Below are 57,671 nucleotides of genomic sequence, written 5' to 3' on the forward strand. Positions count from 1 at the left end.
TAAAAACTACTAAATTAACTAATATAATGCTAAAAATTGCAGATAAATATTTAGATATTTTACTTTTTATAATTAATTTATATATTGGATTAGTTATCAATAATAAAAGTAAAATTATAAAAAAAGGTTTAAAATAGTTTTTTATTATTATAGTTATAGCTGCCACGATTATAAATGTTATAATTAAATTTATTATTTTTCCATATGTATTATATAACTTCATAGAACTACTCCTCATTATTTCATACTATGATTATATTAGTTTTATTTATGATACATACCTTTCATATAAATTATTCTATTTTGTGAATATAAAAATAACAGATTAGCTAAAGCTAATCTGTTATATATTAAATGTTACTAATCTTAAATTCCTATAACAAATGTTAAATAATAAAATACTACTGCTGAGTTGAATAATATAGAATCAAATCTATCTAAAATTCCACCATGTCCTGGTATCAAATTACTGTAATCTTTAATTCCAACATATCTTTTTATTGATGATGCTACCAAGTCTCCAAATTGGCCCATTATTCCACATAAGGCTCCAATTAAAAAGAAATGTATTATTTGAATCCCTGGTACATAAGAAGCTATTATAATTCCAAATATCCCGCATCCAATTGTACTTCCTAACAGTCCTCCAACTGCACCAGCTATAGTTTTCTTAGGACTTACTTCAGGACATAACTTTTTCTTACCTAAATATTTACCAGAATAATAAGCTAACGTATCAGCTCCCCAAGATCCTATAAATATTAGCCACACTAAAAAATTCCCATAAATTTTACTATTAACAAGAGGAATAAAGCTAAACAATATTCCTACATACAAAAAACCTAATAACGTTATTGAAGCATCAATAAATGTATACTTCAAATTAATAACTGGTATTACTAACAAAATCATAGTAGCTAATACAGCTATATAGATTAAATAATCAAAATCATTTCCTAATAAATAAAATATCGCTAAAAGTATATATCCTATTATAGGTAATGGATTAAACTCTTTTTCCTTTAAAGCTTTATAAAACTCATATAAACCACATACTGAAAGAACCATTGTAAAACCCTTAAGCCAAACTCCACCTAGTAAAATAAATACTATAAATGGCGCTATCATAACTGCTCCTACATATCTGCTATTTAACTTCATACTTCCACCTCAAATACTAAACTCCACCATATCTTCTGTCTCTATGTTGATAATCATAAATGGCTTCATGTAAGTGTTCTTCTTTAAAATCTGGCCAACAAACATTTGAATACCAGAACTCTGAATAAGCGCATTGCCATAATAAGAAATTACTTATTCTTTGTTCACCTGAAGGTCTAATAATTAAATCAGGATCTGGAGTATCACTAGTATATAAATATTTTTCAAATATCTCTTCATTAATATCCTCTATATCTATATTGCCATTTTTCACTTCATTTGATACCAATTTTACTGCTCTAATTATTTCATCTCTTCCGCCATAATTAAAAGCAATGTTTAAGACTATTCCTTTATTATTTTTAGTAATTTTTACAGCATCGAATATTTCCTTTTGCGCATCATTTGGAAGTTTACTTATGTCTCCTAAAACTCTGATTACTACACCATTTCTATTTAGTTCTGCAAGTTCACTTCTTAAATATTGTACTAATAATCCCATTAATGCTGATACTTCTTCATCTGGTCTTCTCCAATTTTCAGTTGAAAAAGCATATAGAGTTAGATATTTTATTCCTATAACATTAGCTTCTTTTATAACTCTCCTTATAGTTTCTACACCTGCTTTATGTCCCATAGTTCTTGGAAGTTTTCTTTTCTTAGCCCATCTTCCATTTCCATCCATAATTATTGCTATATGCTTTGGAATATTATCTTTATCTAAAACTAATTCCTTGTTTTGTTTTTTATTTTTACTAGTTTTAAAAACATCTAACATATTTTATGTTCCCTCCACCATTTGATATGGAAAAAACCTGCTTAATGGCAGGTTTTAAATTGACATAATCTCTTTCTCTTTTGCCGCAACTAAAGAATCAACTTCTTTAGTATAAACATCTATTGTTTTTTGAACCTTTTCTTCTGAATTCTTTAGTTCATCTTCAGTTATGTCACCATCTTTTTTTAGTACTTTTATTTTATCATTAGCTTCTCTTCTTATAGATCTTAAAGCAACTTTGGCTTCTTCTCCAGTCTTTTTAACAACCTTAACTAAATTTTTTCTAGTTTCCTCTGTTAGTTCTGGAACTACCAATCTAATTACACTTCCATCATTTGATGGGTTAATTCCTAAATCTGATACTAATATAGCCTTTTCTATTTCTTTAATTAAGCTCTTTTCCCAAGGTGAAATTACTAAAACTCTTGGTTCTGGTGCTGAAATATTAGCTACTTGGCTTAATGGACATGGACTTCCATAATAATCAATTTTAATTCTATCTAACATTGTTGGGTTAGCTCTACCAGCTCTTAAAGTTGATAAATCTGATTTTAATACAGAAATAGTTTTTTTCATTTTTTCTTCTGCTTTTACTATAATATCCTTAATCATAATAACCTCCTATTTTTTAGATGAAACTAAAGTTCCTATTTTTTCACCAGAAATAGCTCTTTTTATATTTCCTGGTTCATCTAATCCAAATACTAAGATTGGAATATTGTTATCCATACATAAAGATGTAGCTGTTGAGTCCATCACTTGTAATCCTTGTTCAAGTACTTCTATATAAGTAAGTGTATCGTATTTTTCAGCATCTGGATATTTATGTGGATCTTTATTATAAACTCCATCCACTTTTTTAGCTAAAAGTATTACATCTGCTTCTATTTCAGCTGCTCTTAATGCTGCTGTTGTATCAGTTGAGAAATAAGGATTTCCTGTTCCAGCAGCAAAAATAACTACTCTTCCTTTTTCTAAATGTCTTACAGCTCTTCTTCTAATAAATGGTTCTGCTATTTCTTTCATTTCTATTGCAGTCTGAACTCTAGTCATTACACCATGTTGTTCAAGTGAATCTTGCAGAGCTAAAGCATTGATACACGTAGCAAGCATTCCCATATGATCTGCTTGTGATCTATCCATGCCTTCACCACTTCTACCTCTCCAAATATTTCCGCCGCCAACTACTAAACCGACTTCAACACCCATATCAACTAAATCTTTTACTTCTAGTGTTATTCTTTTAACTATATCAAAATCAAATCCAAAACCATTTACTCCTGCTAAAGCTTCACCAGAAACTTTAAGTATAACTCTCTTATATTGACTTTTTCCCATTCTTAGTACCTCCATACTTGTTAAGTTGTTTCCTAAAAAAAGAGAACACAATATGTGCTCTCCTTTGTATTACTTACTCATCTTAGCTACTTCTTCAGCGAAGTTATCTTCAGCCTTTTCGATACCTTCTCCTCTTTCGAATCTTACAAACTTATTGATAGTTATAGGAGAACCAACTTCCTTTGATTTTTCTTGAAGGTATTTGCTTATGCTCTTATCCCCATCTTTTACCCAAGCTTGATCTAAAAGACATACTTCTTTATAGTACTTTTGAATTCTTCCCATTACCATTTTTTCTACAATGTTTTCTGGTTTTCCTTCATTTAATGCTTGAACTCTGTAGATTTCTTTTTCCTTTTCTAATGAATCTGTATCTACATCTTCTCTGCTTAAGAATGTTGGGTTAGCAGCTGCAACTTGCATACAAACATCTTTTGCTACTTCTTTTAATACAGCAGCGTTATCAGCATCACAGCTTAATTCAACTACAACACCAATTCTTCCACCACCGTGGATATAGCTTTCAACTACACCATTTGCAACATTAAACTTGTCGAATCTTCTTACAGTCATATTTTCGCCTAACTTAGCTATTAAAGCTGTAAGAGCTTCTGATACTGTATTTTCAGCATCATATTTTTCAGTTACAAATTCTTCTACAGTTGTAGCTGAAGTTGTTGAAGCCATTTCTGCTAATCTAGTAGCAAAATTTACAAATTCTTCATTAGCAGCAACGAAGTCTGTTTCACAGTTTAATTCAACTATACCAGCTAACTTGCTATCTTCTGATATGTAAGTCTTTACTATACCTTCAGCAGCAACTCTTCCTGCTTTCTTAGCAGCAGCAGCAAGACCCTTTTCTCTTAATATTTCAATAGCTTTTTCCATATCTCCTTGAGCTTCTGTTAAAGCTTTTTTGCAGTCCATCATTCCTGCACCAGTTTTTTCTCTTAATTCTTTAACTGATTGAGCAGTTATCATAATGTATTCCTCCTAACATATTGTAAACCTTATACTCTAGGTTAAAAGGTAAATGAGAACCCCCACCTACCTTTTTAATTTTATTACTCAGCTAATTGTTCGCCTTGTCTTCCTTCAATTATACCATCAGCAATTTTAGCAGTTATTAATTTAACAGCTCTTATTGCATCATCGTTACCTGGAATTACGTAATCAACTTCTTCTGGGTCACAGTTAGTATCTACAATACCTACTACTGGAATTCCTAAAATTCTAGCTTCTGAAATAGCATTTTTTTCTTTTCTTGGGTCTACTACAAATATAGCACCAATATTTGTTGAATCTAAGTTCTTGATACCACCTAAATTCTTTTCTAGTTTTTCCATTTCACCTTTTAATTTGATAACTTCTTTCTTAGGTAAAACTTCGAAAGTACCGTCTTCTTCCATAGCTTTTAAAGCTTCTAATCTGTTAATTCTAGTCTTAATAGTTTTGAAGTTAGTTAACATACCACCTAACCATCTATTATTAACGAAGTGCATGTTTGATCTTATTGCTTCTTCTTCGATAGCTTCTTGAGCTTGCTTCTTAGTTCCAACAAATAAGATTTCTTTACCTTCTGCAGCAACTTCTTTAATGAATTCATAAGCTTCATCTACTTTTTTAACAGTCTTTTGAAGATCTATTATATATATTCCATTTCTTTCTGTGAATATATAAGGAGCCATCTTAGGGTTCCATCTTCTTGTTTGGTGTCCAAAATGTACACCTGCTTCTAATAATTGTTTCATTGATATAACTGACATTTTCTTACCTCCTGGTTATTTCCTCCACTATCTTCTTATAGAGCTTCCTTTAAGGCACCATCTCTATAAATTGGATAATGTGTGTATTTCTTACCTTTGTTAGTATATCATAAGCTTTTACCAGTATCAACATTTTTTTAATACAAATATCAATAAATAAGTCAATTATTTTAACAAAAAAACGTTAAATTATTTTTATAATTTAACGTTTTTAGTATATGTTAGTTTATTTTTTTTAATTCATCTAATAACTTATCATTTAAAATTTTAATATGAGTTCCCTTCATTCCAAGAGATCTAGATTCAATAACTCCTGCACTTTCAAATTTTCTTAATGCATTAACAATTACGCTTCTAGTTATTCCAACTTTATCTGCAATCTTTGATGCAACTAAAAGTCCTTCATTACCTTCTAGTTCTCCAAAAATATGTTCAACCGCTTCAAGTTCTGAATAAGATAATGTTCCTATAGCTAATTGTACTACAGCTTTTTTTCTAGCTTCTTCTTCAATTTCAACTTGCTTTGCTCTTAATATTTCTAATCCAACTATAGTTGCACTGTATTCAGCAAGAACTAAATCATCATCTGTGAAGTTTTCAGCAAATCTTGCTAGAATTAACGTACCTAACCTTTCTCTATTACCCATTATCGGAACAATAGTAGTAACCTTATCTTCCATAATGCAATTTCCTTCTTCTTCAAAAACGCATACTCCTTGGTTAGATAAATTCGCCATAGTTTCTTGGATATTTAATAAGCTCTCATTATAATCCTTTGGGAATCTTTTTTCATCTAAAACTTGTTTTTTCATTACATCACATTGAAAATTCTTAGAAAATGCATATCCTAGCACCTTACCTTTTCTGCTAGTTACATACACATTACATGATAAAACATCACTTAATAATTCACATATATCTTCAAAAGCTACTGGATCAGTTCCCGACTTCTGTAATATCTTGTTTAACATTCTAGTTTTATTTAATAATGCTGACATTCACTTTTCCTCCTATGAACAAACCGTTAAATTTTTAGAAAATTTCAAATTATATAAATTTTCCAAAAACATCTTTATTACTTATTTATACTATCATAGGATTTTTTTATTTTCAACAAATTTCTTCGCATTTTCGACATTTTTTCAAGAAAAATATTTTTTTTGACATTTTGTCAAATTGTAATCAATTTCTTTTCTTTATTTTTCATCTTCATCCTTGCTTATCTTAACAGTTTTGTTACAATTAGAATTTGAACACTGTGCGTAATTCCCTTTAGCCTTGCTATATTTAAGAACCATATACTCACCACAATCTGGGCATTTATCTTTTAATGGTTCATTCCAACTAACAAAATCACAATTAGGGTAGTTAGAGCACCCAAAGAATTTTTTACCTTTCTTGCTCTTTTTAGCTAGCACTTTACCACCACATTTTGGACAAGGTGCATCAATTTCTTCTACAATCGGTTTTGCATTTTTACATTCTGGATATCCAGGACAAGCTAAAAACTTTCCAAATCTTCCACGCTTAATTACCATCATCTTACCACATTTATCACATGGAACATCACTTACCTCATCTTCAATTACGACTTTAGATATTTCTTTTTCTGCTTTTTCTAAAGCTATTTTCAAAGGAGTAAAGAATTCTTCAACAACTCTTTTCCACTCTTCCTTACCTTCTTCAATATAATCTAGATTTCTTTCCATATCAGCTGTGAAATCAACATCAACAATTTGCTCGAAATAATCACTCATTATATTATTAACTATAAAACCAAGTTCAGTCGGAACTAAATTTTTCTTTTCTCTATTTACATAATCTCTATTTAATAAAAGTGAAATTGTCGGAACATAAGTACTCGGTCTACCAATTCCTTTTTCTTCTAATAATTTAACAAATGATGCTTCTGTGTATCTTGCTGGTGGCTGAGTAAAATGCTGCTTACCTTCTATAGTAACTTTATTCAATTCATCATTTTCTTCTAATGTAGGCAATGCTACATCTTCATTATCCTCTTCTGTCATATACTCATACAGTTTCATAAATCCGTCAAACTTTACAGTTGATCCACTTGCTCTAAATTTGTAGTCTCCATTCATTATTTCAATTACATTTGTATTAAGTTCACAAGAAGCCATTTGACTTGCCATAAATCTATTCCAAATTAAAGAATATAACTTATATTGCTCAGAAGTAAGTGAATTTTTCGCAACTTCTGGTGTTATTTCAATTACAGATGGTCTAATTGCTTCATGTGCATCCTGAATATTTTTCTTACTCTTATAAACTCTTGGTTTAGCTGGAGCATATTCTTTACCAAAGTTTGAATTTATAAAATCAAGAGCCTTTCCTTGAGCTTCATCAGAAATTCTAACAGAATCTGTTCTCATATAAGTGATGAGACCTACAGTACCATATCCTTTTACTTCTACTCCTTCATACAAAACTTGCGCTATAGACATAGTTCTTTTCGTCATAAAGTTTAATTTCTTTGATGCTTCTTGTTGAAGAGTACTAGTAGTAAATGGCGCTAATGGATTTTTAAATTTAGTACCTTTTTTCACATTAGTCACTATAAATTTGTCTTTTTTAAGCACGTCAATAATTTTATCACTTTCTTCTTTTGTGCTTATTTCAATTTTCTTTCCTTTATATTGTGTTAATTTAATAGGAAACTTTTTTCTATCTTTAGTTGCAATACATTCTACAGTCCAATACTCTTTTGGTTCAAAAGCTTTAATTTCTAATTCTCTGTCGCATATTAATTTTAATGCTGCTGATTGAACTCTTCCAGCACTTAAACCCCATTTAACATTTTTCCATAAAATTGGACTAATTTCATAACCAACTAGTCTATCTAAGGTTCTTCTTGCTTGTTGTGCATCTACTAAATTATTATTAATCACTCTAGCTTCTTTAATAGAGGCTTTTACAGCTGTTTTTGTTATTTCATTAAAAACTATTCTACATTTTTTATCTTCTGGTATTTTTAAAATATTTGCTAAATGCCAAGATATAGCTTCTCCTTCACGGTCAGGGTCAGTAGCTAGATAAACTTTATCTGCTTTCTTTGCAGCTTTTTTTAATTTAGCTATTAAATCTCCTTTTCCCCTTATAGTAATATATTTTGGATTGAAGTTATCTTCTATATCAACGCCTAACGTACTTTTTGGCAAATCTCTTACATGTCCCATAGATGCTTCTACTATATAATTTTTACCAAGATACTTTCCAATAGTTTTAGCCTTTGCAGGTGATTCCACTATCACAAGATTTTGTCCCATATATCACAAACTCCATTTGTATTGGAGCTTACACCCCCCTTATTTTATATTGATTTAGCATAATAATTGCCTGGAAGACAAATAATTTCATTTCTATTTTGCATTTCAAATAATAACTCAAACAATACCTTTCTGTCAACATTTACAACATTCATAATATCATCTAAATGTATTGGCTCCTTATTTATTATATTTAAAAGAACAGTTTTGTAGTTATTTTTTTCTAATTTTTTATATAATTCTTTATTTATATTTAAAAAATCATACAAATCTTGCATTTCAGTAAAAGGTTTAGCACCATCTCTAATTAACTTATTGCATCCTTCGCTATTGCCATTAAAAACTGGTCCTGGTATAGCCATTATATCCATCCCTAAGCTTAATGCATAATTTACTGTTATTAAACTCCCACTTTTAACTGTTGCCTCTATTATAACTAATTTATCACTTATTCCACTAATTATTCTATTTCTTTTTGGAAAATTATAAGCTAATGGGGGAGTATTGGGTAAAAATTCCGATATAATTAATCCTTCATTCTTAATTATATCTTGATATAATAATTTATTATTCTTAGGGTATATTACGTCTATGCCACATCCTAAAACACCTATAGTTTTTCCCATATAATTCATTGCACTTTTTTGTGCAATTGAATCTACTCCTGTTGCTAATCCACTTACTACAGTAATATTATTCTCACTTATTTCTTTAGCAATTATTTTAGCTACTTGAGCACCATAAGTACTGCACTTTCTTGCTCCTATAACCGCTACTAGATTCCCTTTTAATAAATCTATATTACCTTTATAGAATATTACATACGGAGGTTCATCTAAATATTTTAATTTTTTTGGATATTCTTTTGAATTTATCGTTATATAGCCTATATTATTTTTATTTATGTATTCAATGAACTCTCTTACTTTTTCTTCTGTTACGTCACTTAAATCTGCTTTATATAATTCTTTTATTATTTTTATATTTTTTCTTATATTTTCTTCATTATGGTATTTTTCTAACAGCTTAATCTTCTTATCATTAGATAGTTTTATTAAAATAAACCAGATATCACTATTCTCCATGATTATCCCTCTCTATACTATTTCTCCTTCTATATTCTTTCTATAACTAAATGCTTCAATAATATGATAGTCACATATTTTTTCGCATCCATCTAAGTCAGCTATAGTTCTAGATACTCTTAATAATTTATCATAACCTCTCATTGTTAAATCAAAGTTTTTGTAATAACTTCCTATTAAAAGTTTCGCTGAACTTGATATATTAAATAAATCATCAATTTCTCTTCCTCTAACTTCAGAATTATAATTATATTTTGAATTTCTGAACCTTACTCTTTGTATTTCTCTTGCTTTTAGTACTTTTTCTCTCATTTTTTCTGAAGTCATATTATCTTTTCTACAACTAATATCCTCATATTTTATTTTAGGAACAAAATTAAGCAAATCAATTCTATCTATGAAAGCTCTAGATAATCTATTCATGTATTTTCTTCTTTCATATTCACTACAAACACATTTATTATCTCCAATTCCACCTAAGTACATTCCACAAGGACATGTATTGCATGCTGCTACAAGCAAAAAATTAGATGGCAACTTATGTACTCCATTAAGCCTAGTTATATTTATAACTTTTTCTTCTAATGGCTCCCTTAAAACTTCTAAAACCTCTTTTTTAAATTCTAAGATTTCATCTAGAAATAAAACACCGTTATGCGCTAATGTTATTTCTCCAGCCTTTATTTCTTTTCCACCTCCAACTAATGCAGTTCTAGTTATTGTATGATGAGGATTTCTAAAGGGTCTAACTACCTTACCATCTCCTGAGAATAATCCCGAGGCACTATATATTTTAGCTATTTCTATTTCTTCTTTACTAGATAATGGTGGCATTATTGATGGCAATGCCCTAGCAAGCATGGTTTTGCCTGCTCCTGGTGTTCCGTATAGGAGCACATTATGTTTTCCTGCCGCAGCTATCTGCATGACCCTTTTAGATGTACTTTGACCTATTATCTCTGAATAATTAATGTTATCTTTCATAATAAATTTATCTTCATCTTGAAATATGTATGGTAATAAATCCTTATTTTCAATAAAAGATATGACTTCTTTTAAGTTTTTAAATGGATAAAAATTTCCAATATTAAAAGACCTAAGTTCTTTTAGGTTACTTAACGGGAAAATAAAATTATTCTTTTTTTTACTATCTCCTTCAAATATAATAGGAAGGATTCCCTTTACTCCTTTTAAATTTCCTCCTAATGAAAGCTCCCCAAAGATAATAAATTCTTTTAAATCTTTAATATCTATTTGGTTTGATTTCATAAGTATTCCTATAGCAATAGGTAGATCTAATAATGAACCTATTTTCCTAATATCAGCTGGAGCTAAATTAATAATTATTCTTCCTAAAGGAAACTCATATCCACTATTCACTATTGCAGATCTTACTCTTTCCTTGGATTCCTTTATAGATGTATCTGGTAGCCCTACAATACTAAAACTTGGCATACCTCTACTTATATCTACTTCAACACTAACAAGCATTCCATCTAAACCATTATGTGTAGCACTTATTATTTCAATTGACAAATCACTCACCTCCTTAAGGATTATTGACAATAAAAATTATTTATTAACCATACTTTCATAGAATTTTTTATATTATTTATGTCAATATTTTAAAATGGTGATTTTATGAAAAAATATAATAAAGATATTGGTAATTATGGTGAAGATTTAGCTTTAGATTACCTGAATAAAATAGGATATAAACTAATAACTAGAAATTTTCGATGTAGAAATGGTGAAATTGATTTGATCTTTAAATTTGAAGAATTAATAATCTTTATAGAAGTAAAAAGTAGGTATAGCTATCACTTTGGAATACCTCGTGAAGCTGTTACCTACCTTAAACAAAAACAAATTTTTTCTATATCTAAGTATTTTTTATACAAATATAAATTATTAAACTATAATTGTAGATATGATGTAATTGAAATTTACTTTAATAAAAACAACAATTCATATTATATAGAACATATAAAAGATGCATTTAGACCATATTAAATATTATAAAATATTTTTTAGGAATGACATCCTATGTATAGCACAGGTTCCAAACTCCTTTATTCCTTGAATATGTTTAGTAGTACCATAACCAGCATTTTCATCAAATCCATAGTATGGGTACTCTTTAGAATATTCTTTCATTAAATTATCTCTATGAACCTTAGCTAATATAGATGCTGCAGCTATTGATGCTGATTTTGCATCTCCTTTAATAACTGATTTATTTTCTATGTTGATTCCTTTAATCAAATATCCATCTGATAAAACTAAATCTGGCATTATACTCATTGAAGTGCAAGCTTCTAGAAAAATGCTATTATTACAATAAGCTATACCTTTTTCATCAATTTCAGTATTAGATTTTTCTGAAATATGATATGCTATGGCTTTATTTTTAATTTCTTTTGCTAACTCTTCCCTCTTTTTTTCAGATAGCTTCTTAGAATCATTAAGCCAAAGTATAAACTCATCTTCAAATACATTTAAATCTAATATTACTGCACAAGCAACTATAGGCCCAGCTAATGGTCCTCTTCCAACCTCATCCACTCCAGCTACATAAGTATAATTTCCAAACCCCTTATCAAAATTATACATCTTAGTAACTCTCTCACACTCTTTTTTTAATTTATCTCTTTCTTTTAAGAGCTTATCACTTAATGCCTTTACATTTTTTCTTTTATCTAGCGCTAACTTATCAATTAAATAAATAAGTTCTGCATTATTTTTTTCTTCAACTATATTTATTTCATCTACTAAGCCTTTCACTTCTTTATAGCTTAAAGATTCTATATCTTTGTTTAATAACTCTAACATACTAACCCTCATTTTCCTCAATTGGATGCTCTAATGAAATATTACCTATTTTCCCACCTCTAAATTCATCTAATAATATTACGGCGATTCTATTATAATCAATTTCGCCACCTTTTATTAAACAACCTCTTTTTCTAGCAATACTATTTAAAGTTTCTAGTGGATCTTCATTAACATCTTCGATTTTATATCTTTCAATAAGATTACTCTTGTAATAATCTTGTAATCTTTTTACTAAATTATAAGAAAGCTCTTCTATATCCATGATTTCATCTTTAATAGCTCCAGTGAATGCTAAATTAAGTGCAGTTTCATCATCTTCGAATTTTGGCCATAGAACTCCTGGTGTATCTAACATTTCAATATCCATCTTCGTTTTTATCCATTGTTTACTTTTAGTAACACCAGGTCTATCCCCTGTTTTTGCTATATTATTCTTTGCCATTTTATTTATAAATGTAGATTTTCCTACATTAGGTATTCCAACTACCATAACTCTCATTTGAATTTTAACTAAGCCTTTAGATTTTAATCTGTCATGCTTTTCTTTTAATAAGATATCTAGTGTTGGTTTTATTTGGTTTAAGCCCTTTCCGGTTAAACAATTTACTTCTAGAACTTTTACAGTTTCTGATGACAAATGATTTATCCACATTTTTGTAACTCTATTTTCAGATAAATCACTTTTATTTAATAATATTATTCTAGGCTTTCCTTCACAAAGTTTATCTATATCAGGATTAGCAGAACTTCTTGCTATTCTAGCATCCCTAATCTCAATTACAGCATCTACTAATTTTAAATTTTCTTTAATTTCTCTTTGAGTTTTTTTCATATGACCTGGAAACCAGTTTATTTTACCCATTTTTTATTTCCTCCGTACAACGTATTTATTATTATTATATCAAAATTTTACTATAAAAATCTTAATTCTATAAAAAGAAAAGGGACTTAAACAAGTCCCTTACACTCATTAGATATTATCTAACGTTTAATTCTTTAACTTTAGCAGCCTTACCTACTCTATCTCTTAAGTAGAATAACTTAGCTCTTCTAACTTTACCTCTTCTTGAAACTTCCATCTTATCAATGATTGGAGAGTTCATTGGGAAAGTTCTTTCTACTCCAGTTCCGTAAGCAACTCTTCTTACAGTGAAAGTTTCTCTTAATCCACCATTTTGCTTCTTGATAACTGTTCCTTCAAACATTTGGATTCTTTCTCTTGTTCCTTCTTTGATCTTAACGTAAACTTTAACAGTGTCTCCAACATTAAAGTTTGGAAGATCGTTTCTTAATTGTTCTGCTTCAATAGCTCTTATAATTTCGTTCATTGTGTAGTCCCTCCTTAATTTTTATTAGACGTTCTTAACAAATATTTGACAGAGGACCGCCCGTACTAACACAAACGTAATTTTAACATAATTATTCTTATAGTACAATAATTTATTTATATTTTTCTAATATTTTTTTATCTTCTTTACTTAATATTATCTTTTCATATAAATCTTTTCTTCTTTCTTTTGTAATAAGTAAAGATTTTGCTCTTCGCCATTTTCTTATATTTTCATGATGGCCTGAAAGAAGTATTTCCGGCACTTTATCACCTTCAAACTCTTCCGGTCTAGTATATTGAGGGTATTCTAATAAACCTTCTGAATATGATTCATCTTCATGACTCTCTTCTTTTCCTAAAACTCCACTTTTTAATCTTAAAATAGAATCTATTACAGGAATTGCTGCCATTTCTCCACCTGTTAGTATAAAATCTCCAAGAGAAATCTCTAAATCTATATGTTTATATACTCTTTCATCTATTCCTTCATAATGACCACATACAAAAATAAGTTCTTCTTCTTTTGCTAATTCTTTAGCCATTTCTTGATTAAATGTTTTCCCACGCGGTCCTAAAAAAATCACTTTCCCTTTATTATTTTCTTTAGAGTGCCTAATAGAATCCACAAGTGGCTGCGGTGTCATTACCATTCCTGCGCCACCTCCATAAGGATAATCATCTACTTTTTTATGTTTATTTAAAGTGAAATCTCTTATATTTAAAGTATTAATTTCTATAATACCTTTATCCTTTGCTTTTCCAATTATACTATGATTAAAAATATCAAACATTTCTGGAAATAATGTAAGAATATTAATCTTCATCTTGCCATTCTCCTACAGGTTTTATAGTTATTTTTTTATTTTCAACATCAATATCTATAACTATGTCTAAAAGCACTGGTATTAATAGTTCCTTAGGCTTTCTAATCCAATACACATCATTGTTTTTAGTTTGAATTACATCATATATTTCTCCTAAGTTTTTACCATCTGTATCATAAACAGTACATCCTATTATATCTGCAATATAATAAGTATCTTCTTCTAAAGGCACTGCATACTCTCTTGGAATCTCCATATATTTATTTTTATACTTTTCAGCTTCTTCAATTGTATTTATCCCTTCAATTTTAACTATTACTCTATCCTTTTGATATTTACAACCTTGAATTTTTCTTTCAATGCCATCTATTATTACAAAATCCAATTCATTAAATCTTTTAGGATCATCTGTTAATGCTATAACTTTTACTTCTCCTTTTAAGCCATGAGTATTAACTATTTTCCCAACTCTTAAAATATCTTTCATATTTACACCTCTTTTTAATTGATAATTAATAATGCATAATGCATAATTTATGTTATAATTCAGCATAAAGCTGAATTTATTAATTCCCTATTCCAGCTAAGCTAGACTATTCCCTTAATTATGCAGTATATATTACTCATTGTGTACTAATAAACAAACTTATTTATTTGTAATTTAATAAGTATTGTCAAATATATTAAATTGATATATTAATATTTCTAATATATCTATATCTTAGTATATAGATATATTAGAAATATTACACTGTCAATAAAATAATGTTTAAAAAGAGTTAGGAAAACCCTAACTCTTCTTATCAATAATTTCAACTACTACATTTTTATTTTCTCTCATGGCTGCTGCTTTTACAACAGTTCTAATAGCCTTAGCTATTCTTCCCTGTTTGCCTATTACTTTTCCCATGTCTGCAGGAGCAACCTTTAGTTCCAGAATAATTGATTGCTCTCCTTGTACTTCATTTACATGAACTTCATTTGGATTATCCACAAGGGATTTAGCTATATTTTCAATTAATTCCTTCATAAACACCTGTAATTAAATATAATTACAGAGTCCACCTCCTAAAAAATTACTTATTTAATCCTGCTTGAGTAAATAGTCTCTTAACTACGTCTGTAGGTTGAGCTCCATTTTGTACCCATTTAGTAGCTTTTTCTTCGTTGATTTTGATTTCTGCTGGTTCAGTTAATGGATTGTAGTATCCAATTTCTTCGATGAATCTACCATCTCTTGGTGCTCTTGAATCAGCAACAACTATTCTGTAGAAAGGAGCTTTCTTAGCACCCATTCTTCTTAATCTGATTTTTACTGCCATGTTTTTTCACCTCCTTTAAAAAATATAATTTATATTAACTCATAAAAGGTAATTTACCAAAGAATCCTTTTTTAGATTTCTTTTGCATAGACTTCATTTGTTTCATTTGTCTTCTCATCATATCGAATCCCTTAATGAGTTTATTAACTTCTTGTAATGATGTACCTGAACCTTTTGCAAGTCTCTTTTTTCTTGAAGATGAACCTGCTATAAGCTTTGGATTTCTTCTTTCTTTCGGTGTCATTGATTGAATTATAGCTTTGACTCTGCCTAATTGTTTTTCACCAGCATCAAAATCTATATCCTTCAATTCCTTTGGCATCCCAGGCATCATTTCCATGATCTTACTTAAAGATCCTAGTTTTTTCATTTGTTCCATTGCTGATAAATAATCTTCATAAGTAAAATCATTTTCTAGCATTTTAGAACTTAATTCTTGAGCTTCCTTGTCATCAAAAGCTTGCTGAGCTTTTTCTATTAAAGATAAGACATCTCCCATCCCTAATATTCTTGAAGACATTCTATCTGGATAGAACACTTCAAAATCGCTCATTTTTTCTCCAACACCAATAAATTTAATTGGTTTTTCTGTAATATGTCTAATTGATAATGCTGCTCCACCTCTAGTATCACCATCAAGCTTAGTTAAAATAACACCAGATATATCTAATGTATTATTAAAACTTTCTGCAACATTTACTGCATCTTGACCCGTCATAGAATCTACTACAAGTAAGATTTCTTGAGGTTTAACTTCAGCTTTTATAGATTTTAATTCATCCATTAGATTTTCATCTATATGAAGTCTACCTGCAGTATCTATTATTATTACATTATTTCCATTTTCTCTTGCATGAGCTATTCCTGCTTTTGCTATATCTACAGGATTAACTTTATCACCCATTTGAAAAACTGGAATATCGATTTGCTTTCCAACTACCTCTAATTGTTTTATAGCCGCTGGTCTATATATATCACAGGCTACTAATAGAGGTTTTTTATTTTGCTTCCTAAGTTGTAGTGCTAGTTTTCCACTCATGGTAGTTTTACCTGCCCCTTGTAGGCCAACCATCATTATTACCGTTGGACCTACTGAGTTAAAATTTAATTTACTTTCACTACCACCCATAAGGTCAGTAAGTTCTTCATTAACAATTTTAATAACTTGTTGAGCTGGAGTTAAACTTTCTAAAACTTCATTCCCAACACACTTTTCACTAACTCTTGAAATAAATTGTTTAACTACTTTAAAGTTAACATCTGCTTCAAGTAAAGCTAGCTTTACTTCCCTCATGGCTTCTTTTATATCTTTTTCAGTTAGCTTTCCTTTACCTCTAAGTTTTTTAAAAGCTTCCTGTAACTTATCGGATAAACCTTCAAAAGCCATATTAAACCCTCCTATGATTTTATAACTCTTCTAATATACATTTGTATTTATTATAATCCTCTTCTGTAATTGAATATTTACATTTTATTTCATTAAGAAGATTAATAATTACTTCTTTTTGCTTAAAACTCTTATTAAGCAAATTAAGCTTCTCTTCATAGGATAGAAATTGTTTATAACATCTCTTTATTAAATCATGGATAGCTTGACGACTTGTGTTATTTAATTCAGCAATTTCAGCTAAGGATAAATCCTCATTATAATAAAGCTCCATAATCTTATACTGTTTTTCAGTTAATAATGGTCCATACAGATCCATTAATAATGAAATCTCAACCCTATCTTCCATTTCATCACCTTACCCACAAATGAGATTTTAGCAAAACAATTCTATACTGTCAAGTACTTTTACTTAACACCCACGAAAAATTTTATAATAAAATTATAAATGCATAATTCATAATTGATAATGGATAATTAATGAAATTATTTAGCTAGCTAAATAATAAATTTTAAGAAATTCAGATTCATCTGAATTTCAACATTAATTACGCATTATGCATTATCCATTATTAATTCTAAAATAATGCTTCTGCAAAACCTTCTGCATCGAACTCTTGTAAATCTTCTATTCCTTCTCCAACTCCAATATATCTAACTGGAATATTTAATGTGTTCTTTATAGATATTACTACTCCACCTTTTGCTGTTCCATCTAACTTAGTCAATATTATTCCATCTATAGGGCAAGCCTCCATAAATTGTTTCGCTTGTATTACTGCATTTTGTCCTGTAGTAGCGTCTAATACTAAAAGAGTTTCTTTATCAACACCTTCAAACTCCCTGTCTATTATCCTACCTATCTTTGATAATTCATCCATAAGATTTTTCTTATTATGAAGTCTTCCTGCTGTATCACATATTAATAAATCTATGTTCCTCGCTTTTGCTGCATTCACCGCATCAAAAACTACTGCTGCTGGATCTGAGCCCTCGCTATGCTTAATTAAATCTACTCCTGCTCTTTGACTCCATACTTCTAACTGATCTATTGCTGCTGCTCTAAAAGTATCAGCTGCTGCTAAAAGGACTTTCTTTCCATTATTTTTATTTTTAGCTGCCAATTTACCTATAGAAGTAGTTTTTCCTACTCCATTTACACCTATAACTAATAATACCTTTTTCCCTAATTTTTCTTCACTTAATTTTTCTTCTGTTCCTTCTAATAACATATCCTTAATAACAGTTTTTAATGCTGGATATACATCATTAGGATCATTTATTCTTTCTTTTCTAATTTTATCCTTCAATCTATTTATTATCTCTATAGTTGTGTCCATTCCAATATCAGACATAACTAATATTTCTTCAAGCTCTTCGTATAAATCTTCATCTATAGTTATAGCTAATTTCAAAGTTTCATTAATCTTATCTGTTAAAGCATCTTTCGTTTTTGAAAGTCCTGTTTTTAAATTATCAAATATTTTCCCAAATAAAGCCATAATTTTCCTCCTAAATTTCTTTACTTAAGTCTACAGAAACCACTTTAGAAATTCCTTTTTCCTCCATTGTAATACCATACATAACATCACTTGCTTCCATAGTTCCTTTTCTATGAGTTATAACTATAAACTGTATATTCTCTGAGAATTCTCTTAAAAACTCAGCATATCTGTACACATTAGCATCATCTAAGGCTGCTTCTATCTCATCTAGGATACAAAACGGAGTAGGTTTCATCTTTAATATAGCAAATAATAGTGCTATAGCAGAAAGTACTTTTTCTCCACCAGACATTAAATTAATATTTTGTAGTTTCTTACCTGGTGGCTGAACATTAATTTCTATATCCGCTGTAAGCTCATCACCTTCACCTAAAATAAGTTCTGCGTTTCCACCTTTAAATAAATCTTTAAACGTCTCATTAAAGTTCTTATTTAATATTGTAAAGTTTTCTCTAAATAATTCTTGCATTTTTACAGTCATTTCGTTAATAACTGTCATTAATTCTTCTTTAGCTTTATTTAAATCTTCTTCTTGTGATGACATAAATTTATACTTTTCACATACTTCCTCATACTCAGCAATAGAAGCAAGATTTACTGTACCTAGCGCTGTTATTTCAGATTTCAGTTTAAAAATCTCATCCTTAACCCTTGATACATTATCAATTTGTATAGCGATCTCCATCGCTTCTGCTAAAGTTAAGTTTAACTCTTCATTTAATCTAATATAGTAATTTTCTCTTTCACTTTCTAATTTAGCAAAAGAAATTTCCTTTTTATTTAATTCATTTTCTAATATTCTTATTTCCTCTATTAGAAGATTAGAGTCTCCATCTTTTATTTTTAGCTTATCTTTTAAACTTATTCTATTAGCTTCATCAAATTTAAATATATCTTCTAATTCACTTAATCTTTTATTAACTTCAGTAATAAATGATGTCTTTTCTTCAATTAGCTTTCTTAGAGAGTTTATCCCATTATTTTTTTCTTCATTATCTTTCCTTATAGAAAAAATCCTTTCTTCTCTATCGTTCTCCTCTTTTTCTTTTCTTTTAACTTCTGACTGTCTCGCATAAACAATTTCATCTAATTTAGCTTTATCAATCTTTATTTGGATATTCTCATCTTTAATTTTATCAAAAGCTTCTTTTTTTTCTACAAGCTCCTTTTGAATAATGATAATCTTTTCATTATTTTTATGCTTAGTATCTTGTAAAAGATTTAATTGTTCTTTCTTTCTCACTATATCTTCTTTTAACTTTGCTAAACTTTCATTATTTAAAGATATTTCCTTTTTAGAAACTTCTAATGTATTTTTAAGCTTTAGGCTATCATTTTCAAGAGCTCTTACTTCACTTTCAAGCCTTGTAATATCGATATTTTTACCATGTATATCATCACTTTTATTTAATATATCCTCATCCATTTCCTGAATTTCAACTCTTAATTTACTTAATAATTCCGATTCCAATTTATAATCATTCTTATTGGTATTTATAGATTCTTCTAATTCTTGAATTTCTCTTCTTCTACCTAAAATACTTGAATTATTTTTCTTGTATATACTACCACCAGTTAGAGCTCCACCCGGACTTATTACTTCTCCATCTAAAGTTACTATTCTTAACTTATAATTCCCTAATCTAGATATTTTTAAGGCAGCTTCCATATTCTCAGCAATAATAGTTTTACCTAAAGAATAATCCATTATCTCCTTATACTTACTGTCGAAACTTAATAAATCAGATGCTAATCCTATGTATCCTTTAATGCGTTTCATCTCATCAGAAACATTAATTCTGGTACCTTTAATAATATTTAACGGTAAGAAAGTTGCTCTACCTAAAGAATTTTTCTTTAAATACTCTATCAGAAGCTTAGCACTATTTTCATCTTCAGTAATTACATTTGATATAGCTCCACCTAATGAAATTTCTATAGCTGTTTCATATCTCTTATCAACAGTAAAAATTTCACCAAGTACCTTAGCACCTTTTCCATAGGATATTTGTCCACTTTCTATTTTTTCCATCAATCTTTTTATTGATAATTGATATCCTTCATAGCTTTTTTCTAAATCCTTGAGAGTAGTAAGCTTACCCTCTAAATTATTTGTTTTCTTTGCTATATCTCTTAAAAATCCTTCTTTTTTATTTACTTGACTATTTAAAGCACCTATCTTTTTTCTATTAACTAAAATATCACTTTGAATTTCTTCTCTTAATTTCTTTAAAGAATTAATTTTTTCGTTAATACTAGAAATTGTAGCTAAATTAATACTTATATTTCCTTCAATAGTCTTTAAATTATTCTCTCCACTTACACTAAGTTCTTCCTTATTTAAAATTTCCTTATTTAGCATTGCTATATAATTATTGATTTCAGAAGTTTTTCTTAAAAGTTCAAATTCCTCTTCTTTTATTTTTATTGAACCTTCCTCTAAAATCTTTATTTCATTATTTAACTTGTGATTAGTTTCTTCGAATTCTTTAAGTAAATTTTCTTTATTAATTTGTTCTTTTATCTTCTCTTCAAGATCCCTCACTAACAGCTCTTTTTCTTCTTTAGATTTTATTAGTGCTTTTTCTAAATTATCAATTTCTATAGAATCTTTTTTTAATATTTCTTCAAAGTTTTTTATTCTTTCTTTATAAATTTCAATGTCTTTTAAACTCTTATTTACTTCCTCTTTCTTCGAATAATACTCTGTTTTTTCATCATTATTTTTCTTTTCTAACTCTTCAATTTTTCCTTCTAAAAGTAAAATTTCTTCCTTGGATTTATTTAATAAGTGTCTCTTTTCCTTAATATTTTCATTTCTATTATTTATTTCGTTATTTACCGCTTCAATATCTCTATCTATCGCTTTAATATTATTTACTAATAATGAAACTTCCTTTATTTTTAAGGAATCTGCTAAAACATTATACTTTAATGCCTTTTCTCTTTCTTCTTTCAGTGGCTCAATTCTCTCTTCATAAGTAGAAATAATATCTCTAATTCTTATTAAATTATTTTCAGTATTGTTTAATTTTCTTTCTGCTTCATCTTTTCTAGATTTAAATTTAACAATACCTGCAGCTTCTTCAAGAAGTGCTCTTCTTTCCTCAGCTTTCCCACTTAATATAGCTTCAATTTTCCCTTGTCCTATAAGGGAATAACCTTCTTTACCTATACCAGTATCCATAAACAGACCATGAATATCTTTAAGTCTACACTTTTGATTGTTTATTAAATACTCAGTCTCACCTGATCTAAATATTCTTCTTGTTATAGTTACTTCTGAGTAATCAGTATCTAAAGAATTATCTGAGTTATCTAGAGTAAGTGAAACTTGTGCCAATCCTACAGGCTTTCTAAATTGAGTTCCTGCGAAAATTACATCTTCCATCTTTCCGCCTCTTAAAGTCTTTACACTTTGTTCACCAAGAACCCATCTTACAGAGTCAGAAATATTACTTTTCCCACTTCCATTTGGACCAACTACTGCTGTTACTCCTTTTTTAAATTTCAAATTGGTTTTATCTGCAAAAGATTTAAAACCTCTTATTTCTAGGGATTTTAAAAACATAGATACACTCCTTAACTAATTAACGATACTAATAAACTCATGGAAAGCATGATAGCTAAAAATATAGTAATCACTTGCATGAGTTTTTGTCTTGTTTTCTTTTTCATATTCAACACTCCTGTCCTATTTAAGTTTATAGTAAAGAGAATAAAATATCAATATAAGGTAGGCAAAATATTGCCTACCTTATACTTATCTCTTGAATTCTTTTTACAACTATAATATTAATTTTACCTCTTTTTAATTTATCTTTAGTATTAACCAGTATCTTACCTCTATGATTATCTTTTAACTTATTAAAATAAAACTTTTTATTAGCATATAGTTTACTTAAATCTTTCGAATTAATTTCTATAATTATATCTTCATTTTCATTAATTTCGCTTTTTATATTATCGCAAATCAAACTTCCTTCTACTAATTCTCTAAAAGCAGGATGAAATGGTCCATCTACTAAATCTCCACCCCATGTAATATTTTCAGTAGGTTGAAGACCTATTCTAATTATATTTACATTCGCCTTAGTATATAGCTTATATAATTCTTTTGATATATATACTGCATCCTCTAAGGAATACGGCTTATACTCTCCTCGTTTATACATTATTTCCATAGGTGTATCTTTAATTACTAAAGCAGGATAAATTCTACATATATCAGGTTTCATATCAATTGATTTTTTTACAGTTTCAATATCTTTTTCAAAAGTATCCCCAGGAAGCCCAGGCATTATCTGATGTCCTAAAGTAAAGTTATATTCCTTTATTAATTTTGAAGCCTCATAAACATCCTTTGCTGTATGCCCTCTTCCAGATAGCTTTAGAATTTCATCATCTAATGATTGAACTCCAAGTTCTATAATATCTACCTTATATTCTTTTAAATAACTTAATATATATCTATTTATAGCATCTGGTCTAGTAGACATTCTTATCTTATCAATCAACCCTTTATCCTTATATTCTTTTGCTACAGATAAGAGTTCTTTTTGTTTATTTACGTTAATAGCAGTAAAAGTTCCTCCAAAAAAAGATACTTCAACAGTAGAATTATTATGATTAATAGTCTTTAAATACTCTTCAATTGTATTTTTTACATCTTGTGCTGTTACTTCATTTTCGACCTCTTTTGCTATCTTATCTTGATTACAGAATACACATTGATGCGGGCATCCTATATGAGAAATAAATATAGGAATTATATAATGTCTTTTATTCATCTAATCCCTCCAAAGACTTTAGCGCTTCCTTTGCTGCGTTTTGTTCCGATTCTTTTTTACTATATCCTTGACCTCTTCCAAGTTCTTTATCTTCAACTATGACTGAAGTATAGAATTTTCTTCTATGTGGTGGACCCTCATATTTTAGCAATTCATATACTATGCTAATCTCTCCAGATTTTTGCATTTCCTCTTGTAATTTCGTTTTATAATCTAAAATAATATCATTATTTATAGCTTTACTTATAATTTCTCTAAAGTGGCCTATTATATAATCTTTAACAAATTCAAGCCCTTTATCTAAATAAATTGCAGCAAGTAATGCTTCAACAGAATCTGCTATAATAGAAACTCTCTCTCTTCCACCAGTAAGCTCTTCTCCCTTACTCATTCGAATAAAATATCCTAAATTTAATTTTTTTCCTATTTCGTAAAGTGAATTTTCACAAACAATCAAACTTCTTATTTTAGTTAATTCTCCTTCACTTTTATTTTTATAATTTAAGAATAAATACTCAGTAATACATAATTGAAGTATTGAATCACCTAAAAATTCATATCTCTCATTATAGTCTTCATCTCTATGTTGATTGGCATATGAACTATGCGTTAATGCAGTTTTTAATAATATTGGCTCATTAAAAGTTAGTCCTATATACTCTTCAACCTCTCTAATATTAAACTTCGCCATTTTCTACAACTCCTCGAAGTTTATTCTTCAATTTGCTTTTTAATAAGCTTTAATAGAGCAAATTCAAGAATAAACTATTTAATTTATAAATTTTAAATATAAAATCCCGCATTTTTGCGGGATTAAATTACTCTTCTACATGATTTTTTAAATACTTAACAACATCTCCAACTGTTTTGAAGCCTTCTGCTTCTTCATCTGGTATTTCAGTATCTAATTCATCTTCTAAAGCCATCATTAACTCAACTAAATCTAATGAATCAGCATTTAAATCATCAAGGAAAGAAGAGTCCATTGTTATTTCATCTTCATTAATACTTAATTTTTCAGCTATAATTTCTCTAACTTTTTCGAACATCTAATTCACCTCCTACATACATCATTTAGATAATATTATATATTATTTATCTAGTCAATATGCATATTGGTATTATTTATATATTATTTTGTAGCTCTTCTTTAATTTTTTCTAAGACACCGTTATCATAAAAAGTTTTTGTCTGTCTTATGGCATTTTTAAAAGCTTTCCCATCTGAGCTTCCATGGGCTTTAATACAAATACCATCTACCCCTAAAAATGGAGCACCACCGACTTCTTTATAATCAAACTTAACCTTTAATGATTTAAATACAGGCTTCAACAATACTGCCCCTAATTTACTCATTATTCCACTTGATAAAATTTCTTCTTTTATCATTTTTAACAATGTAGATGCAACACCTTCATACATCTTTAATAACGTATTTCCAACAAAACCATCACAAACTAAGACGTTTGTATCACCTTTAGATACCTCTCTAGGTTCTACATTCCCTACAAAGTTTATTTGTTCTTCAGCTTTTAATAGTTTATGTGCAGCTTTAGTTAGCTCATTCCCTTTTTCTTCTTCTGCTCCAATATTAACAAGTCCTACTGAAGGATTTTTTGTTCCTAGCACTCCTTGATAATATATTTTTCCCATTTTCGCAAATTGAACTAAATAATTTGGTTTGCAATCAACATTTGCACCTGCATCTACTATCATAAAACTTCCATTTTTTCCCGGCATTATAGGAGCAAGGGCTGGTCTTTCAATCCCTTTAATTCTGCCTACTACAAGTGTACAACCTGCTAAAAAGGCTCCTGTACTACCACCCGATATTACAGCATCACACTCTTTATCCTTAACAAGTTTTAAAGCTTTATATAGACTAGAATCTTTTTTCTTTTTCAAAGCCATTACAGGATGTTCATTTGGTGAAATTATTTCTCTAGCATCGACTATATTAATTAAAGATTTATCACAAGAATACTTCTTTAATTCCTCTTCTATCTGTTCTTTTGGTCCCGTTATATAGTACTCTATTCCTTGGTATTCATTAAGAGATTTAATAACTCCTTCAACTACAGCTTTAGGTGCATTATCTCCGCCCATTCCATCTATAGCTATCTTCATAAATTTCCACCCCTTTTCCTTATATATAAAGAAAAGAAAGTCATTAGACTTTCTTTATTCTTCTACAGAAGCAACTACTTCTTTACCTTTATAGAATCCACAGTTCTTGCAAACTCTGTGAGCTAACTTCATTTCGTGACATTGTGGACACTCAACTATTCCAGGTAAGCTCGCTTTAAAAGTTTGAGCTCTTCTTGAATTTCTCTTTGCTCTATATGTTTTTCTCGCTGGATTTCCCATTACTACACCTCCTTATTTCCAAACAACTCTTGTAACTTTGCCAGTCTTAAGTCTACATCATTTGTTTCACAATGACAAGAACCCTCATTAAGATTTTTACCACATTGGTAGCAAAGTCCCTTACAGTTATCTGTGCAAAGTCTCTTAATAGGTAAGGTTGAAATAATAATATTTTCAACTGTTTTAGCAATATCAAATGTATCGCTATCTACAAAAATAATCTCTTCATCATTTTGAAGTTCCTTATTATTTGTAAACCTTTCTTCTATATCAATATCTATTGGATAGATAAAGGCCTCAAGGCATCTTGAACAATGCAGTTTCAATTTTGTTTTTATTGAAGCTCTTAGAGTTAAAACATCTCCAACAGAGGTAACATTTCCAACTACATTTAAAGCTTCTACAGCTTCTATTCTTTCTCCATCAAAATAAAGTGGAGCTAATTCATATGTTATATTTACTTCTTTTTTTCTATTTTTTGATGAAATTAAATCTGAAAATTGTATAATCATATGTACTTGCTCTAGATCATGTCCTCATATCCTTCAGGATACATTATGTACCTTATGTACATAGCTTGAGCCAAGCTTTATTTCACTCCTTAGATAAATATTTGCCGAATAAACACAATTTATTATATAAAGTGCATGATTAAAAGTCAAGCAATTTTACATAAATAACTCAACTAATAATTATGCACTTAAGAAATTAATTATTTAATTAATTCCACAGTATCTCTTGCAATAACTAATTCTTCATTAGTTGGAATTACAAAAGCCTTAACCTTGCATCCTTCTTTTGAGATTTCTCTCACTTTTCCTCTAACATTGTTTCTTTCCTTATCTACTTCAACACCAAGGAATTCTAATCCAGTAAGTATAGACTCTCTTGTTTCTGGTCCATTTTCACCAACTCCTGCTGTGAATACAATTGCATCAACACCACCCATAATAGCAGCATAAGATCCAATTGTTGCTCTAACCTTATATTCAAATATAGCAAGCGCTAACTTTGCTCTATGAACATTTTCTTTGAATGCTGCATCTTCAATATCTCTAAAGTCTGAGCTGATTCCTGATATTCCAAGAACACCTGATTTTTTATTTAATAAATCATTCACTTCATCAGCTGATAAACCTTCTTCTTTCATTAAGAAAGTTACAATTGCAGGATCTATATTACCAGATCTTGTTCCCATTGCAACACCTTCAAGCGGTGTAAAGCCCATTGATGTATCAATAGAAACACCATTTTTTATTGCAGCTAAGCTTGCACCATTTCCTAAATGGCAAGTAACTATCTTTAAGTCCTTTATATCTTTTCCCATAACCTCTGCTACTTTTTGAGAAACATACTTATGAGAAGTTCCGTGGAATCCATATTTTCTTATTCCATGCTTTGTATATAAATCATATGGAAGAGCATATAGATATGCTTCTTCTGGCATTGTTCCATGGAAGGCAGTATCAAATACAGCTACCATTGGAGTATTTGGCATAAGTTCTTCACAAGCTTCTATTCCTATCATGTTTGCTGGATTATGTAAAGGTGCTAATTTAAAGCATTCTTTAATATAATCCTTAACTTCTTTATTTATAACAACTGAAGATTTGTACTTTTCTCCACCATGTACAACCCTATGTCCAACAGCTGTAATTTCATCCATAGAAGAAATAACACCATTCTCTTTGTCTACTAAAGCGTCTAAAACTAATTTTATAGCAACTTTATGATCTTCCATTGGTTGCTTAACTATATATTTATCTCTACCTTCTACTTTTTGAGTAAGAACTGAACCTTCAATTCCTATTCTTTCTACTAAACCTTGTGCTAAAGATTCCTCCGTAGACATGTCAATTAATTGATACTTAAGCGATGAACTACCGCAATTGATAACTAAAACTTTCATTTGTATTATACTCCTTCCTAATGGATAACTATTTTTGAGCTTGAGCCTGAACTGCTGTTAATGCAACTACATTAACTATATCGTCAGAACTACATCCTCTTGATAAATCATTTATTGGTTTTGCAAAACCTTGACACATAGGTCCAATTGCTTCTGCATTTGCAAATCTTTGAACTAACTTATAGCCTATATTTCCACTTTGTAAATCTGGGAAAATTAATACATTTGCTTTTCCTGCTACCTTACTGTTAGGTGCCTTTTGAGCTGCTACTTTATCAACTATAGCTGCATCTAATTGTAATTCTCCATCTATTAGTAAATCTGGTCTTAACTCCTTAGCAAGTTCAGTTGCCTTTCTTACTTTGTCTACCATTTCATGGTCTGCACTTCCCATTGTTGAGAAAGAAAGCATTGCTACTCTTGGCTCCATTTTACAAAGATTTTTTGCAGTGTCAGCTGTAGCTATGGCAATAGCTGCTAATTGTTCGTATGTTGGATTTGGATTAACTGCACAGTCTGAGAATAATAACATACCCTCTTCACCATATTTTGATCCTGGAACCATCATAATGAAGAAGCTTGATACTACTGAAACCCCTGGAGCAGTTTTTATAATTTGAAGCCCTGGTCTTAATAAATCACCAGTTGTATGTATAGCTCCAGAAACCATACCATCTGCATCATTTAATTTAACCATCATTGTTCCAAAATATAATGGATCTCTAACTATTTTTTCCGCTTTTTCTAAAGTCATTCCCTTATTTTTTCTTAATTCATAAAACTCATTTACATAAGCTTCTAGTCTATCTGATTTATTCGGGTCTACTATTTCCACTCCGTCTAAATTAACAGCCAAATTCTTAGCCTTTTCCTCAATTATATCTCTGTCACCAACTAAAGTTACATAAGCTAATCCTAACTCTTGTATTCTTTGAGCTGCAACTAATGTTCTGTCTTCATCACCTTCTGGAAGAACTATTTTTCTTTTATCAGCTTTAGCTGATTCCCACAATTTTTTCATAAGTTCCATTATAACTTCTCCTTTCAAAAAAAGTACGAACTTTTCTTCATATACTAATATACTCCTAAATAGCTATATTTTTCAACCATAAAAACGTAAAAGATTTAATTCTAAATTTTAAAAATATTTTGAATATTTAATAATGTTTCCTATTTCCTAAAGTCCATAAAAATAATTTACTATAAATATAGTATTAATATGCTATAATAGTTCTATATTTCCCATTAAGGAGTGTATTTATGAATATAACTGGAATAATTACAGAATATAATCCATTTCATAATGGACACTTATACCATCTTAATACTGCAAAGAAATCTACAAATTGTAATGGTGTGATTTGTATTATGAGTGGTAATTTCGTTCAAAGAGGAGAACCAGCAATAATAGATAAATGGAAACGAGCAGAAATGGCTTTATTAAATGGAGTAGATTTAGTTATTGAACTTCCTACTTTCTATGCTGTATCTTCTGCAGAGTTTTTTGCTAAAGGTGCAATAAATATCCTAAATAATCTAGGAAGTGTTAATAACGTATTTTTTGGAAGTGAATGTGGAGATATAAAATTACTCCATAAAATTGCTAAACTTTTAACAGATGAACCAGAAGAACTTAAGAATAATATTAAAGAAAATTTAAAGTCTGGTATTACATATGCTAAAGCTAGAGAAAAAGCATTGATAAATTTATTAAGCGAAGACTCCTTAAAAGAAGTTCTTTCAAACTCAAACAATATTCTTGGAATAGAATATATTAAAGCTATTATAAAAAGTAAAAGTGATATAATCCCTCTAACTATGAAAAGAGAAGGATCTAAATATAATGATAAAGAACTAAATAATATATTTTCTTCTGCTACTAGCATAAGAGAAAATTTAAAAAACGGATATAACTTAGATTCATTAAAACCTTATATCCCATCTCAATCCTTTGAGTTATTAAATACTTTGATTAAAGATAATTATCCTTTCGTTTTTGAGGAAGATATGTATAATTTTGTTAAACATAGACTATTAACAGATTGCATAAACTTTAACAATCTTTTCGAGGCAAAAGAAGGTTTAGATAATAAGTTACTAAAAGAAGTTTACTATAGTTCATCCTATGAAGATTTAATTTTTAGGGTTAAAAGTAAAAGATATACATATACAAAAATTTCAAGATTATTATCTCAATTATTCTTTGCGTTAGATAATTATGAGTTTAAAGAATTATCTAAGGATGAAAACTTGTATGCAAGAGTTCTTGGTTTTAACGATATTGGTAGACTTATATTGAAAGAAATTAAGAAAACTTCTTCTATACCTATTATAACGAAAGTTCCAAAAAATAATGATAATCCGCTTTTGAGTTTAGATATTCAAAGTACAAAAGCATACTCAAGTTTAAATAATATGGTGAATCCATTAAGTGATTATTTAATTTCACCTATAATAAAACACTAATATTAAAAAGTCATAAGCATATAAATACTATAGGAGGTACAATTCATGATTAGTATTTATATTTTATGGCTTTTAATTTTTCTTCTTGTTGCTCTATTACTAAAACTTCTAGATGTAAGAAAAAATTATATAATTTGCTTTTTCATAACTATCTTTATAATTATATTTGTAATTAACTTAAAAACAAGCATTGAGTCTGCAATAAATGGTGCAAAGCTTGTTGTTACTGCTATACTACCAACCATATTCCCATTTAGCGTAATTTGTAATCTGCTAATATGTTATGATGGAATAACTCTTTACTCTAAAATATTAGGCCCACTATTTTGTAGCCCACTAGGACTTTCAAAAAGCGCTTCTTTTCCAATAGCTGCGAGTTTTATTTGTGGATATCCTTTAGGTGCGAAATATTGTTCTGATATTTATAATTTAGGATATATACATAAAGATGAATATGAACGATTATTAAATATAGCCTCTAACGCAGGACCAATATTTATATTAGGATCAGTAGCTGTTGCTATGTTAAATAATATTAAATACGGCTATATACTTCTTATTGCAAATTATTTATCTGTTCTCATTATAGGGTTAATTACTAAAAAATCAACTAAGAAATCAACTAAAATTCAAAATAACAAATTGGTAAATAAATCGATACGCAAAGAATATAATTTTGGAATAAATTTAAAAACTTCCATAGAAGGTGCTATTAATACTACATTAAATGTAGGAGCTTTTGTAATTATCTTTTCTGTAATTATAAACATTATAAAAAGCACCGCTTCAATAAGTGATGCTTTTACATTCTTAGAAAATTCATTTAAGTTACCTACTGGAATATTGTACAATCTTTTTTTAGGAAGTATTGAGTTTACTAATGGCTCTAAATTGATTTCTGATTTAAATTTATCTATCAGTTTAAAGCTCAGTATAATAAGTTTTATATTATGTTTTTCTAGCTTATCTGTTATAGCACAAGTATCTTCAATCGTAAGTAAAGATACTCCAAATTTCAAAAAATATATATTACTTAAACTTCTTCAAGGAATAATTGGTTTCGTAATAACTTTTATTTCTAGTAATATTATACTAGTATCAATACCAACTTTTAGCATTGCACCAAACTATAGCTATAAATTAATTATGTATAAAATATTTATACCCTTAATATTAGTTTTAAGTATATCCCTACTAGTTTCTGTATTGCTTAAATTTATTAAAGGGAAACTACATTCCTCTTAATTCAGATATGTTATCTTTAATCCTTGCTCCAGTTTCACTTAGATTTTCATCTATTTCCTTAGCAACCATTTCAAAAGATTTTTGCATATCTGAAATAAGCTTATTTTTCTTCTCTTCAATTTCTCTATCTAATTGAGCTAGGATTTCAGTTGAATATTCTCTTGATCCAATTCTAATTGCCTTAGCATCTCTTTGAGCTAGGGCAATTATTTCATTTGCTCTTACTTTTGCTTCCTTAACTAAATCATGATTCTCTACATTTTGTTTCATCATTTCCATAATTTCGCTCTTTATAGAGTCATATTGTTTTTGAGCATCTTCTAATATTCTATCTTTCTCATTCATAACCCATTGTGCTTTTCTTATTTGATCTGGTAAATAATTTATTACTTGATCTATTACCTCTAAAAATTCCTTTTTATCTATAACACTCTTCCCAGTTATAGGAACTTTTGGTGCAGTTTCTATTAACTCCTCTAAATATTCTAAAAGTTCAATAATATTAACTTCGACTTTCTCCATAACAATTCCCCCCTAAAAATATCTATTAAAACTTTTCCATAACCTCTGAAATCAATTCATTCGGTACAAGTCCTTTAATATTCCCTCCAAATTTAGCTACTTGCTTTACAGATGATGAACTTACATAAGAGTATTCAGACGAAGTCATCATAAAAACAGTTTCAATTTCTGAGTCAAGTTTTGAATTCATAAGAGCCATTTGAAATTCGTATTCAAAATCCGACATAGTCCTAAGACCTTTCAATATCACTTTTGAATTATGTAATCTAGCAAAATCTACTAACAGCCCATCAAAACTTAATACTTCAACATTTTTCAAATCTTTAGTAACTCTTTTTATTAAATTCACTCTCTCTTCAATTGTAAACAAACAGTTCTTATCCATATTAACCAAAACTGCTACGATTAATTTATCATATATTTTTGATCCTCTAGTTATGATATCTAAATGTCCATTTGTAATTGGATCAAAACTTCCTGGATAAATAGCAATATTCATTTTTCTCACCTTTTATTTACTCCTCATATTTATAAATACACACTGTAGTATTTCCATACTTTCTACTCTTCAACAACTTAATATCCTTATATCCGTCATAAATATCTTCTATTGAATCTATTTTTGTTACTATTATACCTTCTCTTTTTAATAGATTGCTTTCTTTTATTATTTCCATTGCTTTAGGAATCATTTCCTTACAATATGGCGGATCTATAAAGATAATATCAAAAACTTTTTGCTTTTTGCTTAACATTTGCAAAGCATCATAAGAATCTGAGTTAATTGGAAAACAAAACTCCTGAAATTTTAAATTTTCAACATTTTGCTTTAATATAGGAAAAGTTGTATTACTTTTATCTACTAAATATACTTCCTTAGCACCTCTACTTGCTGCTTCAAGTCCAAGACTTCCTGTTCCTGCAAAAACATCTACAACCACAGATTCAGGAATATAGTTTTGTATCATACTAAACATAGACTCCTTAACTCTATCTAAAGTTGGTCTCGTTTCCATGGTAGATGGAGGTAATAATTTTCGTCCTCTTGCTTTTCCTGCTATTATTCTCATCTAACTTCCTCCTTATGTACTATTATTATAATTTTAACATACTATTTATTTTTATACAATTTATTTAATTAAAACAAATATATCGACTGTATCTCTCAAGAGACTTTGAAATTTCATCACATAATTTTACATTTTTAATCTCTTTTGAATTTATTAAATTTTTAGCTTCATATCTTGCACACTTTAAAATATCAATATCTTCATATATATCTGCTAAAACTAATCCAATATCTCCACTTTGTCTAAGACCGAACATTTCTCCTGCTCCCCTTAATTTTAAATCCTGTTCTGAGATATAAAATCCATCAGTAGAGCTTGTCATTATTTCCATTCTTTTTTTCGTTCTTTCATTTTTAGCATTTCCTATTAGGATACAATAAGATTCATATTCTCCTCTTCCGACTCTACCTCTTAACTGATGAAGCTGTGCTAACCCAAATCTCTCGGAATTTTCTATTATCATAACAGATGCATTTGGAACATTAACTCCAACTTCAATAACAGTTGTAGAAATAATAACCTTAATCTTGTTCTCCTTAAATAATCCGATTATTTCATCTTTTTCTTTCGGTTTCATCTTCCCATGTAAAATTTCTACATTTATATCTTTGAACACATCACTCTTTAACTCATCATATAGTGTTTCTACAGAATTTAACTCCATTTTTTCATTTTCTTCAATTAAAGGACATACAATGTATATTTGCCTTCCTTTTTTTATCTCATCTAAAGCTAATTTATATGCATCCATTCTTTCATTTTCAGAATAAAATCTAGTATCTATTTTTTTTCTTCCCGGAGGAAGTTTATCTATTATAGATACATCTAAATCTGAATACATATATAAAGCTAATGTTCTTGGAATTGGAGTTGCTGTCATTACTAAAACGTCTGGTCTTCTTGCCTTGTTTATTAATTTATTTCTTTGTTCAACACCAAATCTATGTTGTTCATCAGTTATTACTAATCCTAAATTATTAAACTCTACATCTTCCTGAATTAAAGCATGAGTCCCTATCACAAGCATAGGATCTCCCTTTGATATCTTTTCCTTTATCCTTCTTTTTTCCTTTAAATTAGTACTACCTGTTAATATCTCTATGTCTATATTAAAATCCCTAAAAATTTTCAACGCCTCTTGATAATGTTGATTAGCTAATATTTCGGTTGGAGCCATTAATGCCCCTTGATATCCATTCTTTATTACATTAAATATAGCAATTAATGCTACTATAGTCTTTCCACTACCTACATCTCCTTGGACTAATCTGTTCATAGAATACTTGCTTTTTTGGTCTCTTAGTATATCTCTAACAACATTAGTTTGAGCATCTGTTAAATTAAAAGGTAATGATCCTTTTAAATCTTTTAATTCTTCATGCCAGCTAAAAGATATCCCATCATTACTTCTTAATCTATTTTTAAGTAACAAAAGTTTCATAGAATATGTAAAAAGTTCTTGAAACTTAAGTCTTGATATAGCTTTATTTAATTCCATCTTCCCTTTTGGAAAATGAATTTCTCTAATCGCAGTATCTAAATCAATCATATTATATTTATCTAAAATATCCTTTGGTAGATTATCAGTTATAATAACTTTATCTAAAACTTGATTAATTACTTTTGTAATTACCTTGTCATTCAAATCGCCTTTTAATGGATACTTAGGTATAATCTCACTTTTTTTAGCATCATTACACCCAATAATAGGATTGATTACTTCTAAGATCTTTCCATTTTTTTTAAATTTACCGACTAAATCATAGGACATATCAAGCTTAAAGTTACTTTTAATATACCTTTGATTAAACCATTTTCCTAAAACAATATGTCCTTTATAATCAAATTTGATTGTTGATATAATTTTACCATTTTTAGTTTTTACATCTCTATCATATCCTATTACTCTACAAGTTAAGATTTGTTTATCTTCACCATCTATTTCATTGAAGTCCGCATCACTTTTTATAAATTCATAATCCCTAGGAAAATATAAAAGCAAATCATATATTGTAAAAATTCCACATTTATTTAACTTTTCAGTAAGCTTAGGACCTACACCCTTTAAAGCAGAGACTTCCATTGATATATTCATTTACTCACCTCAAAATTTTATTCAATAAATATTAAAGCACAAGTTTCTACTTATGTAAATAAAGTAGTAACTCGTGCTTTTAATATTATTCTACTGACATCAAGAAATAATAAAGTGGTTGTGCTCCTCTATAGCATTGAACATCTAAATCTTCATATTTTTCTTCTATCTTACTTGCAAATTCCTCTGCTTCTTCTTCTGAAACATCTGAACCATATAATATTGTAATAAGTTCACTTTCATCATCTATCATTTCTGTAAGAACTTCCTCTGCTACATCACAATAAGATGAACCAACCTTTTTAATTTTTCCTTCAATTAAACCAAGCATATTTCCTTCCTTGATTTCTATACCATCCATTTCAGTATCTCTTACTGCATAAGTAACTGAACCTGTTTTCACCAATCCAATGGTTTCTTTTAAGGATTCTTCATTTTCATCAACTTCTACTTCAGGATTAAACATCGTAACACAAGTAATTCCTTGAGGTATTGAAGTTGTTGGTATAACTCTAACATCCTTCTCAGAAATTTCAGCAGCTTGATTTGCTGACATTATTATATTTTTATTATTTGGTAAAACAAATATATGCTCAGCATTTAATTTAGAAATACATTCAATTATATCTTGTGTTGAAGGATTCATAGTTTGACCGCCTTCAATTACATGGTCCACACCAAGATCTTTAAATATATTTGTTATGCCTTCTCCCATTGCAACTGCAACAAAAGCATATTTCTTATTTTCAATTTCTGTTATTTCTTCTTTATTTTCATTTTTTTGTTTGTATTCTTCTTTAGATAAAAGAACTTCCCTATGTTCTTCTCTCATATTATCAATTTTAATTTTTGATAATTCACCTAGCTTAACAGCCTTAGCTAATACTGCCCCTGGGTCATTAGTATGAATATGAACCTTTATTACATCCTCATACCCAACTACAACTTGTGAATCTCCCATAGGTGTTATGTCATCTCTAAATTTATCTGCATGGCTAGCATCTGCTAAAATAATAAATTCAGTACAGTAACCAAATTTAATATCTATATCTTCAGTACCTTGAGCGCCTTGCATTTTTGCTTCTGATGGTTTTATATCTTTAATTTCAGCTTTAATATCATCTCTTATTGCTTCAAGCATTCCTTTTAAGATAATAAGTAATCCCATTCCACCTGAATCTACCACCTTTGCTTTCTTTAAAGCCGGTAATAGATCTGGTGTCTTATCAAGCATAACCTTCGCTTCCTTAACAACTACATCCATTAAGTCAACTATATCCTTAACATCTGTATCAATTGCTGCTTCAGAGGCTGCTCTTATAACTGAAAGTATTGTTCCTTCTGTCGGTCTCATAACTGCTTTGTAAGCTGCTTTACTACCTTCTTGTAATGCTATAGCAAGTTGAACCGAATCTACAGATGTCTTACCTTCTAAGCCTTTTGAAATACCCCTAAGTATTTGAGAAAGAATAACTCCTGAGTTTCCTCTTGCTCCCATTAAAGCTCCTTTAGCAAGTTTTTTTGAAGCTTCCCCAATAGATTCTGTATTTAATCCTTCTATTTCCTTAACAGCTGCTTTAAATGTAGCAGACATGTTTGTTCCTGTATCTCCATCTGGTACTGGAAACACATTTAATGAGTTAACATACTCACTTTCTTCTAACAATCTATTGCTAGCATTAACAACCATGTTATAAAAATCATGGCCATTTATTGTCTGATATTTCATCTTTTTACCTCCTAGACTCTAACTGCTTGAACATTTACTGTAACAGATGAAACTTTTAAACCAGTAAAGTTTTCCACACTATAACGCACCTTTTGTATTATGTTATTAGCTATTTCAGAAATTTTAGTTCCGTATTCAACCATAACATATAATTCAACGATTAATTTATCATTATCAAATTTTAGCTTAACGCCTTTACTTAAATTTTCTATTCTCATTAACTCCCATAAACCTTCAGTTGCATTCTTGGAAACCATTCCTACAACACCATAGCATTCCATAGTTGACAAACCAACTATTTTAGCTAGCACCTCTTCAGAGTAATGTATATTCCCAAGTTCGTTTGAATATCCTACCATATAGAATCCTCCTTATAATTATCTATACATTATATTTTATATTACTTGTATTTATTATTCAAGTAAATATTGTATAGCTTAGTATATGAAGATATTAATATATATATATTAATTAATTGATTTTAAAAGTTTTTTTACTTTTTTATCATTTTTCCTTGCTTTTATAAGGGATATTATGTTAGAATTTAATCTGTCCTATTGAAGAGAAATTATCTTCACAAATAAGGAGGTGTTTTCAAGTGGCAAGAAGATGCGAAGTTTGTAACAAAGGGGTTGTATCTGGATCACAATACTCCCACTCACATCGTCAATCAAAGAGAACTTGGGCTCCTAACATAAAGAGAGTAAAGGCTTTAGTTAATGGAACACCAAAGACAGTTCATGTATGTACAAGATGCCTTAGATCTGGCAAGGTTCAAAGAGCAATATAAGTTCAAATAAAAAATGCAATTGTTAAATCAATTGCATTTTTTATTTTAAAATATTTTATCATTTTTCATATGTATTATTTTTTTCTTCTAAAAAACTTTATCAAATTAGATAAAAACTTAGGTAACTTTATTGCTATTATCTTCATATTAGTCCTCCATAATAATAATTCATCTCTTTATATACATTGTATGCAAAGAAATAAAATGGGTGACTACTTTTTTTTAATCATTTGTATAAAGAACCATTACAATTCCGTTATCGAAAGTTATTTTTATATCTTCATCTAAAAATTCATTAGAAGTAGTTATACTATCTCCTAATTTTAAATTAAAATTAGTTAAATTATATTTAGCTCCTTTTATAGTGAAGTTTTTAACTTCTTCACAATAAGCTTGAAAAGAAATAATATCGCCTTTATTTCCTTTTAAAGTAATAGGTTTATCAGTTAAAAAAATTAAATTATTATCATCAATTACTTTAACACTTATTGATTTATCTAACCCTCTTAACATAAGTCCAAAATTACTTAAAGAATGATCATACCTTGTACCTGTAGCGCCTAATAATATTATTTCATCTGCTCCATTCTCTACAGCTAAATTATAAGCAAGTTCTGTATCTGTATAATCCTTTTCTCTTTTAAACTTTATTTTTTTACTAGCCTTCGCTTCAATAGAATTTATAATATCTATATTAACAGAATCAAAATCTCCTAATATATAGTCAGGAGATATATCATACTTATATAGTACTTCACATCCTTTATCAGCTCCGATAACAAAATCTACGTCTTTTATTTCTTTAAATAGTAAGTCCTTAGAAGGCTCTTTTCCTCCTGAAATAATTAAAGCCTTCATCGAATTAACCCCTTATTGCTTCTATATTTTCTTTAAGATTTCCATCACCAAATACAGCTGAACCTGCCACCAATACATTTGCACCAGCTTCAACTATTGCTTTAGAGTTATTCTTACCAACTCCACCATCTACTTCTATAAGTAATTCACTATTATATTGTAAACTCATTTCTTTTACTTCTTTTATTTTATTTAAAGAATACGGAATAAACTTTTGCCCTCCAAAGCCCGGATTAACTGACATTATTAGCACCAAATCTAATTTTTCTATAATATCTTTTAAAACAAAAGTTGGTGTTCCAGGGTTCAGAGAAACACCTGCCTTTACTCCTTTAGATTTAATATATTCAATAGCTCTATCAATATGCTTTTCTGCTTCGTAATGAATAGTTATTATATCTGCTCCGGCTTCAACAAAATCATCTATATATCTTGATGGATTCTCTATCATTAAATGAACATCAAACATTTTATTAGTCTTATTTCTAATTGACTTAATCACTGGCAAACCAATACTTATATTAGGAACAAAATTTCCATCCATAACATCTATATGAATAAAATCTGCTCCAGCTTCATCTACTTTTACGATCTCTTCACCTAGTTTTGAAAAATCTGCTGATAATATTGATGGTGATATTTTTACCATTTGTACTTTTCCCCCTCTTGTAACTCTTCTAATATTCTAATATAGAAATTATATCTGTATTCATTTATTTTTCCCTCATCTAAAGCTTTCTTCACAGCACATTGTGGTTCTTTATTGTGAAGACATCCTCTGAACTTGCAACTGTGATTATATTCTTCAAACTCCGGAAAACTATATCTAAGGTTGTCTTTGTCCATAAAACTAATATCTATATTAGAAAAACCTGGACTATCTACTAAATATCCCTCTTCTATCTCAATTAACTCACTATGTCTAGTTGTATGTTTTCCTCTACCAATTTTTTCAGAAACAACTCCAGTTTCCATATGACTTCTATTTATAAGTGTATTTATAAGTGTCGACTTACCTGCCCCTGAAGGTCCACATAATACCGTTTCTTCTCCTGTTAGCCTTTCCTTAAGTAAATCTATTCCTAATCCCTTTTTTGCATTAATAAATAAAACATCATATCCAATATCATTTATTTTCTTTTTTATTTCTTCTTTTTCTTCTTCTGAAGCTAAATCCATCTTATTTAAACATACTATAGACTTAATATTATTATACTCACATGAAATTAAAAATCTATTTAAAAGGTCAAAATTTATATCTGGATTTTTTATTGCAAATACTACAAAAGCTTGTGTAACATTTGCTACAGTAGGTCTTATTAATTCTGAAGATCTATCAAGTATATCTTCAATTACACCCTTACCATTGGAAACATTAATAACAACATTATCACCAACCATTGGCTTCATATCCTTGTGCCTAAATTTCCCTCTAGCTTTACATTCTATTATCTCATCTTTAGTTTTTACATAGTAAAACCCACCTATGCCTTTAATTATTTTTCCTTCCATAATTCCTCCAATTATTTTTATCTTCATATTTATAATAAACAGATTATCATAAAAAATGCAAATAAATTTTATATTAAATAAGAGCCAGTATTTAACTGACTCTTGTTTATTAATTATTATTTGTATTATTTCCTTGGTTTTGTGAAGAATTTGCTCCATTATTATTCTCATTGTCTGGGGACTCTTCTTTTTCTGATTTCTTAGTTTTAATTTTTACAGATTCGCCATCTTTTATAGTTTTAGTGAAACTATCAACCAAATCTCCATTGCCTATTAACTCATAACTAATTCCATTTTCAACCAAAATACCTGTAGCCTCATCTACTGTCATATCTTTTGATATTAAGGAAGATATATCAACTTCATATTTCCCTACTGTTATTGTAATATCTGACCCTTCCTTAATTGTTGTTGGATTAATACTTTGATCTAAAACTATTCCATCCTCATTTTTATTGCTTGTAGCTTGCTCTTTAACATTTACCTTAAGCCCTTTTAATGCTTCTTGAGCCTCAGATAAAGTTTTACCCCTAACATCCACTACATCAACAAATTTCGTTTCTGGTCCTTTACTAACTACTATTTCTATATTAGTATTTTTGCTTATTTTTGTTCCTGCAGTAGGTGTCTGACTTATTAGATAGCCTACATCTATATCATCATTATACTCTTCTTTTATAGTATAATTGGTTAATTCATCTGATTTCAATATTTGTTCAATATTTGTTTTTTCATAATTTCTAAAATCACGCATTAGAATTTCTTCTTCACCAGATGAAACTATTACATTAATTATAGTACCTTTTTTAACCTTCATACCAGCCTTAGGATCTGTTTCTAGTATTGTATTTTCAGGTTTATCACTTTTTGCTGTAGATTTTACTTCTATTGTTAATCCTAATTCCTCTACTTCTTTTTTAACATCATCAGTTAATTTACCTACTATGTTAGGTACCACAACCTCATTGTTACTTCCGCCCCCCCTTGCTAAGAAGAAACCAATAGAGCCTAAAATTATAATCGCTGCTATTATTCCAATTGTAGTTAATATTTTCTTTAATCCAGATTTATTTTTTTTCTTTTTAGGCTTTTCATCATCATAATCATCATAATCTTCATCGTCATCATAATCTTCATCATCATAATATTCATCTTCAACCTTAGAAACACCTGATGTCTTTGAAGTATTAATTGGTGTCATAATAATAGTTCTATCATTATCACTTTCACTTATACTATCCCCTATAATAACATCAGGATTAGCTTGTATTTTTTGTAAATCTTGAATTATATCTTTAGCGTTCTGATATCTTTTAATAGGCTCTTTTTGCATTGCCTTAAGTATTAATTTATTTAAGCTATCTGGAATAGAAGAATTTATATTTTTAGGAGGAACAGGCTCTTCTTGTAAATGCTTTAATGCAACTGTAACTGGTGAATCACCTTCAAAAGGTAATCTTCCTGTTACCATTTCATATAGTACTATTCCAAAAGAATATATATCTGATCTAAAATCTATATAAGTACCTTTTGCTTGCTCAGGTGAAAGGTAATGAGCAGACCCAATAATACTTGTAGTGTTAGTTATTGTTTGTGTATCAGTGGATTTTGCTATACCAAAGTCTGCTACTTTAACTTCTCCAGATTCTGTAACCAAAATATTTTGTGGCTTAATATCCCTATGAATGACATTATTCTTATGAGCACAATCTAAAGCTTTTGCAATTTGCAATGCTATTTTTATAGCTGTACTATAATTAAGTTTTCCACTAAAATTAATTAGTTCCTTTAAAGTTTTTCCACTTACATATTCCATTACTATATAATCTGTTTTATCTTGACTTCCGACATCCAGTACATTGACTATATTGGCATCTGATAAATTTGCAATTGCAGTTGCTTCTCTTTTAAACTTTTGTGCTATATCTTCATTATCAGCAAATTGCTTTTTTAATATTTTAACTGCAACAAATCTGTTTAATTTATTACATTTAGCTTTATATACTTCTGCCATTCCACCTTCGCCTATTTTTTCAAGAAGCTCATATCTACCACCTAAAATAATTCCCTTCATGCTACACCTCTCCTCCAAATAACATTACAGTTATATTGTCTCTTCCACCATTAAACTTTGCACTTTCTACTAGTTTTTCACAAATATTCTGTAATTCCTTTTCTTCTATCTTAAATGATTTAATAATATCTAAACTAACTTCGTTACTTAATCCATCACTACATAGTAAGAAATAATCATACTCATCCTTTCTTACTTCAAATATATCAACTTCAACATCTTCTTCAATTCCAATAGATCTTGTAATAACATTTCTTCGTGGATGATTAATTGCTTGTTCAAAAGAAATGCTACCACTATCTATAAGTTCTTGTACTAATGAATGATCCTTGGTTATCTTTATTATCTTATCATCCTTTATTCCATAACAAGAACTATCTCCAATATTTGCTACTAGAGTAATATCTTTTGTAATCAGACACGCTACTAAAGTAGTTCCCATTCCTGTATATGTGTCTGAACAATGTGAAAGATTAAAAACTTTCAAGTTAGCATGCTTTACTGCCCTCTCTAATAATTCTCTGTAGTTATACAGATTCATATTATCTCTTATGTATTTTATGAAGGACATAGAGGCCGTCTTGCTAGCAATTTCGCCAGCATTATGGCCTCCCATACCATCTGCTAAAACACAAATTTTATAATTCTCATCTTCATAGAAATCTGCGTAATCCTCATTTAAGTTTCTTACATTTCCTAAATCACTTTTTATACCAATCACCAGCACCCACTCCTCTAATTCTGAGTCTTTAAGAAGTTTCTCCTTAATTGACCGCAAGCAGCATTAATATCGTTACCCATTTCTTTTCTAACTGTCACATCTAGACCATGGTCACTGACTATTTTTTCAAATTCTTCTATAGTCTTTTTTGAAGGTCTCTTTAATGTATTTTCTTTAATTTCATTTACAGGTATTAAATTTATATGACATTGTCTTCCCTTTAATAATTTTGACAATGCTTTTGCATCTTCTTTACCATCATTTATCCCTGAAACTAAAGAGTATTCAAAGGATATTCTTCTACCAGTCTTTTCAAAATAATAATCACACGCTTCTAAAATTTCTTTAATAGAATATTTTCTCGCAATTGGCATTATTGCTCTTCTCTTTTCATCACTAAAAGCATGTAGGGATATTGCTAATGTTATACTATATCCTTTATCTGCTAATTCATAAATTTTTGGTACAATTCCACAAGTAGAAAGAGTTATATGTCTTTGCCCAATATTTAAACCATATTCAGCATTAACTAAATCTAGGAATTTAGTTACATTATCATAGTTGTCTAAAGGCTCTCCACTTCCCATTAATACTATATTGGAAATTCTTTCACCTAGTACTTTTTGAGCTACAATAACTTCTGCTAAAATTTCTCCAGCTGTTAGATTTCTTACCCTACCTTCTAAAGTTGAAGCACAGAATGTACATCCCATTCTACATCCTACCTGAGTTGAAATACAAATTGTATTCCCATAATTATATTTCATTATTACACTTTCAATAATATTTCCATCCTTGAAAGCAAAAAGTATCTTTTTAGTTTCATCAACTGTAGAATTGTAATCTCCAACTACTTCAGGAACACCTATATAAAAATTCTCCTTAAGCTTTTCAATTAAAGCTTTAGGTAAATTTTTCATATCATCAAATTCCCAAACATTATTATATATCCAAGAAAAAACTTGTTTTGCTCTAAAAGAACTTTCTCCATTTTCCTTTAACCATTTTGAAACTTCTTCTAAACTATAATCTAAAATATTTTCCATTCTATCACCTATTTCATTTTCTTTATTTTTCCTATAAAGAAACCATCCATAGAATCATTTGGTAGTATAGTTAAACTTTTATCTGCATTATATATAAAGTTATTATTATTACCTAGATATATATTTTCTATTTCTGCATCACTATGTTTATCTAAAAACCACTTTAAGTTTTCCTCATTTTCTTCTTTATTTAATGTACATGTAGAATAAATCATAATTCCACCTGGTTTTAAATATTGCCAAGCATTTTCCATTATATCCCTTTGTACTTTAACTAAATCCCTTAAATGTTGTCTTGTCTTATTCCATTTTATTTCTGGTTTCTTTCTAATAATACCAAGACCTGAACAAGGTACATCGATTAATACCTTATCTCCATAGCATATATATTCTGGATTAAGTTTTGTTGCATCCATTTCCTTGCAAATTATATTAGTTAATCCAAGCCTCTTTGCATTTTCCTCAATTAAAGATAATTTATTTTCATGTAAATCAAAGGCTACAACTTCTCCTGTATTTCCCAATAGTTCTCCTATATGAGTAGTTTTGCCACCTGGTGCAGCACATAAATCTAAGACTTTCTCTCCCTCTTTTAAATCAAGTAGTGGTGCCACTAACATTGCACTTTCATCCTGAACAGTAATTAATCCTTCATTAAAGAGTTCGTTATTTTCGACTCCTTTTCCCCCATCAATTGCAATCGCTTCTGGACAAGCGTATCCCTCTTCTATCTTATAACCGATTTCTTCTAATTTTTCATAAACTTCGTCAAATTCACCTTTAAACTCATTAACTCTAACTGTTACTTTAGGAGTTTCATTTAAACCAGCCATGATTTTCATAGTTCTTTCTTCACCATATTGTTTTATGAATAATCTTATCATCCATGGTTGGAAAGAAAACTTATAAGCAAGCTCATCTATTCTATTCCCAGGAACAATTATTTCTTTTTCATCCCTAATATAGTTTCTTAAAATTCCATTAACAAGCTTAGATGCTTCAAGTGAAACTTCCTTTGCTTCTTCTACTGCTTCGTTACAAGCTGCATACTCTGGTATCTTATCTAAGAAATACATTTGATATATAGCTACTCTCAAAATATTTAAGACAGTAGAGTCTAGCATATTTATATCTTTGACAAAATTTCCTATTATTACATCAAGAGTTCTTTTTCTTCTTAAAGTACCATAGACTATCTCTGTAATAAGTCCCTTATCCTTATCATCCATATCGTGTTTATTTAATTCCATTGATAAAATTAAATTAGAATAAGCTCCTTCTTCTAATACTCTTTGTACTATTTGTCTTGCAATTTTTCTACTATTCATCCTTCTACCTCATTAATTATCATTATATCTGTTGTTTAAAGCTATTAATCTTATTAATTGAGAAATAGCCATTAATGTTGCCGCAATATAAGTCATCGCAGCTGCATCTAATACCTTCTGTGCTCCCTTTAACTCATCACCATATAAAAAATTTCTAGTTTTTAATATATTTAATGCTCTTGTTGATGCATTAAATTCTACAGGAAGAGTTATAAGTTGATAAATTACTGCTCCCCCAAAGAATATAATACCTATCTTCGCAAACAAAGGAAACCCTAAAAAAATCCCTATTATAAATAACCACATAGATAAATTACTTACAACATTAACTGCTGGAGCAATTTTAGTTCTTAGAACTAAAGGTGCATAATTTGTTTGATGCTGTATTGCATGCCCACACTCATGAGCTGCTATTCCTGCAGCTGCCACAGTTGCACCATCATATACCTCTGGCGAGAGCCTTATCACTCTTGAAGATGGATCATAATGATCACCTAATTGTTTACTATACCTTTCAATTCTAATATCAAAAAGTCCAGCTCCATCTAAAATACTTCTTGCAACTTCACTACCAGTAGCACCACTTGCTATTCTAACTTTTTTATACTTTTTATAGGCATTATCTATCTTAAATTGTGCCCAAAAAGCTATAATTATAGCTGGTATTAATAAAAAATAAGTTGAATCAAAATAAAATCCTGGATAAAACATATATCCATCTCCTTCATACTTTTTTAATAAAGCTTGTTATTTACCTTTATCTCATTTCCATTAATATATTGTTCTATAGTTAATGGCTTTCCATTTGGGAATTGTATCTTTTTAATTAATATTACCCCATCCGAAGTAGCAACTTTAATCCCATCTTTTGAAACACCAACTATAGTTCCAGGCTCCTTGTTTGTATTTTCATTTAAAATCTTACTTTCATAAATTTTCATAGGTTTATCTTCATAGTTAGTGTATGCAATTGGCCATGGATTAAGCCCTCTAATTAAATTATGAATATCTTTAGCTGAATTATTCCAATTAATTAATGCCAATTCTTTATTTAACATTTTAGCATAAAAAGTTTCTCCTATTTGCTTTTCAGGTACAATAGTTTTATTGTATAAACCTTCTATAGTTTTAATTAATAAATCTGAACCTCTTTCCATTAAAATATCGTGAAGGTTACCTGCAGTCATATCTTCTGATATTTCAACTTCATCCTTGAGCAACATATCCCCAGTATCTAATCCTACATCCATTAACATTGTAGTATTACCTGATTTCTTTTCTCCTTTTATTATTGCCCAATTTAAAGGTGCAGCACCTCTATACATAGGAAGTAATGAAGCATGTAAATTAATACAACCAAACTTTGGAATATCTAAGACTTCTTTAGTTAAAATTTGACCAAAAGCTACAACGATAATAAAATCTGGTTCTAATTCCTTTAAATAATTTATAGCTTCAATATCATTCTTTAGCTTAGTAGGTTGTAATACTTTTATATCCTGTTCTATAGCCACCTCTTTTACTGGAGAGTATGCTATTTTTTTACCTCTTCCCTTTGGTTTATCTGGTTGAGTAAATACTGCTTCAACTCCAAAAACTTCTATAATTTTTTTTAAAGATGGTACTGCGAAATCTGGAGTTCCCATAAATACTATCTTCATGTTAAGCCTCCTTTGTTATTTTAAATAGTCTATGAATAATTTCCCATTTAAGTGGTCATTTTCATGCAATATTGCTCTTGCTAAAAGCTCTGTTGCCTCTAAAACAAATTCTTCTCCCTTTTCATTTAGTGCCTTTACTTTAACATAATTCGGACGCTCAACATCTGCTGATTCTCCTGGAACGCTAAGACAGCCTTCTTCTCCTAATTGAGTACCTGAAACTTCTAATATTTCTGGATTTATAAACACTCTAAGGCCGTAATCATCAAAAACATCTATTACAAATATTCTTTGAAGTATTCCTACTTGCGGTGCAGCTAAACCAACACCGTCAGCCTCATACATTGTCTCAGCCATATCTTTTATTAACTTTAAAGTTCTTGGTGTAATTTCAGTTACATCCTTACATTTCTTTCTTAAAACTTCATCACCATTTATTCTAATATTTCTAATTGCCATAAATTTTTCTTACCTCCTAAGTCAAACTATTTGGATTAATATCTATAGTTACTTTTATTTCATTATATACATTCTTATTTAATTGATAAAGGTTATCTTTAATTTTTTTACAAAAATCTAAAGATAAATCTCCTTTAAATATTATTTGCCATCTAAAATTATCTTTTATTTTTGATATTATACATGGAACCGGCCCTAACATTTCTATGTTTAATTCATCTTCATTTATCTTACTTAATTCTTCTCTCAATAAATTCATAAAAGATTTCAATGCTCTTTCATTTTTTGATGAAGCATTTATTAATAGTATTCTACCAAAAGGAGGATAATACATCAAACCTCTAGTTGTAAATTCCTCATTATAAAAACCATTATAATCATGATTCTTTGCATAATTCAGACTATAGTGATTAGGATTATAAGTTTGAAGAATTACCTTTCCTTCCTTATCTCCTCTGCCTGCTCTACCAGAAACTTGAGTTATAATTTGAAAGGTTCTCTCTGCTGAACGATAATCTGGCATATTTAATGACATATCAGCAGCTAATATCCCCACTAATGTTACATTTTCAAAATCTAACCCTTTAGATATCATTTGTGTACCTATTAAAATATCTGCTTCTCCATTTTTAAATGAATTATATATAGCTTCATGTGAGTTTTTTTGTCTTGTAGTATCCATATCCATTCTTAATATTCTAACATCTTTAAAATACTTTCTTACTTCTTCTTCAACTCTTTCAGTACCAGCCCCAAAATGTTTGACATATTTACTCTTACATTTAGGGCAAATCTTTGATTGTCTTTCTCCATGACCACAATAATGACACACTAAGTATCCATTCTTATGAAATGTCATTGAGATATCACATTTAGGACATTTAAAAACATACCCACAACTTCTACAAGATACGAAGGTAGAAAATCCTCTCCTATTTAAAAATAAAATAATCTGTTCTTTTCTACTGAGAGCTTCTTTCATTTCCAAAAAAAGCTTCTTACTAAACATAGAAATATTTCCACTATTTAATTCTTCTCTCATATCTATTATTTCTATTTCAGGCATAGGTTTATTATCAATACGACTATTTAATTCTACGAGTTCAATTTCTCCAGATATAGCCCTATAATAAGTTTCTATTGATGGTGTTGCCGATCCTAAAATCACTTTACACCCTTTAATTTCACTTATAAATTCAGCAACATCTCTAGTAACATATTTAGGATTTTGTTCAGATTTATACGTATTTTCATGTTCCTCATCTATTATAATTATACCTAAGTTTTGCAATGGCAAAAATAGTGCGCTTCTAGCTCCTATTACAACCTTTGCCCTTCCTTCTTTAACCCTATACCACTCATCATACTTTTCCCCATCAGAAAGCTTACTATGAAAAACTGCTACTTCTTTTCCAAATCTTCCTTTAAATCTTTCAATCATTTGTGGTGTTAAAGAAATTTCTGGTACTAAAATTATAGATGATTTCCCACTATTAACTGCACTCTTTACAAGTTGCATATAAATCTCTGTTTTCCCTGATCCAGTTACACCTTTTAACAAAATTACATTTTTCGATGACTTTTCAATTTTATCAATCGCAATAATCTGATCTTCAGTTAATTTTTTTTCTCTATAATCAATATATTCTCTAATATTATATCTGTATACTATTTCTTCCTCTACTTTTAAATAGCCTTCTTTAATCAGTTTATTTATTTTATACATTGATAATCCATATTGTTTAGTTAATTCTGCCTTATTATATTTACCATTATTTTGCCTGATAAAATTCAAAACATCTTCATACTTTATTGTGACTTCTTCTGGTATTTCTATATCTCCCATAGCAACTACAAGCTTATACTTATTATTAATTCCTTTTAGTACACCTTGAGGAATAAGAAGTCTAATTCCATCAATATACTTACATAAATAATTCACTTTTAAAAATTCTACTAATTTTATATCATCTTTAGTTAATACAGGTTCTGTTCTTGCTATAGCCTTAATCTTTTTAATTCTTATTCCAACTATTTCATCTTCTTTTATAGATAATATAAAACCATCTACAATAGAATTTTTAGCACCAAAAGGTATCTTTACCCATTGTCCCATATGAATTTCTTTTTGTAATTCTTCTGGAACTTCATAAGTAAAGGGTCTATCTATCTCTAACGCATCACTATTAATAACAATTTCTGCATATGTTTTCAAATTCATCACCCTTTTATTAGGTTGTTTTATACTCTATATAAAAGAAAGCGCATTTTAGCGCTTTCTTAATATAGTTTCAAAGATTTTTGATGCAACTTTTCTTTTACTCATCTTATCTAAATATATCTCTTCTCCATCCTTGCTAATGATAATAACCTTATTATCATCACTAGCAAATCCAGTATCACTACTTGTTATATCATTTGCCACAATGAAATCTAAGTTCTTTTTAATAAGCTTTTTCTTTGCATTTTCAACAACATCATTACTTTCAGCTGCAAAACCAACTAATATTTGATGTTCTTTTTTTTCACCTAATATTTTTAATATATCATTATCTCTTACAAATGTTAAAACTAAATCTTCATCGCCTTTTTTAATTTTTTTATTACTATAATTTTTTATTTTATAATCAGCAACAGCTGCAGACTTAATTACTATATCACTACTTTTATAATTATCTAAAATTGCATTTTTCATCTCTTCATTTGTAGTAATATTAATCACCTTAATTCCCTGTGGAGGAGTTAAATTTGTAGGTCCTGAAACTAAAACAACATTAGCTCCCCTATCCCTAGCTTCTTCTGCTAAGAAATAACCCATCTTCCCAGTAGATCTATTTGTTAAAAATCTTACAGGATCTATATTTGAATGAGTAGGTCCTGCACTAATTAGAACATTTTTACCAAGTAAATCTTTTGGTATATCTTTACTTTCTAATGCATCTAATACACTATCAATAATTGTATTAACATCTGCTAGTTTTCCTTTTCCTTCATCTCCACAAGCAAGTAAACCTGAAGCTGGTTCTATAAATTCATAGCCAAGATCCTTTAGCTTATTAATATTTTTTTGAACTATTGAATTCTCATACATATTTGTATTCATCGCTGGAGCAAAAATAACCTTTGCTCGCGTAGCCATGATAGTTGTGGATAACATATCATCTGCTATTCCATTGGCAATCTTTCCAATAATATTAGCAGTTGCAGGGGCCACTAAAAACACATCGGCTCTTTTGGCTAAAGAAATATGTTGAATCTCATAAGCCTTAGGTTCTGCAAACATATCTGTCACAACCATATTTTGACTAAGAGATTGAAATGGTAATGGTGTAACAAATTTTGTTGCAGATTCTGTCATAATTACTCTTACATCAATATCTTTCTTTCTTAGTGCACTTACAACATCTAATGCTTTATAAGCAGCAATTCCTCCGCTAACTCCTATACACACACATTTTTTTTCATTCATTTACTTAAAACCCTCTTTTTCAGGAACAGGTTCATAACCTACTTCTCCTTCATTAACTTCATTAATAGCTATAGTAAGTGGTTTTTTTGATTTTGTTGCCACTAATGGTTCACTACCATTAATTATTTGTCTAGCTCTCTTTGAAGTAAGAATTACTAATGAATATCTGTCGTCTACCTTTTTTAGTAAATCCATAATTGATGGATTAATCATAGAGTTGTTCATGAATTAAGCCCTCCTTAGAATCTAATATTGTATTTTCCTTTATTCTATCAACTCTGCATTTTTCAGCTGCTATAATTGATTCTACCTTTTCTACTGCTATATCTAATTCATCATTAACTACAGCATAATTATATTTTGAAACATAATTAATTTCCTTATAAGCATTTTTAAATCTAGTCATTAAGGATTCTTCTGTTTCACTGCCTCTTTTAATTATTCTTTGTTTTAATTCTTCCATTGATGGAGGAAGTATAAAGATAAAAACTCCTTCTTTAAAGTTCTCTTTAACTTGTAATGCTCCTTGTATATCTATTTCTAAGATAACATCTTTTCCTTCATCTAACATTTTTTCTACGTTTACCTTTGGAGTACCATAGAAGTTCCCATGAACATTTGCATATTCTAAGAAACCATTTTTCTTAACTTTTTCTTCAAAAGCCTCTCTAGATAAAAAGTAATAATTTATCCCCTCAACCTCTCCTTCTCTAGGAGCCCTTGTTGTTGCAGAAACAGATATATAAATATTATTATGCTTTTCTAATAAAGCTTTACAAATAGTTCCTTTTCCTGCTCCTGATGGACCTGAAATAACTATTAATACACCTCTATTACCTTGCATTATTCGTCAACCTCATCTACTGCTTCATCTTTCACCACTAATCTATGTGCAACAGTTTCTGGTTGAACTGCTGATAGAATAACGTGATCACTGTCAGTAATTATAACAGCTCTAGTTCTTCTTCCATATGTTGCATCTATAAGCATACCTCTATCTCTTGCTTCTTGTATTATTCTTTTTATTGGTGCTGACTCCGGACTTACTATAGCAACAAGTCTATTAGCTGATACTATATTTCCAAATCCAATATTAATTAATTTTATTCCCATTACTTTCCTCCTGATTACTCGATATTTTGCACTTGTTCTCTTATTTTTTCTATTAGATTTTTTATGTTAATGACATAATTAGTCATATCCATATCACTTGATTTAGAGGCTATAGTATTTGCCTCTCTATTCATTTCTTGAATTATAAAGTCAAGTTTCCTTCCAATCTGTCCACCCTCATTAAAGGTAATTCTTATTTGGTTTAAATGACTTTTTAACCTTGTAATTTCTTCATCAACAGCAGCTTTATCTGAAATTATTGCAACTTCTTGTGCAATTCTATTTTCATCTATATCTACCATTTCTAATAACTCTTTAAGTCTTATCTCTAATTTTTTCTTATATGTGTTTGGTATTACATCTGCAATTTCTTCTATGCTTTTAACTATGGATTCTATTTCATCTAGTTTATATAATATATCTTCTTTAAGTTTTTCACCTTCAACCACTCTCATATTATCCATCATATCTAAAGATGATATTATAAGTGGTTTTATTAATGCCCATATTTCTTCAATTGAATCTTCTTCTTCAACGATATCAATAACATCAGGAAACCTCGCTATTTGAGTAGCTGTAATATCATTTTTAACTCCAATTTTTTCTTCTATCTCTTTTAAACAATTATAATAACTCTGAGCTAGACCTAAATTAAGTTTTGCTACCCCTTCTCCTTTAGAGTAACTTTTTTGATTAATAAATATATCTACTTTACCTCTAGAAAGTTTTGAATTCACTAGTTTTCTTATTTCTTCCTCTAATGAGATAATACTTTTTGGCAGCCTAACATTAACATCTAAATATCTACTGTTGACGCTTTTCATTTCCACCGAAAACAAATGTTTACTTCCTTCATCATTACTAGCCCTTCCAAAGCTAGTCATACTTTTAACCATATATTCCTCCACGGTTTTCTAAATTTTTATTAATACTAGTTTGAATAACCTTAATATAATTTATTTATAATATGTATGTCAATGATTTGTTCACAAATTGTTAACATTTACTCAAATAAAAATGTTATACTCCATTAATAATACAGAATATAACATCTATTTGAATGTATGCGTATAAATTTGTATTAAACGCGCGCAAAATTAACTTTTGTTGCAAATGAATCTTTTATATCTATTGCTTTTTCACTTGATAAAGCAACTATTAGCTTAATTCTTGCTTTTTGCCCAGGCATACTTTCTTCAAAGAAAACACCTAAATCTTTAAGCATCTTTCCTCCTCCATCATAACCATAGGATTCATACACTCTTCCTTCGAAACATCTAGACACAACAACTACAGGAATATTTTTATTAATAGCTCTCTCAATTCCTTTTACCATAGTAGGTGGAACATTCCCTCTTCCTAAAGCTTCTATTACCAATCCCTTATATCCTCTATCTATAGCAAAGTCTATAAAATCAGATCCCATTCCTGCGACACACTTTATCAATGCTACATCATCTTTTATATTTTCCACATTATATACTCTATGCTTAATGGTTTTTCTATAAAATAGAACTTTATTATTATCAACTATCCCTATAGGCCCAAAATTTGGTGTTTTAAATGCATTAAGTGCCATTGAATTTACCTTTGTAACTTCCGATGCTGAATTAAGCTCTCCATTAAAGCATACTAATACTCCTCTTCCCTTTGCATCTTCTGAAATTGCTGTACAAATAGAAGTAGCTAAATTGAAAGGTCCATCATATCCTAATTCAGAACTACTCCTCATGGCTCCAGTAACCACTATAACCTTCTCTGTATCTATAGTTAGGTCTAAAAAATATGCTGTTTCTTCCAATGTATCTGTTCCATGAGTTAATACTATACCGTGAATATCCTCTCGTTCTATAAGTTTCTTTATAAATTTGCTAAGTTCTAACATATTCTCTATTGTCATATGAGGAGAAGGTTTACTAGAAAAACTATACGATTCAACTTCAGCATAATTTTCAATACCAGTTACCATAGCCATTATTTCTTCACCAGTTAAACTTGGAACAGCAGCTTTAATTCGTTCATCTACTTTCATAGATATAGTTCCACCATTAAATACAACTGCAACTTTTTTCATAATTTCCTCCTAATGTTTATATTAAATAATAATACTGTCATATAAAATTTCTTCACATAACATAAATTTTTCATTTCTCAATTTAATTTATCTTTGTTTACTTTTAATTTACTTAATTTTATGTAACTAAAATAAAACTCTTGGTTTCCCAAAAGTTTAAAGTAAAATTATTTGTTGGTAGGGCGGCGTATCCTACATCTCTTTTTACTGAACTATCAGCGCGTGAGGAGCCATTTCTCACCTCAACAAACCTATAGCATAAATCTACCTTTACATTATATATTTCTTGTATGAATCTTTCAACTTATTTATATTATTGCCATTGAATTAATTTACCGCTAAATAATCTACTATATATTTTCCCATCAGTTATTGGATACATAGTGGATACATATATATAATCCCTTTTATCATTTATATCTATTCCTATTAAAATATTAGTTTCAGCTTTTTTAATAAGCTCTATATGGATTCCATTATCTGTAAGTTTATATACCCCTATATAATCAGGATTTTCAATTATTTCTTTCATACATTCTAGAATATTGCTAGTAATCTTTTTACCTAAATGTTTGCCATGTTTCTTCTTAATATGTTTAATTACTCCTTGAGACGCATAAATGGTACCTGTAAATTTCACCCCTAAATTTTCTGCCATTCTTTCTTTAAAATATCCTACTCTTTTATAGGTATAAAATCTATTTTCCATAATATTATCCCTCAATTCTAAATAGTGTATATTAGCTGTAAAATGCTCTTTATGTATACTATTCATTATACCTATATATATTTACAACTTATTCTAAGGGGAAAAAGAGGTTGGTTTTAAGCCAACCCCAGAAATTATAGTATGATACAAATTAAGCCTCCACTGCCCTCGTTAATAATCTTTTGCAATGTCTTCTGAATTTTACCTTGTACATCTTCAGGCATTTTGTACAACTTATTTTGTAGCCCTTCTCTTATCAATACTTCTAATGGTTTCCCAAACATATTACTTTGCCATAATGATGCTGGATCTTTATCAAATTGTTCCATTAAAGATTTTACAAGTTCTTCGCTCTCTCTTTCGGATCCCATGATTGGACTAATCTCAGTTCTAATATTTGCTTTAATAAAATGTAATGATGGGGCTGATGCCTTTAGTTTAACACCAAATCTGTTGCCTTGCTTAACCATTTCAGGTTCTTCAAATTTCATTTCTGAAAGTTGTGGAGGAACTAGTCCATATCCAGTTTCTCTAACATCAATTAACGCATCTTTAACTTTATCATATTCCTTTTTAGCAAAATTAAGCTCTTTTATTAAGGCTAATAAATCACTTTCACTTTGAACATCTAAATCGCAAATTTCACTTAATATATTATAGAATATTCCATCCTTTGGTTTTAATTTCAAATTAGCTTTTCCTTCACCTAATTTTACTGTATTCATTTCAATTGGAGCTAAATTTTCTTCATCTTTTAATAGATTAACAAATGACTTAATGTCTCTTACTCTATTAACATTTTCACACATTCTTTTAATAATATTAAAGAAATCTTTCTTAAGCCAATTATCTGGCTCTAGCTTCTCAATCCAAGATGGCATATCAATATCTATTTCTTTTACCGGGAATTCCTTAAGTACATGTTTAAAAACATCTTCTACGTCATCTTCATTCATATTTGCTACATCCATAACCTGAACTGTAACATCATATTTATCTTCTAACTCCTTCTTTAGAGTTCTAGTCTCAGGAGAATTTATATGTTTAGTGTTAAGTACAACTATAAAAGGCTTTTTTATTGCCTTTAATTCATCTATGACTCTTTCCTCTGCCTCTAAGTACTCATCTCTTTCAATTCCGGTTATACTTCCATCTGTTGTAATTACAAGCCCTATGGTAGAATGATCAGTGATAACCTTCCTAGTTCCTATCTCTGCTGCATCTTCAAAAGGTATCTCATATTCATACCATGGAGTATTTACCATTTTAGCTTCTTCTCCATCTAGATACCCTACTGCAGCTTTTACAATATAACCAACACAATCTACCATTCTAACCTTAAATTTTATATCTTCATCAATTGTTATTTCAACAGCCTCATTTGGAACAAATTTTGGTTCTGTTGTATGAATGCTTTTACCAGAACCACTTTGAGGCAACTCATCTTTTGCTCTTTCCTTCTTAAAATTGTTTTCAATCTTTGGTATTACCATAAGGTCCATAAATTTTTTAATAAATGTTGACTTTCCAGTTCTAACTGGGCCAACAACACCTACATAAATATCCCCCTGTGTTCTTTCAGCTATATCTTTGTATATATTAAAGCTGTCCATGGTGTACCCTCCTATTTATTTTTAACACTATATATATATTCTAAAAGTTTAAAAAATATACAACTTTTTCCACTTTTTACTTATATATAGTACTATATTATTTAGAGTACAAATATATTACAATAAAAAATGAGAAAAGCATTATGCTTTCCTCATATTAATTTTAATATATTTCATTTTTCTTTTCTCTCTCCATAAGTTCTACAACTGCATCTTTAGGATTCTTGTTATTAAAAAGTATTTTATATAAGATATCAGTAATTGGCATCTCAACATCAAGTTTTTCTTTCAATTCATAAAAAGCCCTACAAGCCTTAATTCCTTCAACTACCATTCCTACATCTTTAATAGCTTCATCTACAGATTCTCCGCTACCAATTAAGAATCCAGCTCTTCTATTTCTTGAATGAAGACTAGTACATGTTACTATTAAATCTCCCATTCCAGTAAGCCCAAGGAAAGTTTCTGGCCTACCACCTAGTTTTATACCAACTCTTACTATCTCTGCCATTCCTCTTGTCATTAGGGCTGCTTTAGAATTATCTCCATAACCTATTCCATCACAAACTCCTGCTGCCAACGCAATAATATTTTTAACTGCGCCACCTATTTCAACACCTACTAAATCGTCATTAGTATAAACTCTAAAGTTCTTATCTATAAATAAATCTTGCACTTCTCTAGTGGCATTCTCATCTTTAGATGAAACTACAACAGTTGTTGGAATATCGAACGCAACCTCTTCAGCATGACTTGGCCCAGATAGAATTACAACTTTATTATCTGGTAATTCTTCTTGTATAACTTGTGATAATCTTAAATTACTTCCTTCTTCTATTCCTTTTGCTATGCTTATAATAACAACATCTTTATCAATCTTACCTTTTAAAGATTTTGCTGCTGTCCTTATTACATGCGAAGGTACAGCTAAAATTACAAAGTTAACATTAATTAATGAATCATCCAAATCATTATAAGCGGTGACATTTTTAGGTATTTTTAGTTCCTTAATATATTTATCATTTTTTCTATTAATATTTATATCATCTACTACAGACTTATCCCTATCATATATGCTAACTTTATTTCCCTTATTAGCTAATAATATTCCTAAGGCAGTACCGAAGCTACCTCCGCCTAAAAAAGCCACATTACTCATAAATTATTCCTTCCTTTCCCTATATTCTATTTGAAGACCAGTACCACTAAAATCAAAACTATCTCTTAATTGATTTTCAAGATATCTCTCATAAGAAAAATGTCTTGCATTTGAATCATTCACGAAGAATATAAATTTAGGTGGTTTTGCTGCCACTTGAGTTGCATAGTAAATCTTCAATCTCTTAAGACTAACTATTGGTGGTTCCTTCATTAACACAGCTTTACTTATTACTTCATTTAGTATTCCAGTTGGAATTCTCTTTGAATAATTA

At 29.3% G+C, this 57,671-nt stretch carries 60 protein-coding genes and 1 pseudogene (1 of these 61 running past the window's edge); 4 read left to right on the plus strand and 57 right to left on the minus strand.

Annotated features, from left to right (window positions below; all coding sequences use genetic code 11):
• The 11 genes and pseudogenes from QK892_RS10005 to QK892_RS10055 all read right to left on the minus strand — a co-directional run.
• Positions 1-223, minus strand: a pseudogene (locus QK892_RS10005) (AI-2E family transporter); the annotation flags it as partial.
• Positions 224-366: 143 nt separating this feature from the next.
• On the minus strand, positions 367-1,161 hold the full coding sequence (locus QK892_RS10010; RefSeq protein WP_317273411.1) for a phosphatidate cytidylyltransferase: 795 nt from the start codon (positions 1,159-1,161) through the stop codon (positions 367-369).
• Between the two features lie 16 nt (positions 1,162-1,177).
• Entirely contained in the window at positions 1,178-1,939 is a 762-nt protein-coding gene (locus tag QK892_RS10015; protein ID WP_317273412.1) for an isoprenyl transferase, read from the minus strand.
• A 54-nt stretch (positions 1,940-1,993) separates the two neighbouring features.
• A complete protein-coding gene (gene frr, locus QK892_RS10020; protein ID WP_317273413.1) occupies positions 1,994-2,551 on the minus strand; it encodes a ribosome recycling factor in 558 nt (185 codons plus the stop codon).
• Positions 2,552-2,560: 9 nt separating this feature from the next.
• Complete coding sequence (pyrH, locus tag QK892_RS10025) at positions 2,561-3,277, minus strand: UMP kinase (protein ID WP_317273414.1); 717 nt, start codon at positions 3,275-3,277, stop codon at positions 2,561-2,563.
• Positions 3,278-3,346: 69 nt separating this feature from the next.
• A complete protein-coding gene (gene tsf / locus QK892_RS10030; RefSeq protein WP_317273415.1) occupies positions 3,347-4,258 on the minus strand; it encodes a translation elongation factor Ts in 912 nt (303 codons plus the stop codon).
• A gap of 83 nt (positions 4,259-4,341) precedes the next feature.
• Entirely contained in the window at positions 4,342-5,043 is a 702-nt protein-coding gene (gene rpsB, locus QK892_RS10035; RefSeq protein WP_317273416.1) for a 30S ribosomal protein S2, read from the minus strand.
• Positions 5,044-5,264: 221 nt separating this feature from the next.
• Complete coding sequence (gene codY, locus QK892_RS10040; RefSeq protein WP_317273417.1) at positions 5,265-6,041, minus strand: GTP-sensing pleiotropic transcriptional regulator CodY; 777 nt, start codon at positions 6,039-6,041, stop codon at positions 5,265-5,267.
• 198 nt (positions 6,042-6,239) lie between these two features.
• Positions 6,240-8,330, minus strand: a complete 2,091-nt coding sequence (gene topA, locus QK892_RS10045) for a type I DNA topoisomerase (protein ID WP_317273418.1) — start codon at positions 8,328-8,330, stop codon at positions 6,240-6,242.
• 44 nt (positions 8,331-8,374) lie between these two features.
• On the minus strand, positions 8,375-9,415 hold the full coding sequence (gene dprA, locus QK892_RS10050; protein WP_317273419.1) for a DNA-processing protein DprA: 1,041 nt from the start codon (positions 9,413-9,415) through the stop codon (positions 8,375-8,377).
• 12 nt (positions 9,416-9,427) lie between these two features.
• Positions 9,428-10,951 carry a YifB family Mg chelatase-like AAA ATPase gene (locus QK892_RS10055; protein ID WP_317273420.1) on the minus strand — a complete coding sequence of 508 codons (1,524 nt, stop codon included), beginning with the start codon at positions 10,949-10,951 and terminating at the stop codon, positions 9,428-9,430.
• A gap of 105 nt (positions 10,952-11,056) precedes the next feature.
• Here QK892_RS10055 and QK892_RS10060 point away from each other — a divergent pair, with 105 nt between their 5' ends.
• On the plus strand, positions 11,057-11,428 hold the full coding sequence (locus tag QK892_RS10060) for a YraN family protein (RefSeq protein ID WP_317273421.1): 372 nt from the start codon (positions 11,057-11,059) through the stop codon (positions 11,426-11,428).
• 3 nt (positions 11,429-11,431) lie between these two features.
• Here QK892_RS10060 and QK892_RS10065 read toward each other — a convergent pair whose 3' ends face one another.
• The 19 genes from QK892_RS10065 to pta form a co-directional block, all read right to left on the minus strand.
• Positions 11,432-12,247 carry a ribonuclease HII gene (locus QK892_RS10065; RefSeq protein WP_317273422.1) on the minus strand — a complete coding sequence of 272 codons (816 nt, stop codon included), beginning with the start codon at positions 12,245-12,247 and terminating at the stop codon, positions 11,432-11,434.
• A 1-nt stretch (position 12,248) separates the two neighbouring features.
• Positions 12,249-13,112 carry a ribosome biogenesis GTPase YlqF gene (gene ylqF, locus QK892_RS10070; protein ID WP_317273423.1) on the minus strand — a complete coding sequence of 288 codons (864 nt, stop codon included), beginning with the start codon at positions 13,110-13,112 and terminating at the stop codon, positions 12,249-12,251.
• A gap of 115 nt (positions 13,113-13,227) precedes the next feature.
• Positions 13,228-13,578, minus strand: coding sequence for a 50S ribosomal protein L19 (gene rplS / locus QK892_RS10075; protein WP_317273424.1), 351 nt, complete (start codon positions 13,576-13,578; stop codon positions 13,228-13,230).
• 112 nt (positions 13,579-13,690) lie between these two features.
• A complete protein-coding gene (gene trmD / locus QK892_RS10080) occupies positions 13,691-14,404 on the minus strand; it encodes a tRNA (guanosine(37)-N1)-methyltransferase TrmD (protein WP_317273425.1) in 714 nt (237 codons plus the stop codon).
• Entirely contained in the window at positions 14,394-14,891 is a 498-nt protein-coding gene (rimM, locus tag QK892_RS10085; protein WP_317273426.1) for a ribosome maturation factor RimM, read from the minus strand. Before rimM ends, trmD begins: the two co-directional genes overlap by 11 nt.
• A gap of 303 nt (positions 14,892-15,194) precedes the next feature.
• Positions 15,195-15,434: a KH domain-containing protein gene (locus QK892_RS10090; RefSeq protein WP_291625182.1), complete on the minus strand. Its 240-nt coding sequence runs from the start codon at positions 15,432-15,434 to the stop codon at positions 15,195-15,197.
• A gap of 46 nt (positions 15,435-15,480) precedes the next feature.
• The gene (gene rpsP, locus QK892_RS10095; RefSeq protein ID WP_066893821.1) at positions 15,481-15,726 is read right to left on the minus strand and encodes a 30S ribosomal protein S16; all 246 of its coding nucleotides are present in this window, start codon (positions 15,724-15,726) and stop codon (positions 15,481-15,483) included.
• Between the two features lie 34 nt (positions 15,727-15,760).
• Positions 15,761-17,113, minus strand: coding sequence for a signal recognition particle protein (gene ffh, locus QK892_RS10100; RefSeq protein WP_317273427.1), 1,353 nt, complete (start codon positions 17,111-17,113; stop codon positions 15,761-15,763).
• A gap of 19 nt (positions 17,114-17,132) precedes the next feature.
• Positions 17,133-17,462 carry a putative DNA-binding protein gene (locus QK892_RS10105; protein ID WP_317273428.1) on the minus strand — a complete coding sequence of 110 codons (330 nt, stop codon included), beginning with the start codon at positions 17,460-17,462 and terminating at the stop codon, positions 17,133-17,135.
• Between the two features lie 229 nt (positions 17,463-17,691).
• Entirely contained in the window at positions 17,692-18,615 is a 924-nt protein-coding gene (gene ftsY / locus QK892_RS10110) for a signal recognition particle-docking protein FtsY (RefSeq protein ID WP_317273429.1), read from the minus strand.
• Positions 18,616-18,625: 10 nt separating this feature from the next.
• On the minus strand, positions 18,626-22,189 hold the full coding sequence (gene smc / locus QK892_RS10115) for a chromosome segregation protein SMC (protein WP_317273430.1): 3,564 nt from the start codon (positions 22,187-22,189) through the stop codon (positions 18,626-18,628).
• A 181-nt stretch (positions 22,190-22,370) separates the two neighbouring features.
• Positions 22,371-23,408 carry an elongator complex protein 3 gene (locus QK892_RS10120; RefSeq protein WP_317273431.1) on the minus strand — a complete coding sequence of 346 codons (1,038 nt, stop codon included), beginning with the start codon at positions 23,406-23,408 and terminating at the stop codon, positions 22,371-22,373.
• Complete coding sequence (rnc, locus tag QK892_RS10125; protein WP_317273432.1) at positions 23,401-24,099, minus strand: ribonuclease III; 699 nt, start codon at positions 24,097-24,099, stop codon at positions 23,401-23,403. Before rnc ends, QK892_RS10120 begins: the two co-directional genes overlap by 8 nt.
• A gap of 127 nt (positions 24,100-24,226) precedes the next feature.
• Positions 24,227-24,457, minus strand: coding sequence for an acyl carrier protein (gene acpP / locus QK892_RS10130; protein ID WP_291709402.1), 231 nt, complete (start codon positions 24,455-24,457; stop codon positions 24,227-24,229).
• Between the two features lie 76 nt (positions 24,458-24,533).
• Entirely contained in the window at positions 24,534-25,535 is a 1,002-nt protein-coding gene (gene plsX / locus QK892_RS10135) for a phosphate acyltransferase PlsX (protein WP_317273433.1), read from the minus strand.
• Positions 25,536-25,589: 54 nt separating this feature from the next.
• Positions 25,590-25,775, minus strand: coding sequence for a 50S ribosomal protein L32 (gene rpmF / locus QK892_RS10140; protein ID WP_008678357.1), 186 nt, complete (start codon positions 25,773-25,775; stop codon positions 25,590-25,592).
• A 2-nt stretch (positions 25,776-25,777) separates the two neighbouring features.
• Positions 25,778-26,287, minus strand: a complete 510-nt coding sequence (locus QK892_RS10145) for a YceD family protein (RefSeq protein WP_317273434.1) — start codon at positions 26,285-26,287, stop codon at positions 25,778-25,780.
• 200 nt (positions 26,288-26,487) lie between these two features.
• A complete protein-coding gene (locus QK892_RS10150) occupies positions 26,488-27,684 on the minus strand; it encodes an acetate kinase (protein WP_317273435.1) in 1,197 nt (398 codons plus the stop codon).
• A gap of 28 nt (positions 27,685-27,712) precedes the next feature.
• The gene (gene pta / locus QK892_RS10155; RefSeq protein WP_317273436.1) at positions 27,713-28,714 is read right to left on the minus strand and encodes a phosphate acetyltransferase; all 1,002 of its coding nucleotides are present in this window, start codon (positions 28,712-28,714) and stop codon (positions 27,713-27,715) included.
• A 230-nt stretch (positions 28,715-28,944) separates the two neighbouring features.
• On the opposite strand from pta, the gene QK892_RS10160 reads away from it, so the two are divergent.
• Positions 28,945-30,150 carry a nucleotidyltransferase gene (locus QK892_RS10160; protein ID WP_317273437.1) on the plus strand — a complete coding sequence of 402 codons (1,206 nt, stop codon included), beginning with the start codon at positions 28,945-28,947 and terminating at the stop codon, positions 30,148-30,150.
• Between the two features lie 45 nt (positions 30,151-30,195).
• Positions 30,196-31,395, plus strand: coding sequence for a sporulation integral membrane protein YlbJ (ylbJ, locus tag QK892_RS10165; RefSeq protein ID WP_317273438.1), 1,200 nt, complete (start codon positions 30,196-30,198; stop codon positions 31,393-31,395).
• Here the strand turns inward: ylbJ and QK892_RS10170 are convergent.
• The 6 genes from QK892_RS10170 to QK892_RS10195 all read right to left on the minus strand — a co-directional run bounded on the left by QK892_RS10170 (position 31,381) and on the right by QK892_RS10195 (position 37,170).
• The gene (locus tag QK892_RS10170; protein ID WP_317273439.1) at positions 31,381-31,917 is read right to left on the minus strand and encodes an ATPase; all 537 of its coding nucleotides are present in this window, start codon (positions 31,915-31,917) and stop codon (positions 31,381-31,383) included. The genes ylbJ and QK892_RS10170 overlap by 15 nt on opposite strands.
• A 25-nt stretch (positions 31,918-31,942) precedes the next feature.
• The gene (gene coaD, locus QK892_RS10175) at positions 31,943-32,416 is read right to left on the minus strand and encodes a pantetheine-phosphate adenylyltransferase (protein ID WP_317273477.1); all 474 of its coding nucleotides are present in this window, start codon (positions 32,414-32,416) and stop codon (positions 31,943-31,945) included.
• A 16-nt stretch (positions 32,417-32,432) separates the two neighbouring features.
• A complete protein-coding gene (gene rsmD, locus QK892_RS10180; RefSeq protein WP_317273440.1) occupies positions 32,433-32,987 on the minus strand; it encodes a 16S rRNA (guanine(966)-N(2))-methyltransferase RsmD in 555 nt (184 codons plus the stop codon).
• A gap of 64 nt (positions 32,988-33,051) precedes the next feature.
• Positions 33,052-35,082 carry an ATP-dependent DNA helicase RecG gene (gene recG / locus QK892_RS10185; protein WP_317273441.1) on the minus strand — a complete coding sequence of 677 codons (2,031 nt, stop codon included), beginning with the start codon at positions 35,080-35,082 and terminating at the stop codon, positions 33,052-33,054.
• A gap of 85 nt (positions 35,083-35,167) precedes the next feature.
• Positions 35,168-36,811: a DAK2 domain-containing protein gene (locus tag QK892_RS10190; protein ID WP_317273442.1), complete on the minus strand. Its 1,644-nt coding sequence runs from the start codon at positions 36,809-36,811 to the stop codon at positions 35,168-35,170.
• 11 nt (positions 36,812-36,822) lie between these two features.
• Positions 36,823-37,170: an Asp23/Gls24 family envelope stress response protein gene (locus tag QK892_RS10195; RefSeq protein ID WP_191748411.1), complete on the minus strand. Its 348-nt coding sequence runs from the start codon at positions 37,168-37,170 to the stop codon at positions 36,823-36,825.
• Between the two features lie 239 nt (positions 37,171-37,409).
• On the opposite strand from QK892_RS10195, the gene rpmB reads away from it, so the two are divergent.
• Positions 37,410-37,601, plus strand: a complete 192-nt coding sequence (rpmB, locus tag QK892_RS10200) for a 50S ribosomal protein L28 (protein ID WP_317273443.1) — start codon at positions 37,410-37,412, stop codon at positions 37,599-37,601.
• A gap of 222 nt (positions 37,602-37,823) precedes the next feature.
• Here rpmB and QK892_RS10205 read toward each other — a convergent pair whose 3' ends face one another.
• The 21 genes from QK892_RS10205 to der all read right to left on the minus strand — a co-directional run.
• Complete coding sequence (locus QK892_RS10205; RefSeq protein ID WP_317273444.1) at positions 37,824-38,459, minus strand: thiamine diphosphokinase; 636 nt, start codon at positions 38,457-38,459, stop codon at positions 37,824-37,826.
• 4 nt (positions 38,460-38,463) lie between these two features.
• Positions 38,464-39,108, minus strand: coding sequence for a ribulose-phosphate 3-epimerase (gene rpe / locus QK892_RS10210; RefSeq protein WP_317273445.1), 645 nt, complete (start codon positions 39,106-39,108; stop codon positions 38,464-38,466).
• A complete protein-coding gene (gene rsgA / locus QK892_RS10215) occupies positions 39,102-39,971 on the minus strand; it encodes a ribosome small subunit-dependent GTPase A (protein WP_317273446.1) in 870 nt (289 codons plus the stop codon). Before rsgA ends, rpe begins: the two co-directional genes overlap by 7 nt.
• 109 nt (positions 39,972-40,080) lie before the next feature.
• Entirely contained in the window at positions 40,081-42,045 is a 1,965-nt protein-coding gene (pknB, locus tag QK892_RS10220; RefSeq protein ID WP_317273447.1) for a Stk1 family PASTA domain-containing Ser/Thr kinase, read from the minus strand.
• A 1-nt stretch (position 42,046) separates the two neighbouring features.
• On the minus strand, positions 42,047-42,766 hold the full coding sequence (locus QK892_RS10225) for a Stp1/IreP family PP2C-type Ser/Thr phosphatase (RefSeq protein WP_317273448.1): 720 nt from the start codon (positions 42,764-42,766) through the stop codon (positions 42,047-42,049).
• 14 nt (positions 42,767-42,780) lie between these two features.
• Complete coding sequence (gene rlmN / locus QK892_RS10230; protein WP_317273449.1) at positions 42,781-43,812, minus strand: 23S rRNA (adenine(2503)-C(2))-methyltransferase RlmN; 1,032 nt, start codon at positions 43,810-43,812, stop codon at positions 42,781-42,783.
• 8 nt (positions 43,813-43,820) lie between these two features.
• Positions 43,821-45,140, minus strand: a complete 1,320-nt coding sequence (gene rsmB / locus QK892_RS10235) for a 16S rRNA (cytosine(967)-C(5))-methyltransferase RsmB (RefSeq protein WP_317273450.1) — start codon at positions 45,138-45,140, stop codon at positions 43,821-43,823.
• Positions 45,141-45,152: 12 nt separating this feature from the next.
• Positions 45,153-45,851 carry a zinc metallopeptidase gene (locus tag QK892_RS10240; protein WP_317273451.1) on the minus strand — a complete coding sequence of 233 codons (699 nt, stop codon included), beginning with the start codon at positions 45,849-45,851 and terminating at the stop codon, positions 45,153-45,155.
• 23 nt (positions 45,852-45,874) lie between these two features.
• Positions 45,875-46,801 carry a methionyl-tRNA formyltransferase gene (gene fmt, locus QK892_RS10245; protein ID WP_317273452.1) on the minus strand — a complete coding sequence of 309 codons (927 nt, stop codon included), beginning with the start codon at positions 46,799-46,801 and terminating at the stop codon, positions 45,875-45,877.
• Positions 46,802-46,816: 15 nt separating this feature from the next.
• Complete coding sequence (def, locus tag QK892_RS10250) at positions 46,817-47,260, minus strand: peptide deformylase (protein WP_317273453.1); 444 nt, start codon at positions 47,258-47,260, stop codon at positions 46,817-46,819.
• 16 nt (positions 47,261-47,276) lie between these two features.
• Positions 47,277-49,475 carry a primosomal protein N' gene (gene priA, locus QK892_RS10255; protein WP_394855020.1) on the minus strand — a complete coding sequence of 733 codons (2,199 nt, stop codon included), beginning with the start codon at positions 49,473-49,475 and terminating at the stop codon, positions 47,277-47,279.
• A 54-nt stretch (positions 49,476-49,529) separates the two neighbouring features.
• Positions 49,530-50,729, minus strand: coding sequence for a bifunctional phosphopantothenoylcysteine decarboxylase/phosphopantothenate--cysteine ligase CoaBC (gene coaBC / locus QK892_RS10260; RefSeq protein WP_317273455.1), 1,200 nt, complete (start codon positions 50,727-50,729; stop codon positions 49,530-49,532).
• Positions 50,730-50,954: a DNA-directed RNA polymerase subunit omega gene (gene rpoZ, locus QK892_RS10265; RefSeq protein WP_317273456.1), complete on the minus strand. Its 225-nt coding sequence runs from the start codon at positions 50,952-50,954 to the stop codon at positions 50,730-50,732.
• Positions 50,935-51,573 (minus strand): guanylate kinase, encoded by a 639-nt coding sequence (gene gmk, locus QK892_RS10270; RefSeq protein ID WP_317273457.1) that lies wholly within the window; start codon positions 51,571-51,573, stop codon positions 50,935-50,937. Before gmk ends, rpoZ begins: the two co-directional genes overlap by 20 nt.
• The gene (gene remA, locus QK892_RS10275) at positions 51,573-51,842 is read right to left on the minus strand and encodes an extracellular matrix/biofilm regulator RemA (protein WP_042396960.1); all 270 of its coding nucleotides are present in this window, start codon (positions 51,840-51,842) and stop codon (positions 51,573-51,575) included. The genes gmk and remA overlap by 1 nt, the downstream gene beginning before the upstream one ends.
• 14 nt (positions 51,843-51,856) lie before the next feature.
• On the minus strand, positions 51,857-52,738 hold the full coding sequence (locus QK892_RS10280) for a YicC/YloC family endoribonuclease (RefSeq protein ID WP_317273458.1): 882 nt from the start codon (positions 52,736-52,738) through the stop codon (positions 51,857-51,859).
• Positions 52,739-52,923: 185 nt separating this feature from the next.
• Positions 52,924-53,916, minus strand: coding sequence for an asparaginase (locus QK892_RS10285; RefSeq protein ID WP_317273459.1), 993 nt, complete (start codon positions 53,914-53,916; stop codon positions 52,924-52,926).
• A 313-nt stretch (positions 53,917-54,229) separates the two neighbouring features.
• Positions 54,230-54,625 (minus strand): PBECR3 domain-containing polyvalent protein, encoded by a 396-nt coding sequence (locus QK892_RS10290; RefSeq protein WP_317273460.1) that lies wholly within the window; start codon positions 54,623-54,625, stop codon positions 54,230-54,232.
• A gap of 134 nt (positions 54,626-54,759) precedes the next feature.
• A complete protein-coding gene (gene spoIVA, locus QK892_RS10295) occupies positions 54,760-56,238 on the minus strand; it encodes a stage IV sporulation protein A (RefSeq protein WP_317273461.1) in 1,479 nt (492 codons plus the stop codon).
• Positions 56,239-56,401: 163 nt separating this feature from the next.
• Positions 56,402-57,397, minus strand: a complete 996-nt coding sequence (locus QK892_RS10300; RefSeq protein ID WP_317273462.1) for an NAD(P)H-dependent glycerol-3-phosphate dehydrogenase — start codon at positions 57,395-57,397, stop codon at positions 56,402-56,404.
• Positions 57,398-57,400: 3 nt separating this feature from the next.
• On the minus strand, positions 57,401-57,671 hold the 3' portion of the coding sequence (gene der, locus QK892_RS10305; RefSeq protein ID WP_317273463.1) for a ribosome biogenesis GTPase Der. The gene runs 1,046 nt beyond the window's last position; only the last 271 of its 1,317 coding nucleotides appear in the window; the start codon falls outside the window, past its right edge — the gene reads right to left on this strand; its stop codon occupies positions 57,401-57,403.

Source organism: Clostridium lamae (assembly GCF_033043255.1).
GTDB classification, from domain to species: Bacteria; Bacillota; Clostridia; order Clostridiales; family Clostridiaceae; genus Clostridium; species Clostridium lamae.

What these genes read in the sequence shown, in the direction of transcription:
- QK892_RS10010 (WP_317273411.1), bottom strand. Translation starts at nt 1,161, where the DNA reads ATGAAGTTAAATAGCAGATATGTAGGAGCAGTTATGATAGCGCCATTT.
- QK892_RS10015 (WP_317273412.1), bottom strand. Translation starts at nt 1,939, where the DNA reads ATGTTAGATGTTTTTAAAACTAGTAAAAATAAAAAACAAAACAAGGAA.
- frr (WP_317273413.1), bottom strand. Translation starts at nt 2,551, where the DNA reads ATGATTAAGGATATTATAGTAAAAGCAGAAGAAAAAATGAAAAAAACT.
- pyrH (WP_317273414.1), bottom strand. Translation starts at nt 3,277, where the DNA reads ATGGGAAAAAGTCAATATAAGAGAGTTATACTTAAAGTTTCTGGTGAA.
- tsf (WP_317273415.1), bottom strand. Translation starts at nt 4,258, where the DNA reads ATGATAACTGCTCAATCAGTTAAAGAATTAAGAGAAAAAACTGGTGCA.
- rpsB (WP_317273416.1), bottom strand. Translation starts at nt 5,043, where the DNA reads ATGTCAGTTATATCAATGAAACAATTATTAGAAGCAGGTGTACATTTT.
- codY (WP_317273417.1), bottom strand. Translation starts at nt 6,041, where the DNA reads ATGTCAGCATTATTAAATAAAACTAGAATGTTAAACAAGATATTACAG.
- topA (WP_317273418.1), bottom strand. Translation starts at nt 8,330, where the DNA reads ATGGGACAAAATCTTGTGATAGTGGAATCACCTGCAAAGGCTAAAACT.
- dprA (WP_317273419.1), bottom strand. Translation starts at nt 9,415, where the DNA reads ATGGAGAATAGTGATATCTGGTTTATTTTAATAAAACTATCTAATGAT.
- QK892_RS10060 (WP_317273421.1), top strand. Translation starts at nt 11,057, where the DNA reads ATGAAAAAATATAATAAAGATATTGGTAATTATGGTGAAGATTTAGCT.
- QK892_RS10065 (WP_317273422.1), bottom strand. Translation starts at nt 12,247, where the DNA reads ATGTTAGAGTTATTAAACAAAGATATAGAATCTTTAAGCTATAAAGAA.
- ylqF (WP_317273423.1), bottom strand. Translation starts at nt 13,112, where the DNA reads ATGGGTAAAATAAACTGGTTTCCAGGTCATATGAAAAAAACTCAAAGA.
- rplS (WP_317273424.1), bottom strand. Translation starts at nt 13,578, where the DNA reads ATGAACGAAATTATAAGAGCTATTGAAGCAGAACAATTAAGAAACGAT.
- trmD (WP_317273425.1), bottom strand. Translation starts at nt 14,404, where the DNA reads ATGAAGATTAATATTCTTACATTATTTCCAGAAATGTTTGATATTTTT.
- rimM (WP_317273426.1), bottom strand. Translation starts at nt 14,891, where the DNA reads ATGAAAGATATTTTAAGAGTTGGGAAAATAGTTAATACTCATGGCTTA.
- QK892_RS10090 (WP_291625182.1), bottom strand. Translation starts at nt 15,434, where the DNA reads ATGAAGGAATTAATTGAAAATATAGCTAAATCCCTTGTGGATAATCCA.
- rpsP (WP_066893821.1), bottom strand. Translation starts at nt 15,726, where the DNA reads ATGGCAGTAAAAATCAGATTAAGAAGAATGGGTGCTAAGAAAGCTCCT.
- ffh (WP_317273427.1), bottom strand. Translation starts at nt 17,113, where the DNA reads ATGGCTTTTGAAGGTTTATCCGATAAGTTACAGGAAGCTTTTAAAAAA.
- QK892_RS10105 (WP_317273428.1), bottom strand. Translation starts at nt 17,462, where the DNA reads ATGGAAGATAGGGTTGAGATTTCATTATTAATGGATCTGTATGGACCA.
- ftsY (WP_317273429.1), bottom strand. Translation starts at nt 18,615, where the DNA reads ATGGCTTTATTTGGGAAAATATTTGATAATTTAAAAACAGGACTTTCA.
- smc (WP_317273430.1), bottom strand. Translation starts at nt 22,189, where the DNA reads ATGTTTTTAAAATCCCTAGAAATAAGAGGTTTTAAATCTTTTGCAGAT.
- QK892_RS10120 (WP_317273431.1), bottom strand. Translation starts at nt 23,408, where the DNA reads ATGAATAAAAGACATTATATAATTCCTATATTTATTTCTCATATAGGA.
- rnc (WP_317273432.1), bottom strand. Translation starts at nt 24,099, where the DNA reads ATGGCGAAGTTTAATATTAGAGAGGTTGAAGAGTATATAGGACTAACT.
- acpP (WP_291709402.1), bottom strand. Translation starts at nt 24,457, where the DNA reads ATGTTCGAAAAAGTTAGAGAAATTATAGCTGAAAAATTAAGTATTAAT.
- plsX (WP_317273433.1), bottom strand. Translation starts at nt 25,535, where the DNA reads ATGAAGATAGCTATAGATGGAATGGGCGGAGATAATGCACCTAAAGCT.
- rpmF (WP_008678357.1), bottom strand. Translation starts at nt 25,775, where the DNA reads ATGGGAAATCCAGCGAGAAAAACATATAGAGCAAAGAGAAATTCAAGA.
- QK892_RS10145 (WP_317273434.1), bottom strand. Translation starts at nt 26,287, where the DNA reads ATGATTATACAATTTTCAGATTTAATTTCATCAAAAAATAGAAAAAAA.
- QK892_RS10150 (WP_317273435.1), bottom strand. Translation starts at nt 27,684, where the DNA reads ATGAAAGTTTTAGTTATCAATTGCGGTAGTTCATCGCTTAAGTATCAA.
- pta (WP_317273436.1), bottom strand. Translation starts at nt 28,714, where the DNA reads ATGGAACTTATGAAAAAATTGTGGGAATCAGCTAAAGCTGATAAAAGA.
- QK892_RS10160 (WP_317273437.1), top strand. Translation starts at nt 28,945, where the DNA reads ATGAATATAACTGGAATAATTACAGAATATAATCCATTTCATAATGGA.
- ylbJ (WP_317273438.1), top strand. Translation starts at nt 30,196, where the DNA reads ATGATTAGTATTTATATTTTATGGCTTTTAATTTTTCTTCTTGTTGCT.
- QK892_RS10170 (WP_317273439.1), bottom strand. Translation starts at nt 31,917, where the DNA reads ATGGAGAAAGTCGAAGTTAATATTATTGAACTTTTAGAATATTTAGAG.
- coaD (WP_317273477.1), bottom strand. Translation starts at nt 32,416, where the DNA reads ATGAATATTGCTATTTATCCAGGAAGTTTTGATCCAATTACAAATGGA.
- rsmD (WP_317273440.1), bottom strand. Translation starts at nt 32,987, where the DNA reads ATGAGAATAATAGCAGGAAAAGCAAGAGGACGAAAATTATTACCTCCA.
- recG (WP_317273441.1), bottom strand. Translation starts at nt 35,082, where the DNA reads ATGAATATATCAATGGAAGTCTCTGCTTTAAAGGGTGTAGGTCCTAAG.
- QK892_RS10190 (WP_317273442.1), bottom strand. Translation starts at nt 36,811, where the DNA reads ATGAAATATCAGACAATAAATGGCCATGATTTTTATAACATGGTTGTT.
- QK892_RS10195 (WP_191748411.1), bottom strand. Translation starts at nt 37,170, where the DNA reads ATGGTAGGATATTCAAACGAACTTGGGAATATACATTACTCTGAAGAG.
- QK892_RS10205 (WP_317273444.1), bottom strand. Translation starts at nt 38,459, where the DNA reads ATGAAGGCTTTAATTATTTCAGGAGGAAAAGAGCCTTCTAAGGACTTA.
- rpe (WP_317273445.1), bottom strand. Translation starts at nt 39,108, where the DNA reads ATGGTAAAAATATCACCATCAATATTATCAGCAGATTTTTCAAAACTA.
- rsgA (WP_317273446.1), bottom strand. Translation starts at nt 39,971, where the DNA reads ATGGAAGGAAAAATAATTAAAGGCATAGGTGGGTTTTACTATGTAAAA.
- pknB (WP_317273447.1), bottom strand. Translation starts at nt 42,045, where the DNA reads ATGAAGGGAATTATTTTAGGTGGTAGATATGAGCTTCTTGAAAAAATA.
- rlmN (WP_317273449.1), bottom strand. Translation starts at nt 43,812, where the DNA reads ATGGAAAATATTTTAGATTATAGTTTAGAAGAAGTTTCAAAATGGTTA.
- rsmB (WP_317273450.1), bottom strand. Translation starts at nt 45,140, where the DNA reads ATGAATAGTAGAAAAATTGCAAGACAAATAGTACAAAGAGTATTAGAA.
- QK892_RS10240 (WP_317273451.1), bottom strand. Translation starts at nt 45,851, where the DNA reads ATGTTTTATCCAGGATTTTATTTTGATTCAACTTATTTTTTATTAATA.
- fmt (WP_317273452.1), bottom strand. Translation starts at nt 46,801, where the DNA reads ATGAAGATAGTATTTATGGGAACTCCAGATTTCGCAGTACCATCTTTA.
- def (WP_317273453.1), bottom strand. Translation starts at nt 47,260, where the DNA reads ATGGCAATTAGAAATATTAGAATAAATGGTGATGAAGTTTTAAGAAAG.
- coaBC (WP_317273455.1), bottom strand. Translation starts at nt 50,729, where the DNA reads ATGAATGAAAAAAAATGTGTGTGTATAGGAGTTAGCGGAGGAATTGCT.
- rpoZ (WP_317273456.1), bottom strand. Translation starts at nt 50,954, where the DNA reads ATGAACAACTCTATGATTAATCCATCAATTATGGATTTACTAAAAAAG.
- gmk (WP_317273457.1), bottom strand. Translation starts at nt 51,573, where the DNA reads ATGCAAGGTAATAGAGGTGTATTAATAGTTATTTCAGGTCCATCAGGA.
- remA (WP_042396960.1), bottom strand. Translation starts at nt 51,842, where the DNA reads ATGGGAATAAAATTAATTAATATTGGATTTGGAAATATAGTATCAGCT.
- QK892_RS10280 (WP_317273458.1), bottom strand. Translation starts at nt 52,738, where the DNA reads ATGGTTAAAAGTATGACTAGCTTTGGAAGGGCTAGTAATGATGAAGGA.
- QK892_RS10285 (WP_317273459.1), bottom strand. Translation starts at nt 53,916, where the DNA reads ATGAAAAAAGTTGCAGTTGTATTTAATGGTGGAACTATATCTATGAAA.
- QK892_RS10290 (WP_317273460.1), bottom strand. Translation starts at nt 54,625, where the DNA reads ATGGAAAATAGATTTTATACCTATAAAAGAGTAGGATATTTTAAAGAA.
- spoIVA (WP_317273461.1), bottom strand. Translation starts at nt 56,238, where the DNA reads ATGGACAGCTTTAATATATACAAAGATATAGCTGAAAGAACACAGGGG.
- QK892_RS10300 (WP_317273462.1), bottom strand. Translation starts at nt 57,397, where the DNA reads ATGAGTAATGTGGCTTTTTTAGGCGGAGGTAGCTTCGGTACTGCCTTA.